The organism is Bradyrhizobium sp. AC87j1 (assembly GCF_002936975.1).
Classification (GTDB): domain Bacteria; phylum Pseudomonadota; class Alphaproteobacteria; order Rhizobiales; family Xanthobacteraceae; genus Bradyrhizobium; species Bradyrhizobium shewense.
This window is the reverse complement of sequence record NZ_PTFE01000012.1, coordinates 57,672-109,483: the sequence shown is the minus strand read 5'-3', so window position 1 is coordinate 109,483 and position 51,812 is coordinate 57,672. Positions and strand designations below refer to the sequence as shown.

Sequence of the window (51,812 nt, the reverse complement as noted above, 5' to 3'; positions counted from 1 at the left end):
TGGGGGCGAGTTGAGCAAGAACGGGCGTGTCAGCGCTCCAATTCGCCGCGTATGAATGACGTTCGCCTTGAAGATTGGCGGCAAATATTCGGTCGACCATGTGGGCGTGATTCAGAACACGCAGTGCCGCCCGATATTCCGTTGTGTGCGGTTCAGCATCGACGGTGTTCAAGGCGAGAAGCAGCTCCGCATTCGAGGCGGCTTTATATTGAAGCAACAAGCATATTAGGGTCTTGGCCGTCATGTTCTTCTCCTTGCGTATCAGAGAATCCCGGGAACACCCCCCAGATGCCGATCGCAAATAGCGTCGGCATCAGAGAGCTGCACTGGCATGACGGCTACTTGTGCGCTGGCGGCCGCTCAATCGCGCACATAGGCTTTGCACGGGTATGCAGGACGGTTCAAGATCAAAAAGCAAAGTTTCTGTCACGACCATCGCCGGTCACGCGAGGTGTAAAATCAATTTGATGTGCCGCCGGAACAGGGTCTCCTTTTGGCCCGACTCGGATCTCCGGCGATGTCCGCTTTGGCGCCGCTATTGAGGGCATAGCAGACGCCAAACGCACCCTGATCCGCGGCGTTCCGATTTTTTAGTACACGCCCTAGCCAGGAAGTGCGGCCCCCGCGAGCAGCTCTCGCGGGGGCCGATTAGCATCAGTCCGCCGGATTCCAGATCAGGGCGAACACGCTATCGTCGTCCTGGCCGGCGGCGCGGCCGAGATTGGCGTAGAGCTTGCGAGGGCCGAACTCGGGCGCCGCCAGCGACAGGCTCACATAGACCTTGCCGCTGTTCTCGCCGCGGCGGATCCAGCCTGCCCCGATCTCGACGCCTTGCGTGAAGACCCGGAAGTCAGGATGGGTCTCGGCGCTCTTGTCACGGTTCGGGATGATGTCGATCTCGGCCCGGATAGAGACGGTTTTAAGCTGGCCCTTGTAGCTGCCGTTGTCATCCTGGTGACGTATCCGATCGCGGTCATGCTCTTGTCCTTCTGTTGTCCGCGAGGAGCCGATCCCCTCGCGATGGCAAGACCGTTGGGAAGCGAAACGCCTACGAACCCGCCTTCGGGGCGCAGCGCATGCGGAGCACCTGAGCCGAAAGCTTTTTTGGAGCGAAGCGGCCGCGAGGAGCCGGACGCACTTGTCCGGCGGGAAAAAAAGCTATGCGAGCGAGGGTTTTGGCGGGCCGGGTGAAAGTCCACCTCCGACTCATTCGAGCGAGTAAGCGGAAAATCCCAGAAAATCGCAACCGAATGCAAATAGCTCAGCTCCCAAGTATCTAAGTCAAACTTGCGCGATCGGCGCCTTTCTATCTCTGGAGCAAGCGTGCGCTAGGGAGTGCGACCCCTGGCGACCCAATGCATGTCCTTATAGTTGAAACCGCGCGCGAGCGTGGGCTTCACCACCATGAAGTAAGGCGAAATATCGAAATCGCGCGGCGCGTAGAGTGATGAGTGACGCGGTTCGGCGATTTCGCGCCGCACCGTCTGGCTCTCAATGTGCGTGATCGTGGGCAGGATCGGGTAACGCACAGCATCGAATGCTTGCGCAATCAGCGAAGAACAGATGATACGGCTCGCGTCGGCCGAGCCGAGCGCGATCGTTCGGCGACGACAACGTAGCGCCGCTGGCCATGGGAAAAGCTGCCGCATGAGATCGATGACGTTCTTGAAATCGTAGCCGAGGCCGATGCGTTCGGACGCGTAGCGGCAGACCTTCTCGCAGTCCACTTCGCTCAGGCCCACCGGCCGGCAGATGCGGGTCTGACAATGCAGATATTTTGACAGCGGCGCCGACACGACACCTTCGTCGATGTTGGCTTCGATCAGGACATGAGGCTCGCCGTCAATTGCGGCACACCCTATCGGCCCGACGTATAGCGCCGAATGCGACCAAGCTGATTGAGTGAGATACTTGATGCCGCCCGAAATGCGACCTTTGCCCTCGATCAGCAAAACGTCACCTGGTCGAATAGTGTCGCGTAAGGCCGTCGGATCGATCGGCGTCAACGGCTCACTAAGGTTGGCCGGCTTCTGCAGCCGCGCAATCAATCGTCCAACGCTGTCGATCATCCAGCCCATCGCTCGTCTCCTCTTTTGGAGTGGGCACTGTAATGATCTACCAAGTTGGATCTGGGACCGCGCCAGAGCGATTGTCGTACCTATAGAGCGATTGCTCTTACCGAATGCGCCACCGCTAATCGGCTGGGCCTTGGCGGGTCAGCTTAAGGAACGTCGCCGCGCAGGCTGTTGAAGAAGCATATTCAATATGCTCCGTGCCCTCGCCTTTCGGCCGCAGGTCAATCGCGACGCCGCACAACTGCCAGCAATCGCTCTACAATTGGATCAATCGCTCTGGGGCAGCGCGGCGCCAGGCCCCTACCATCACTGTATCGACGTCAACCGTAGACGGAAGGACACGTGATGATCTGGAAGACTCTCGTCAACCAATCCTTGACTCGTGCATCTCGGCCGAAAGTTCTCACCACTACCTTCATGTGCGGGCTTTCAGCGACGATTCGCCTCACCTCGACGGCGGACGGAGGAACGAAGATTCCGGCGCCACCGGCTCCCATGCATAATCCCTTGATTTCAAGCATGACCAGGGATGGCGCTCCGACCTTCGGCAGCGGGTCGAAGCCGACGATGGCCCAGCGGATTGTCTTTCACGGCCCGAGAGGCTGCCGCGTGTGGCCACTTTGGTAAGACGCCGGATTATCGCCATGATCCGGTCCCCAGCCCCCAAACCCGCGTCGATCGTCGGCGCCATGAAAGCGATGGCCGGTGCATCGCCAAAGGATCGCGCGAGCTTTGCCAAGGGGCACTGCGTCCGCGGGATCTATATTCCCTCGGATCGGGCAGACGAGGTCACGAAGTCTCAGAGCTTCACAAGACCATCACGCGTGCTGGCGCGCTTCTCAGTGGACGGCGGCAATCCCCTCGTGCCAGACACCGACAATTTCGTGCTGCGCGGGTTCAGCTTCACACTCGGGGATATTGGCCATCGCTCCGATATTCTCACGCAGAGCGCTCCCGTCCACTATGCAAGGACAACCGCGCAAATGTTGGCCTACTTGAAGGCGCGCATTCCCGGATCCGACGGGCGGCCTGATCCGGAAAAAATCAAGGCGTTCTCCACCGCCAATCCCGAGACGCTGCATCAGGCAAGCTACATGGCCGCCCACGCACTTCCTGCAAGCTTTGCCGACACCACCTACTGGGCCGTCCACGCCTTTCCCGCAACAAATCGGAGTGGCGAGACGCAATTCATCAAATTCAAGGTCGTCCCGGTCGGCAGTCAAGCTGCACTAGCCGAAGACGCGGTCAGGACGAATGGAGGCCTTCTGCGCAAGGACCTGGAAAACCGGATTGCGGCACGCGATATCCGGTTCAGCCTAATGGCGGTGCTTGGTCGTCTCGGGGACCCCATACTGGATGTCACGATCCGATGGCCGGATGAGGACCGTCGGGAGACCGTGCGGCTCGGAACAATCGTGATCACTGCAATTGAAGCGAACGAAGCGCCCGATGGATCGGTCTTCAATCCGGCAGACCTCGCCGAAGGTATTGGGTATCCACCCGACCAGATCTTTGCGGCCCGGCGCGCCGCCTACGCGATCTCACTGACACGGCGCCGCTGATCGAATGATCAGCTTTCGCTCTCGTTGGTGCTCTGCGCTTCGCGGCGCCACACTGCGGGGCTGGCGCCGACTTGCGCCGAAAACACCCGCGTAAAGTGGCTTTGATTGGCAAACCCGGCCGAGATCGCGATTTCGGCCAGTGACAGGTCTCGCGCGGTCATCAACTGCTTGGCCGCCTGCACACGCTGGCGTAGCAGCCATTGGTGCGGCGGCAGGCCGGTCGAGATTCGAAACGCGCGCGAGAAATGGCTGACCGAGAGGCCAAACTCGGCCGCGATCTGTTGCAATGAAAGCGTCCCGCCGAGGTCGGAGTCAAGCCTTTCGCAGGCTCGCTTCACCTGCCAGGGGGCCAGACCGGTCCTGGGCGCTCTAACGCGCCACCTCAATCCGCCATAGATCTGCGCGGCATGCGCGGTAAAAGCGAGCATCGCGTAATCGATGAAGAGTTGGTTGATCTCGGCCGGCTTACGCAACGCTTGCAGCAGTGCCCCGCCGATATGACGGATGACCGGGTCGTCATGACCGGCACCGAGTTGAGCGGGGAGCTCACCCACGCGCGGTGCATTGGACTGCTCAGCGATAGAGTCGAGCGCCGTGCGCGGAAGATAGAAATGGAGCGCGTGGAATGGCTTTTTGATGATGTAGCGCACATCTTTCTTCATGTCGTACAGATATGTTGCACCCGCACGGATATCGGCCTTGATCGCACGCCTGCCGCGCTCCCAGGTCTCACAATTCGGGTCATCGTAAAGCATCAGGGTGACAACATTGGCATCTTGAAGGCCCATCTCGCCGGACACGCCTTCAATGGGTGCATCATCCCGGGTCTCGGTAACGGCTATCTCGGCGTTACGAAGCGAACGCGTGATCAACGAAACCGGTTCTTGCTGCAGATGAAAAAACCGCTTCACAGTCTGACCGTAGAAACCTGACGATTTCATATGCACCGCCCCCTTGAGTGGAGCTGGACGGAATAAGCGATCGCGATCGATTGACGGTCACGACCGCTGTGAGGATCTTGAAGCAGCCGTCCGGGGCCGCCCGCAATCACATGTCACCTTCGGAGCCGCCAACTGCCTCGCGGCGCCATGCCGCCGGACTGATGCCGACCTGCGCCGAAAACACTTTCGTGAAGTGGCTTTGATTGGCAAACCCGGCCGAGATCGCAATCTCCGACAACGGCAGGTCTCGCACGGTGCTCATCAACTGCTTGGCCGCCTCGACGCGTTGGCGCAGCAGCCATTGATGCGGCGGCAGGCCGGTCGAGATTCGGAACGCGCGCGAAAAATGACCAACCGAGAGGCCAAACTCGGCTGCGATCAGTTGCAATGAAAGCGTCCCGCCGAGGTCCGAGTCGAGCCGTTCGCAGGCGCGCTTTACCTGTCTGGGCGCAAGACCGCCGCGCGCCGGTCCGGCAATGCTTTGCAGCCCGCCATAGGCCTGGGCGATATGCGCGGTGAACGCGAGCATCATGTGATCGATGAAAAGCTGGTTGGCCTCACCCGGCCGACTCATTGCTTCCAACAGCACTGCCCCGATATGACGCATGACCTGGTCGTCGTGGCCGGAGCCAAACTGACAGGCGAGATCGCCAACGGGCGGTGTACGGTTTTCTCGAGCGATGCCGTCGAGCGCCGAACGCGGCAGATAAAAGTGGAGGGAGTGAAACGGCTTGTCGATGATGAAACCCGGATCGCTCCTGAGGTCGTATAGATACGTCGTGCCGGCCCTGACATTCGCTTTCCCGACGCACTTGCCGTGATCCCACAGCTCGCAGTCCGGATAATCGTGAAGCTTCAAGCTGACGAAATAAGCCTCATCGGCCACCGAGCCGGAACGACCGGGCACAGGATTATCATCGCGGGTTTCGGTGACCGCGAGTTCGATGCCGCGCAGCGAACGCGTGATCAGCGAAGGCGGTGCATCCCTCAGATGCAACTGCCGCCTGACCCTCTGTCCGAAGGTGCTCGCCTGTGCCATTTGTTCGGACCATTCGCGAAGTTTGATCGGGCCGCCCAACTCGCTGCCATCCCTATCTCGCGGCGCATTATCCGGCACCTGAGTGCGGAGGTCTAGGTTGGCGGCGGCGCGAAACGCGATTGTGAGCATCGGCCGCCGTGACTGTCACAAAGCGATTTTGGAAGCGACTTCAATATCCACCCCCCTGATTGGGGGACCTCCCCTCCCGTCACATAAAATGGCGCGCCGAAGCGCTTTGAGCAGAATCAGACAAGACGCGGCCGTTTTGGGAAAGACCCCGTAGTTCTACGCGCCTAGAACGCCGCGGAGAACTCGACGCCCAGCGGAGCCGGCACAGGGAAACGATGGCTTCACGCCGGCCCGCCAGCCACCCCGGCGACGCGAGTGCACATCTCCTCTGAAGGCGCATCTCCATGAGCGAACCGATCTCGCGTGATTCTGCGCATGAAAATCCGTCGGCCGCGTCCAGCGCGAGCCAACGCCAATTGCGGAATGCCGAGCAGCGTTCCGCCGACGCGGAGATGACGCGCGTCCTCCACACCGAACCGGTCCGCATGGCACTCGACCCCTCCGGGGCCGCGATCGCCCACTGGAAACATGACCCGTTACACGATGTCGTCGAGCCCATGAGCGACCACGTCATCATGGCTTACAATGGCCGGGTGCAGCACGTGGAGCGGCGCTCCGGAAGATCGATTGCGAAGGGAACGTTCCGTCCAGGGGCCGTGATCATCATTCCGGAAGGGTCAAGCTCGCGGTGGGATATTCCGAAACCGGTGGATGTCGTTCAGCTCTATCTGCCGACCACAACGCTCGCGCGCGTGGCCCGCGAAGCGGACACGGCCACTGCGGTCGATCTCCGGGAACGAACCGGGCATCCCGACCCCGTTACATCTCGATTGCTCCTGAGCGCGGCCGACGCGCTGGAGGGCAACTCCGCCCTCGATACGCTGTTCAGGCATCAGCTCATCGACCTGCTCGCGACGCGCCTGCTGGCTACGCACACCGCCTCGCCCACCGCGTTCCAGCCGACCATCGGCGGGCTTTCGCCAAACGTCCTGTTTCGCGCCATCGAACGCTTGCGTTCGGACAGCGATGCCGACGTCTCGCTTGCAGCCCTCGCTTCGGATGCCGGCCTGTCGCGCTCCCACTTCTGTCGCGCCTTCAAGGAAAGTACCGGGCTCTCACCCCATGCCTGGCTGCGGCAATACCGCCTCGAGCAAGCCATGAAGATGCTGCGCGACACCGACACATCGATCGTGTCGGTGGCGGCCGAGCTTGGCTATGCCTCGCAGACGGCATTCGCTGCCGCCTTCATGCGGTTGACCGGAGAAACCCCGACCGATTGGCGACGAGGCGCGCGGTAGCAACGCGAGGATAGCTTCATGAACAAACCAATCGTGAACGATCCCCTGAAGGCTCTGCTTCGCGCACCCGATGCGCACCATGACGGTTCGCCGGCCGCCCAGCGGCGCGCTGCCGAAGTGGAGATGGCGCGCGTGCTCAAGACGGCGCCGCTACAGATGGCTTCAGACCCCGCCAATGGCGCCATAGCGCACTGGAAGCACGGGGCTCTGCATGACGTGGTCGAGCCGATGACCGACCACGTCATCATGGCCTATCCTACGGGCGTTCAGCGTCTGGAGCGGCGTACCGGGAAATTGCTGGCAACTGGAACGGCGCGTCCCGGCGTCGTGACGATCATTCCGGCGGGTTCAAGCTCGAAATGGGATATTCCCGGCCCTATCGATGTCATCCAGCTCTATCTTCCGCGCACGACGCTCGAACGCGTAGCCCGCGAAGCCGACGCATTCGCGCCCGGCGATCTCCTAGAACGGACGGGGCATCCCGACGCCATCACATCCAGCTTGCTGATGTGCGCGGCGGATGTGCTGGAGGGAAATTCGTCCCTGGATGCCCTGCTCAGGCAGCAACTGACGGATCTCCTGGCCACGCGTCTGCTGGCGGCGCATACCGGCGCGCCAGTAACGTTCGAGCCGGCCGTGGGTGGGCTGTCGCCTCACGCGCTCCGCCGTGCCATTGAACGCCTGCGCTCGGGCAGCGATGCGGACGTATCGCTCGCTGCGCTCGCATCTGACGCCGGCCTGTCTCGCTTCCACTTCTGCCGCGCCTTCAAGGAGAGCACCGGGCTTTCGCCGCACGCCTGGCTGCGCCAGCAGCGGCTCGAGCGGGCCATGAACATGCTGCGCGATACCGACGCGTCGATTGAGCTGGTGGCCGCAGAGCTCGGTTACGCTTCGCAGACGGCGTTCACGGCGGCATTCAAGAAGCTGACGGGCAACACCCCGAGCGATTGGCGCCGGCGCATCCGGTAACAGCAATCTCTCTGCAACCGCGTCAATCGCTCTGGCGCGGCCGCAGCTCCGATCCCGTAGATTTGCGGTATCGAACATCGACAGCGGAGGGAGACGAACAATGGCCTGCAAGCACTGTATCGCCCTCCTTGATATCGTACCACGGCGCAGGGTCATCGCGACCGCGCTGGTTTACGGACTGTCACTCAGCGTCCGCTTCACTTCGGCGACGGGCGAGGAAATCGAAATTCCGACACTGGCCACGACGTCGATCGTGACCAGAGATGGCGCCCCCGTTTTGCGCGATGGCTGGCCCTTGAAGGCAAGTGAGCCGATCACCCTTCAGCTCGCCCGGTCGGTGGCCTCCCGCGGCTGTCACGCCTCCTGCGAACGCCCAACGATACTAACGCCGGACTGCAGCGCTCCGTAAGCGCGCGACAATCTTCATTTCACGTCTTCGCATCGTCACCGATCGCGACAAGCCATCCCAGGATGCGGGAGCGGCAACGGTGACGCGCGCGTGGGTTCGAGAAGTCAAACCAGAGGAGTAGTCACATGAGACTTGTCATCATTGGCGCCGGCTTCGCCGGCATGTACGCCGCCCTTTCCGCCGCCCGCTTGCGCGACATCCAGGGCGTTTCGCCCGAAGAGCTCGAGATCGCGCTGGTTTCTCCCGAGCCGACGCTCGTTGTCCGCCCGCGGCTCTACGAATCGAATCCCGAGACCCTGACCGCGCCTCTGCTGGATGTCCTCAAGGCCATCGACGTTGTCTATGTGCAAGGCAGCGCCGAGACGATCGACACCCAGTCGCGCGTAGTGGAAATCGTCGCCGCGAAAGGCGCGAAGAAGAGCTTGTCCTACGACCGGCTGGTGGTGGCGACCGGCAGCCGGCTGGCTCGTCCGAATATTCCGGGTCTTGCCGAACATGGTTTTAGCGTTGACCAACTCGACGATGCGATCGCCCTTGACCGGCACCTGCACAGCCTGGCCGACCGGCCGGCATTAAACGGGCGCGACACCGTCGTCGTGGCCGGCGGCGGGTTCACCGGCATCGAGGCGGCGACCGAGTTGCCGACGCGGCTTCGCGCCATTTTCGGCAAGGACGTAAAGCCGCGCATCATCATCGTCGACCGAAACAGCGCGATCGCTCCCGCCATGGGCGAAGGCCCCCGTCCCCTCATCGAAGACGCCCTGCACAAGCGCGGCGTGGAGACCCGGCTCGGCACCGGCGTCGCGTCGCTCGACAAATCGGGCGTCAGGCTGACCTCAGGCGAACACATCGAGACCGAGACCGTGATTTGGGCGGCCGGCATTCGCGCCGCTCCGTTGACCGCGCAGGTCCCAGCCGAGCGCGACAATTCCGGCCGGCTGCTGGTCGACCGTGATTTGCGCGTGCCGTCGGTACCGGGCGTCTTTGCGACCGGCGATGCCGCCCGCGCCGCCTGCGACGATGACGGCAATTACGCGTTGATGTCGTGCCAGCACGCCACGCGAATGGGCGCCTTTGCCGGCCACAACGCCGCCGCAGAACTGCTCGGCGTTCCGACCAAACGCTACCACCAGGAGAAATACGTCACGTGCCTCGACCTCGGCGAAGCGGACGCGGTGTTCACCCGCGGCTGGGAGCGCGAGGTGACGATGGTCGGCGACACCGCCAAGAAGACCAAGCAGGAGATCAACACCGTCTGGATCTATCCGCCGAAGGCCGAGCGTGCCGCCGCCCTCGCCTCGGCCGATCCGGAGCGTGTGGGCGACGTAAGCGGCTTCTTCTAGACGCCGCGCGAAGCAGGCCGCGCTCCGCGCTGGCGGCGCGGCCTGCCCAAACAAGAACAGCCAGCACCAACCAGGAAACAGGAGAGAAACATGAACCTGCACGACCCCTCATACGCCGGCAACAAGCTGTCCGATGAGCTGGTCCCGTCGCGCTACGCGCTGCGGATCGGCGAAATTGACGTGATGGTGGTCAGCGATGGGGTGCTGACGCTGCCGGGCGCGATGTTGGCCCACAACGCCGAACAGGCTGTCCGCGAGGCCTGGCTGAAAGACAATTTCCTGCCGCCGGACGCTTTCGATTGGGCGCTCAACGTGGTCGTGGTGCGCAGCGGCGGCCGGACCATCCTCATCGACGCCGGGATGGGCGCGGAGTTTCCCCTGCCTCGGGCCGGACAATTGATCCATCGGCTGGAGGCCGCCGGCATCGATCTCGCTTCCGTGACCGACGTGGTGCTCACCCACATGCACATGGACCACGTCGGCGGGCTGCTCGTCGACGGGGTGAAGGAGCAACTGCGTCCGGACCTGCAGATTCACGTCGCGGCCGCCGAGGTCAAATTCTGGGAGTCGCCCGATTTCTCCCGCGTCTCGATGCCTGACGGCTTCCCGGATGCGCTTCGGGCGACGGCCAAACGGTTCGCGAAAGAGTACCGCAGCCAGCTTCGGCTCTTCGAGGATGAGCACGAAGTGGCGCCGGGCGTGGTGATCCATCGTACTGGCGGTCACACCCCCGGGCACAGCATCGTCCGCCTGGAGTCGGGCGGCGACCGGCTGACGTTCGCCGGCGACCTCGTATTCGCAGTCGGGTTCGAACACCCCGACTGGCACAACGGCTTCGAACACTATCCCGAAGAAGCCGCCCGCGCGCGTACCAGCCTTTTGCGAGAGCTGGCTGAGACCGGCGGGTTGCTGGTGGCCACGCATATGCCGTTCCCATCCGTGGGCCATGTGGCCGTCGCCGGTGACGCCTTTCGTTGGGTACCGGCCTTCTGGGACTACTGAAGATTAGGGATTACCTGCATCGTCCGGAGACCCACAGGCTATGAAATGGCCATCCCCGAAACCTTGTCGAAAAGGTGTGTTCGCTTCAGATCGATCGCAACGTCGACGGGACGATCCGGCGCCGCAGCCACACCCACTGGCATCTGCGCCGTGAACGGAAATGCGCCGACGGTGCCAATCACGAGCGTATGCGGCCCGAGCGGCTCCACGTCTTTCACCAACAACCGGACGGAAGAGCCTGCCGGCGCGTCCTGCGGCAGCACGTGGTCGGGCCGGACGCCGAGCACGACTGGCTTGCCGATGCTCCCTGCATAGGCCGCCTCCCGGCATTTCGGCAATTGCAACGCCGTCCCCGACGGCTCGGTGAAGATCAGTGCACCGTCGCGAGCGGCAATTTCGCCATGGATGAAGTTCATGCTGGGTGCGCCCATGAAGCCCGCGACGAAGAGATTTCTGGGCTTCTCGTAGATCGTGATCGGATCGGCCGCCTGCTCGATCCGGCCGCGATTCATCACCACGACGCGATCGGCCATGGTCATGGCTTCGACCTGGTCGTGCGTGACATAGACGATCGTCTTGGCGAGGCGGCGGTGCAACGCCTTGATCTCGGTTCGCATCTCGATGCGGAGCTTGGCATCGAGGTTCGACAATGGCTCGTCGAACAGGAACACGTCCGGGCTGCGCACGATGGCGCGGCCGATCGCCACGCGCTGACGCTGTCCGCCGGAGAGTTGCTTGGGTCGGCGGTCCAGATATGGCTCGAGGTCGAGAACCCGTGCCACGTCCTGGACCGCCCTCGCGATGCCGGCGCGCGACTCGCCCCGCACCTTCATGCCGTAGCCGATATTCTCCCCGACCGTCATATGCGGATAGAGCGCGTAGTTCTGGAACACCATCGCGCAATTGCGCAAGCCGGGACGCAACTGCGTCACATCGCGGTCGCCGATATGGATGGTTCCGCCGGTGACCGTTTCCAGTCCCGCAATCATGCGCAAAGTCGTGGTCTTGCCGCAGCCCGACGGGCCGACAAGCACGACGAACTCCTCGTCGGCTACACTCAGATCGAGCCCTTCGATGATCTTGTAGGGCCCGTATGCCTTGTTGACGTTCTCGATCTCGACGCGCGCCATGGAATCCTTTTTCCGTCCCTTATGTCGACGGCCAACAAAGCCCGGACGATGCTCACGCATCATCCGGGGAAGTCACCGCGAGAAGCTAGTTCTTGGGCGGCAGGCCCATCGCCGCGCGATAGGCGGCAAGTTGCTTCGCACGGCCGAACTCGTCGGTCAGGCGATTCCATTCCTTCGCGACCGTGTCCAGCGCGGCCTGCGGCGTGGTCTGGCCGGCCAGCGCCTTGCCAAGCTCGATCTCCACGACCTCGGTATAGGAGAAATAGCCCGGCAGACGCATGTCGAGCGCGACGTTCTTGCCGTTGATGGAGTCAGCCTGCGCGCCGAGATATTCCTTGGCCTCCTGCGGCGAGAAGATCTTGCTCCACAACTCCAGATTCGCGGTGTGCGACTTGCGGTAAGGGTTGACGCCGGTGCCGCCGGTGATCGCGGCCTGGCCAGAGACTTCGGGGCTTGTCAGCGTCTTGACGAAATCCCATGCCGCCTGCTGGTTCTTGCCCACCTTCGGCACGCCAATCTGCCACCCTCCGAACGCCATGAAGGGCGCCGGCAGGACTGCCGGGAACTTGTCCCACTTCTTGGTTTTCGCATTCCAGATCTCGTCAGAGCCGGGCAACACGGCGGAGCCGACCTTGCCTGAGATCTTCGACTGCTTGGGGTCCGCCGCGATCACACCAGTGTCGCCCCAGCCGATCGATTCCGCCACCTGACCGCCGGCCACGGCCGCGTTGACCTCGCCGAACGAGAAGTTCAGCGCATTGGGCGGGCCAAGCTTGGAGGCGCGGATGTATTCTTCCAATCCCTTCACCCAGCCAGGATTGTTGATCTGGGCATCCATCGTTTCGGGGTCGAAGAACATCGCGCCCGGATAGTTCGGGTTGTTGGTATAGGCGGCCGCGTGGCTGAAGAAGAACCAGAACTGCTGGCCGCCACGACGGAAGGCTTCCGCGGTACCCCAAAGTCCCTTGTCGGGGCGCTGGAAGAACTCCGCGATGTCGAGATACTGCTTCCAGGTCTTTGGCGGCGCCAGGTCGTAGCCGTACTTGGCCTTGAACGCGTCCTTCTCCTTGGGATCGCTGAACAGGTCCATGCGATAGGTGTAGGTGTGGACGTCGCCGTCCATCGATTGCGAATAGATCTTGCCTTCCCACACCATCAGACGTTCGCGATAGGCCGGCTCGACATCGTCCCAATCCTTGCCCGATTGCATCGCCTTCGGCATCTCGCTGAGATAAGGGACGAAGTCCGGCAACCAGGCCGGCGCAAAGCTGACCAGGTCGAACGTCGCGTCCGAGGCGGTGAGCGACGTCACGATCTTCGGGTAGAGCTCCGACCACGGAAACTCGACGACATTGACCTTGCCGCAGGTCTTCTTGGTCCATTCATCCGCGCCGAGCTTGAGCGCCGAGGCGATGTACGGCCCAGTCTGCGACGCCACCGTCAAGGTGACGCCGGAGTAATCCGGACTACAGGCCGCGTTCGCCTGGCCCGCCGCGCAAGCCATCGCGAGCGAGGTGGTCAGCATCAGAAACGTCCGTCGCAACATCGTCCAGTCCTCCCTAGATGAGTTTTTGCTATTTGATTGCCCCGAGCAGCAGGCCCGACCGCATCATGCGGCTGAGCAGGCCCGCCATGATCATCATCGGAATGATGGCGACGAGCGCCGCGGCCGAGATCGCCCACCATTCGTCGCCGCGCTGACTGTTCTGTCCCGCCACGAGGATCGGCAGCGTCTGCCATTTGGAATTGGTCAGGAACAGCGCGAACAGGAACTCGTTCCAGACAAAGGCTAGCGTGATCATGAACGTCGCCAGCAGCCCGTTCATCGACATCGGCACCACGATGCCGAGAAAGATGCGCCAGCTCGGCACGTTGTCGACCATCGCGGCTTCTTCCACCTCGATCGGGATCGCCTCGAAGAAGTCGCGCATCAGCCAGACGACGATCGGCAGCGAGAACGCGACGTAGCACAGCGTCAGGCCGACAAAGCTGTCGATGAGCTGGAAGCCGAGCCGGCCGATCTCGCTGTAGAGCAGGTAGAGCGCAAAGGCCGTGACGATCGGTGGAAACATGCGCTGGCTGACGAACCAGAACAGGATGTCCTCATTGCCGAGGATCGGGCCCGGCAGCGGCAGACGGTTGGCGACGATCGCAGCGGCAAGCGCGAACGGGAACGCGAGCAGCAGCGCCTGCGGCCGGGTGAATCCGAGCGAATTGTTGAACAGCAGATAGCCGCCGAGCGCGAGCAGGAAGAAGATCAGGCCGGCGCCGAACCGTACCCTGAATTCGAACCGCACCAGCGCATAGGCCGCCATCGCCCCGATGGCGGTTGCGATCGCTGCCGCCGACAGTCCGACGATGGTCGAGTTCAGGAACGTCCGGAAGAATTCACCCCGGATCCCCTGGTAGAGATCGATGAAGGGCTGAAGGGTCGGCGTGAAATCGACGAACGGAATATAGGTCGGGCCGCCGACCACGCCCGGCGGGGTCTTGAAAGCGGTCACCACCACCCAATAGAGCGGAAACGCCGTGATCAGGCACCATGCGAGCACGCCGACCGCGACCAGGCGGCGACTCCAGCTCGATAGTCCGGTGAGGCCCTGTCCGCTCATCGGCGCTTCTCCAGATGCGGCCGCAGCAGCGCCAGATAGGTCACGCCGATGATCGTGATGGCGATCAGGAACAGGAAACTGAGCGCGGACGTGTAGCCGAGATTGAACTTCTTGAAGCCCTCCTGATAGGCGAACAAAGTCAGCGTCTCGGTGTCCACGCCCGGTCCGCCGCCCGTCATCACGAACACGGTGTCCATGATCTTGTAGCTCTCGATCAGGCGAATGAAAACGACGGCTGCGGAGATCGGCAGCATCATCGGAAACGTGATACCCCAGAACTGCTGCCAGGCGCTGGCGTTCTCGAGTTCGGCCGCCTCGTAGACATCTTCGGGAAGCGTTTGCAGTCCGGCCAGCATCATCAGGATGATGAAAGGCGTCCACTGCCAGATCTCGACCGCGATGATGCAGGCGAGCGCCCAATGTCCATTGGTGAGGAACGGCAGGTTTGCCAGACCGAACATCGACAAGAACTGGTTGAGCGGCCCCATGGTCGGATTGAAGATCATGCGGGCCACCAGCGCGACGGCAACCGGGGCCAGCAGCATGGGCAGCAGCAAGGCCACGCGAAACAGCCGCTCGCCGGGAATGCGCGCGTTCAGCGCGAGCGCGACGCCAAACCCGATGACGTATTGAAGCCCGACGGCGATGAACGCGATCAGCGTCGTCGTGACGATCGCGTTCCAGAAGCGCGGCTCCTGCAAGAGCGTGGCATAATTGCCGAACCACACCACGCGCGGCGGAATTGGCGGAATCAGCCGATAGCTGAGGAAGCTGGTGGTGAACGAATAGATCAACGGAAAGATCGAGATCGCCAGCACGACGAGCACCGCCGGCCAGATGAAGACGTGCTTGATCGGATCGTTCCGCATCATCAGCAGATCATCCCTTCAACAGGGCTTCGATCTCGGCCCGGCGCGGCATGGCAGGCGCAGTCCCCGCGCGCGTCACGGAGATCCCGGCTGTCGCCGAACCGAAGCGCGCGGCATCCAACGGATCGGTGCCGCCCGCGAGCGCTGCTGCGAAACCGCCGACGAAGGCATCACCCGCACCCGCAGTTTCGACCACCTTGCCGGCGGCGAACGGCGGCACATGCAGCGAGCGATCTCGCCCGTGAAACAACGCTCCGCGTTCGCCGAGCGTGATCAGCGCGGTGCCGGCTCCTTTGGCCAGCAGTGCATCGCCGGCGCGGCGGGCGCCAGCAAGATCACCCACCGCGATTCCGGTCAGTGCTTCGGCCTCGGTCTCGTTCGGAACGACGTAGTCGCACAAGGCAAACAGGCTGTCGTCGAATGCGCCCGCAGGAGCCGGGTTGAACACAGTGATGCTGCCTGCAGCGCGCGCGATCTCGAGCCCGCGCTGCGCAGCAGCGACCGGCTGTTCGAGTTGGGTTACGAAGACGCGGCTGGCGCGGATCGCATCCGCCGCGGCGTCGACGTCATCAGGGCTGAGGCCGTCGGCCGCGCCGCTCACGACGATGATGGCATTGTCGCCGCGCGTCTCGTGGACGTAGATGAAAGCGGCGCCGGTCGGCGCCTCCTTGGTCCTGGCCACGCGCGGCCTGATGCCTTCGGTTTCCCAGGTCTTGATGGCGAGATCACCGAAGGCATCGCGGCCAATCCGGGAGATGAAGGTCACGTCCGCGCCCGCGCGCGCCGCCGCGACGGCCTGGTTCGATCCCTTGCCGCCCGGCCCCATGGCAAATCCCGAGCCGGCAATGGTTTCGCCGATCGCGGGCATGTTGCCGGCGCGGAAGGCCAGATCGACGACGAAGATGCCGAGGATTGCAACGCCAGACTTGCTCATGGTCGTCACTCTCCGTCCGGCGCGATGACGCCCTTGGTGAACAGGAAACAGCCGTAGAAGCGCCGCTCGCCGGTGGTGATCACGCAATAGGCCGCCTTGGCCTTCTCATAGAATGCATGGCGCTCGACCCCGACCAGCGGCCAGGATTTCCCTTCGGCGCGGTCGATCACGGCCTGCACCTCGCGCTGCACCGGCGGCACCTCCTGGGGCTGACCGACGATCTCCATCCGCATCGCGGCGTCGTCGACGAAGGTATCGAGCGGCATCACCGAGAGAATGGCTTCGATCGCCTTGGCCGTACTGACATTATCGATGCGGAGCAGCTCGCCGAACACGGTCTGGCGCGCGATGGAGTCAGCGGGGAAATTGGTATCGCACACCACGAGGCGGTCCCCGTGTCCCATTGCGCGCAAGGCATAGAGCACGTCGGCATTGAGCAGTGGATTGATGCCCTTGAGCATGTTGCGTCCTTCCCTCGTCTTCAAAATGCCCGAACTCTGACGGTCCGGATGCCAATCCATATCACCGCAAGGTGGCGTCTCTAGTCTCCGTAGGGAATCCAGATGTTCTTCACGTGAACCGCGTGACGGAGCAGGATCGGCCCTTCGCTCGCCGCCCGGTCGTACCAATCGAGCGCCAGCCCGTGGTCCACCAGCGTGCGCTTGAGGTTACCGACCGACAGCCGCTCCGCCACTGTTGAAGCCTCCTGCGAGCCGAACACCCAGAGCGCGTCGACGTCGTCATGCTCGGCAAGGACCTTTGCAAGGCTATCGCGCTCACCGGTGACGATATTGACGACGCCTGCCGGCACGTCCGAGGTCTCCAGCACCTGGTAGAAATCGGTCGCGGCCAGCGGATGCCGCTCGCTCGGGACTGCGACGACACGGTTGCCCATCGCGATCAACGGGGCCACCAGGCTGATGAAGCCGAGCAGCGGCGCTTCGTCCGGACAAGCCACCCCGACTACGCCGATCGGCTCGTGCATGGCAAGCGCCACGCCGCGCAATGGCGGCGCATGGATCGTCCCCTCATATTTGTCGGCCCAGGCCCCATAGCTGAACAGCCGCTCGATACTCGCCTCGACCTCGCCGCGCGCCTTTACGGGCGAAACGCCGGTCATGTCACCGATGCGCCGGGCGAACTCGTCGCTGCGCGCCGACAGATTTTCGGCAAGGTAGTAGAGGATTTGGGCGCGATTATGCGCTGTTGCCCGCGCCCAGGCCTCGGCCGACCGTGCGGCGGCCACGGCGTTGCGGATGTCCTTGCGATTGCCCTCACCGACTTCGCCGAGATGCTTCCCCTTCGGCGACAGCACTGCGCACGAATAATTTCCGTCGGGGCGGACCTGCTTGCCGCCGACGAACAGCTTTGCCGTCCGATCGATCGACGGCGTGCCGAATCCGGCGCCCTCGGTCGAGGCTTCAGACGGTGGCGGCAGCTTGGCTCGCGCTTTGCGGCCCGCCCAGGCCTTCGGCTTGAGATATTCGGAGAGACCTTCGCGGCCGCCCTCGCGGCCGAATCCGGACTCGCGGTAGCCGCCGAAGCCGACGCTGGCATCAAACAAATTGGTCGCGTTGACCCAGACCACGCCGGCCTGAAGTTTTGGCGCGATATCGAGCGCGAGGCCGATGGTCTCGCTCCACACGCTGGCGGCGAGCCCATAGCGCGTATTGTTGGCGAGCAGCACGGCCTCATCAGGCGTGCGGAAGGTCATCGCGACCAGCACGGGCCCAAAGATCTCCTCGATCGCCACGGTCGAGGACGGATGCACGTTCCAGAGCAAGGTCGGGGGATAGAAGCATCCCTCTGCGGGAATCGCGCCAGACGCCTGATACTTCTCGGCGCCCTCCTTCACCCCGGTTTCGACCAACGCCTTGATCCGCTCGAGCTGGACAGGAGCGACCACCGCGCCCATGTCGATCGACTTGTCGAGCGGCGGCCCCACCCGCAGCGTCTCCATGCGGCGGATCAGACGCTTGCGGAACGTCTCTGCGATCCCTTCCTGCAACAACAGCCGCGATCCGGCGCAGCAGACCTGCCCCTGATTGAACCAGATCGCATCGACCACGCCTTCCACGGCGCCATCGATATCGGCGTCGTCAAACACGATGAACGGCGATTTGCCACCGAGCTCGAGCGTCAGCGACTTGCCGCTGCCTGCGGTCGACTGGCGGATCAACCGACCGACCTCGGTCGATCCGGTAAAGGCGATCTTCTCGACATCAGGGTTTTCGACCAGCAACGCGCCGGTGGCGCCGTCACCCGTCACCACGTTCAACACGCCGGGCGGGAGGCCGGCTTCCGCCGCCAGCTCAGCGAACAGCAGCGCGGTGAGCGAGGTGAATTCCGCCGGCTTCAGCACCACTGTGTTGCCGGCCGCCAGCGCGGGCGCGATCTTCCAGGCCAGCATCAGCAGCGGGAAATTCCAGGGGATGATCTGGCCGATCACACCCACCGGGACATGGTCGGCGAATTCGCGCTCCTGCAATTGCGCCCAGCCGGCGTGATACAGGAAATGGCGCGCGGCGAGCGGCACGTCGAGATCGCGGGTTTCCCTGATCGGCTTGCCGTTGTCGATCGCTTCCAGTACCGCGAACAGCCGCGCGTGACGCTGCAGCATGCGCGCCAGCGCATAGAGATGACGGGCCCGACCGTGACCACCGAGCTTTGCCCACGGTGATTGCGCCGATCGCGCTGCGCCGACGGCGGCCTCGACATCGGCCGCGACGCCTTGCGCGATTTGAGCCAGCGTCTTGCCCGTGGCCGGCTCGATCGTCGTCAGATGCTTGCCCGAAGCCGGGGCGACAAATTTGCCAGCGATGAAATGCCCGAATGTCGCGTCGTGACGCTTCAGCCAGGCCCGCGCCTCGCCGTCCGCCTCAGGAGCAGGACCATACTCCATCGTCTCGTAGTAATGTGCGATGCTCATGCTCAGCCCACGGGGTGACGGTTCAAGGCCGAGTAGCGGCCGGTGACGTGATGCTCGAGCTGGCGCTCGATGTCGGCGAGCAGGCTCGAGGCGCCGACGCGGAACAGATCCGGTTCGAGCCAATCGCGTCCCAACTCCTCCTTCATCAGGAATTGGTAGTTGAGCACGTCCTTCGCCGTCGAGATTCCGCCGGCCGGCTTGAATCCGATCTTGAAGCCGGTGCGCTCCTCATAGACCCTGATCATGCGCAGCATCGCCAGCGTCACCGGCAGCGTGGCATTGACGCCTTCCTTGCCGGTCGAAGTCTTGATGAAGTCGGCGCCGGCCATCATGCAGACCATCGAGGCCTTGGCGACGTTGCGTAGCGTCTTGAGGTCACCGGTTGCCAGGATCGTCTTCAGATGCGCATCGCCGCAGGCGGCGCGGAAATCACGAACCTCGGCGTAAAGCGCCCGCCAATCTCCGGTCAGCACGTGCTCGCGCGTGATGACGATGTCGATCTCCTGCGCACCGTCCCTGACGGACGCCTCGATCTCCTTGAGTTTCAGATCGTGCGGTATCAGGCCTGCAGGAAATCCGGTCGAGACCGCAGCGACCGGGATGTCAGATCCATCGAGCGCTTCGACCGCGGTTGCGACGAAGCGGTGATAGACGCAGATCGCGCCCGTGTGCAGCCCGCGCCCGGCAAAGCCCAGGGCCTCAAGCAGGTCACCTCGCAGCGGCGCCCTCGCCTTGGCGCAGAGGCGTTTCACACGCTCGGTCGTATCGTCGCCGTTGAGCGTCGTCAGGTCGATGCAGGTGATCGCCTTGAGCAGCCACGCCGCCTGTGCATCCTTCTTGACGGTGCGTCGGCCAGGCAGGCTCGCAACGCGGCGCTCTGCGGCCGACAGATTGATCCTGATCTCATCGACCCAGTCCATCTCGAGCGCGCGGCCGCTGTTGCGCGCGATGGCATGCGTATGGTTGTGATCCCGCGCGTGTGGCTGCGCCGGCACCGCGGATGGATTTGATATCAAGACGCCCTGCGCCATCGGTACGCCGTGCGGTGCTAGCGAATCGGCTGAAGCGCCAGATAGACTGAATGTGCCGATTGCAACATGTGATCCTCCCATCCCTTGTCCGCCGGAGCTTCCGCTGACCTGCCATCGCCTGACAGCAACTGCCCTTTGGACCAGATGTTATTATTGTAACAAATTCACGTTGCTAAACTCACATCATTGTAAGATCATTGTCAACCGGATAAGCAAGCTCGGTGACGAAAATGGCTGAAACACCGAACGCACGCTCCAGCGAGACCCGCGTCCAGCGGCTGCAACGGCTGCGCCGCGCCGTCGAAACCAGCGGCGCACTGCATCTGAAGGACGCCGCGGACTTGCTGAAGGTGTCGGAGATGACGGTCAGGCGCGACCTTGCCGGCCCGGAGGCGGCGCTCGCCCTGCTCGGCGGCTACGTCGTCAATGCGGCCGCGCCGACCGGGATCAAATACACCTTCGAGCAGGAAATCGACCAGCACACGCAGGACAAGCGCCTCGCCTGCCGAGCCGCAGCCGCCTCGATCAGGGAAGGCGACACCATCTTCATCGACTGCGGCACCACCATGCAGTCGCTGGCGGATTGTCTGCCCGAGGACATGCCCCTCTCGGTGATCTGCTATTCGCTGAACGTCGCCTCGATCGTCACCCACCGGCCGGCGACGCAGGTGATGCTGATGGGCGGGCTTTACCATCCGTCGTCGCAGTCGTTCTCGTCGGACGACGGCCTGTCCTATCTGCGGCGGCTCGGGGTCAACAAGGCTTTCATCTCGGCCGGCGGCCTGCACTGGACCCGCGGCGCGAGCTGCTCGAATTTTCACGAGGTCGCCATCAAGCAGGCCGTCATTGCCACTGCGATGGAAAGCATCCTCGTGGTCGACGCCAGCAAGCTCGGCAGCCTCAAGCCGGCCTTCTTCTCCGACGTCGGCTCGTTCTCCCGGATCATCGTCGGCGGCTCCGTGCCGACGGACACGCGCAAGCACTTCCGCAGCCTTCCCGTCGAATACGTTACCAGCGCGACCTGATCCGGACGGGGCTGGTTCACCCGGATCAGGTCGACGATGCACGGTCCCGAAGAACCGCGCATCGGTATTACGGGCTCAGTTGCAGGCGGGCTTCGCCTTGTTGCAGGCATCCGTCAGCTCGGCCGGCGGGTCCTTCTTGAAGACGGTCTTGTAGGATTCCAGCACGTTCGACTGCGTCACCGGCAGCGACTGCACACCGACCCAGCCCGGCGTTTCCTTACCCAGCAGCGCATTCATCATCGCCATCGCCTCGGCGACGCCCTGGTCATAGGGACGCTGCGAGCCGGTGGCCTTCAGCGGACCGCCCTTGGCAATCTCGATCGCCGATTGCAGGCCGAGATCAACCGTCGTCATGGGAATATCGATGCCCTGGGCCCGCATCGAGCTCAGCGTGTCGAGCGCCGGCTGATCCCACACCGCGTACAGTCCCTTGACATCAGGGTTGCCGGTCAGGAAGTCGCCCGCGATCTGCGAGACCTTCGGCGGATCGGTGAAATCGACCTGCTTCATCTTGATGTCGGGCCGGTTCGCCTTCATCCACTCCCGCACACCCTTGGTGCGCTCGTTGGTGCTGAAATAGTCGACTCCGAAATTGACGAGACCGATGGTGCCGCCCTGCGGCATACAGGACGCCAGGATCTGTGCCGCGATCTGGCCGTTGCCCTGGCTATCCGCCGAAACCATCGTCGCATATTCCTCCGGATGCTTCAGCCCGGTCGGAATGCTGTCCATCAGCACGAGCTTGATGCCGGCTTTGGCGATCTTCTTGTAGGTCGGCGCGGTCGCAGTGAAATCGACCGGGATCGAGATGATGCCGTCCGGATGCTGCTGGATGGTGTTCTCGATATCGGCGATCTGCTTGTCCACCTGATATTCGGCGGATGCCACGCCCGTCACCGTCACGCCGTACTTCTTCAGCGTGTCGGTGATGCCCTGAATCTGAAGCTGCGACCAGTCGAGGTTGACCGTCTGCATGGAGATGCCCACCTTGAAGTGCTTCTCCTTGATCTTCGCGGCGTCGGCCTCCGACAGCGCGAGCACCTCGGGCGAAGCCGCCTTCTCGCCGTGGGGTCCCTGGCCGACGATCGATTTCGGCCCGAGCTTTGCGAGATCGACACCCTTGACGCAGGTCGCGGGCACTTCGGCGCGGGCCGAGGGGACGATCGAGACGGCCGCAGCAACAGCCATCAACACAGTCAAAGGCAAGGTTTGTCGCAAGATTGGTTTCATTGTTTCCTCCGTTTTTGGTCGCCGATTCACCGGAGGGCCAGCGACCTTGCCCCTACCCACGCAACGCGATGAACTTGTGGCTCACGCGCCGCGCCTGACTTCGACTAGCGTTTTGTGAAGGCAACCGCGGCAACGATGATCGCGCCCTTGATCACGAGCTGCATCGGCGAGCTCACACCGAGCAGAACGAGGCCGTTGTTGAGCGTGCCGATGATCAGGCTGCCGAACAGCGTTCCCAGGATGTAGCCGCGCCCGCCAAACAGGCTGCAGCCGCCGAGGATCACCGCGGCGATGACGTCGAGCTCCATGCCCTGCACGACGTCTGGCCGCGCGGCATGTGAGCGCGCGGACAGCACCAGCGCAGCCAGGCCCGCCAGCGTGCCGGTGAGGACAAAGGCCGCGGTCGTGATCCGTTTGGTGTTGATGCCGGAATAGAGCGCCGCGGTCGGGTTGCCGCCGACCGCGTAGATGCGACGGCCGAACACGTTGTAATGCAGCAGCAGGATGCCGACGATCATCGCCGCCAACGTCCAGGCGATCGGAACCGGTATGCCGAGAAACGTACCTTCCCCGAAGATTGCGAAATAGGTCTCGTTGGTAATGATGACAGGCTTGGTGTTGGTCACCATCATCGCCAGCCCTCTCGCCATGCTCAGCGAGCCCAGCGTCACCAGGAAGGACGGGATCGACAGCTGCGTGGTCAGGATGCCGTTGATCAGCCCGACCAGCGCGCCGGTGCCGAGCCCGGCCACGGCGCCCACGATCCAGCTGTTGTTGATCTGGCTCATCGCAAGAGCGGCCGCCATGCCCGACAGCGCCAACGTCGATGCGACCGACAGGTCGATCTGACGCGAGATGATGATGAAGGTCATGCCGACCGCGATGATCGACACCAGCGTTGTCTGGCGCCCGATGTTCAGGAAATTGTCGACTGACAGGAACCACGGCGAGGACAGGCTGAACACGACCAGCAGGATCACGAAGGCGATGTACAGCATGTAGGGCCGCTCGCCCCGCAGCAGATTCTGAAGAATCTTGCGGCGCCGGTCGGACCGGGTTGACGAGGCGACGACGCTGGGAGCAGTCAGTTCGGTCATGCGGGAAGCCCTTGCAAGTGGCCGGGCCCGGAAGCCTGGTACATCTGGAGGAGATGGTGCAGCTCTTCGGCGTCATCGATCTCGCCGCGCGACAGCGTGCGAGCGACACGTCCGTCGACGATGACGGAGATGCGGTCGCAGAGCTCGATCAACTCGACCAGATCGGACGAGACGACCAGAACCCCGCTGCCGTCGCAGGCGGCATTCCGGATCACGGCATAGATCTCCTCGCGTGCGCCGACGTCGACGCCGACCGTCGGCTCGTCCAGGAGCAGCACGCGTGGCCGCGGATCATTCCATTTCCCGAACACGACCTTTTGCTGGTTGCCGCCCGAGAGCGTCCTGACCAGGCTGGAAGCACCTTGCGCTTTCACCGCAAGCCTGGCGACCGCACTTTCCGCACGCCTGGCCGCGGCGCGTTGCTGCATCCAGCCCCAGCGCGAGAAATGGGGAATCCGCGGTAAGGTAATGTTTCGTTCGATCGAATGGTCCAGGACCAGGCCCTGCACGTGCCGGTCTTCCGGCACCAGCGCGACGCCCTGCTCGATCGCATCGGATGGGCCCGTCGGCAGCCATCGGCGGCCTTCGATCTCGATTGCGCCGCTCTCGATCGGCCTGAGGCCGAACACCGTCTCCAAAATCTCCGTGCGTCCGCTGCCGATCAACCCGGCGAGGCCGTGGATCTCGCCCTTCGACACGGAAAGATCGACAGCGCGCAGCTGGTCGTTGGACACGTCCGACAGCGACAGAACCGGCGATGGATCCAAATCACGCTTCGGAGCGGGCTCGTTGCGCGAGACAATTGATGCCGATCGATCAGTTCCGATGATGGCGTTCACCAACCGCTTCATGTCCGTATCGGCGGTAACAAACGTGCCGGCATTGGCGCCGTCGCGCAGCACAGTGACGCGCTGCGATATCTCGAAGACCTCGTTGAGCCGATGGGTCACATAGATCACGCCGACTCCGCGGCGCGTCGCCTTCCCGATCGCATCGAACAGGATCCGGACTTCATCCGATGTGAGCGAGGAGGTCGGCTCGTCGAGGATCAGAAGCCGGACCTCTCCCATCAGCGCCTTCGCGATCTCCGTCATCTGGCGGTAGGCGAACGGCAGCGAGCCGACGGTCGCTCGCGTATCCAGGGGAATGCCTAGCTCTTTCAGAAACGCCTCGGCCCTGGCCATCAGCGCGCGTTGCCGGACAAAGCCGAAAGCTGCGCGCGGCTCGCGGCCGAGCAACAAATTGTCCGCGACGCTCAGGGATTCGACCAGGCTGAGGTCCTGATAGACGACGGCGATCCCCGCCTCGCGCGACTTCGCCGGACTGTCGAATTCCACCGGCTTGCCGGCGATTTCGATCGTGCCATTGTCGAGGGCATGAACGCCGCTGAGGATCTTGATCAGCGTGGATTTTCCGGCGCCATTCTCGCCCAGCAGCGCGTGCACCTCGCCAGCACGGACCTCGAGGTTGACGTCGCGTAGCGCTCGCACGCCGCCAAAGCGCTTTTTGATGCCACTGAGCATCACAAGCGGGGTCGATGGCCGAGGTTCTGCTCTAACCGAACCGGACAATTCCAAACTTTTCCTCCCGTCGGCCCCGCGAAGGTGCTGGTACGATGGTGACATATTGTTATTTTTGCAACTTATATTGTTATAATTCTATCATACGGACGGCATGTCAAGGCGGATCCGTCCGGAAGCGGGTTCGGATGACCGCTACCCCGGTCGCGCCTCGTACCCTCGCGAATGCCGACACGATCAGCCGCTTTCCCGCGGGGACCTGCTCGACATCAGGGACAGCCAAGGTTTGCGACACGCTCTGAAACCTAGTCGTCCTCAGATTAGGGCGTCATTTTGCGTTCGCGGACCGGAGACGATTCCGAAGTCTGATGGGAGACGGCATATCTCGCCGTGCACGAGGGTAATCACGTTCTGTCGCTGGGGCGCTTCAAAAGCATCCCTTGGAACATCGATTGCCGCTGATGCCGACTTGCCCGGTGATCCCGTCGTTGACGGCAGGAACGCCCTGTGAGCCACGTACGCGCACCGCGCGCCGGACCGTTTGGCAAGACGCACATGGTGAGATGGCCAAGGCGGAGCCCCGGCCGAGGCGTATGCAAAGCTGCCGGTATTCGCTTTCGAGGCTGCGATCAGTTCGGCCACGTCTGATATGGGCATGACGGCCGGCACACGATGAAATTCGGAGCCGTTCCCACAGGCATCACCGGATCGAGATCCATCTCGGAGACAAATTGCGCGCAAGCATAGGTGCTTTACAGCCAGCTGCAGCGAGATCGATAGGCAGCAATCAAGAGCGCTACGAAGAGCTTCGCCCAGTCGAACGAGAGCCGTTGTCGTTTGCGTCGCGACCTTCGAACCACGCTTAACTCGGGCGAAATTCACCTGCCTGCCCAACTAAGGCGCGCTGTCTCGCATAGGCTGTCGCAAGATTATTTTTGACTTGCCGGTGCACACGTCGTGCATACGCAGCCTTCTAACGAATTGAAAAACTTGATCTCTCGCTCCAATCCATCATGAGCCCATTTGAGCTAGCTAAAGCCACAGCAATTCAAGCCGATCAAACGCGGTCCTTCGTTCACCTAGCTTGCGCTACGAGCATCTGCCTCAATGAATCTGGAACTATGCTGCAGCGCGACAGCGTCTTGTTTTCATGAAGACGGCAGCCTATTCCGACAGATATACATGTCGATCGGCGCTGGGTTCGTTCCACATTCTAGAATCGCACAAGAACCCATCGAGGTATTAGGACTTGCCGAACATCAATCTCAAGCTGCTCCACACCTTCCTCCTCGCCGCTGAGCACGAAAGCTTCCGGAAGGCTGCAGAAGAGTCCAACCGGTCTCCTTCTGCGGTGAGCATGCAGGTCCGCGACCTGGAGGAGCAGATCGGCGTTCTTCTGTTTCGCAGAACGCCGCAAAAGGTGCTGCTCACGGCCGAGGGTCGAATCCTGTTTGAACAGGCAAAGCGCGCGCTTCAGGAAGTCCAGTCTGGGCTCGATCAGCTGACGGAATCCGCTCAGTCTCGCAGCCGTCACATTCGAATGGCCTGCGTTCCGACACTGGCGTCCGGATGGCTTCCTAACATCCTTGCAACGTTCAAGGTCCGTCATCCGCGAAGCCAGGTGCAGCTCATGGAGATCTCCACCGCGCCCATGCTTGAGCTGCTGAAGCGGCAGGATGTCGAGTTCGGCATTGGTCCGGAGGTCCCCGACATGGGAGACTATGAGTTCGAGCCAATCCTTGAGGATCCCCTTGTTGCCTGCGTACCAGCAGTGTTCGACGAGGGCCAATCGAGCACCAGCTTCGCCGATCTCGTCGAAAAGCCGGTCATCCTGTTATCGAAAACGACCGCGGTTCGAGGATTGATCGACGAGACGCTGGAGACGCTTGGCGTCCGCCTCGATGTGCAATTCGAAGTCCAGGCCGCCACGACGGCACTCGCCCTCGCAGCGTCCGGCCTCGGCATCGCAATCGTACCGCGGGTCGCGCTGGTTCAGGCCGGCGTTCAGCAATTTCGTGTGGTCCCGATCTCCGATTACGTCAAGCTTCGCCGGATCGGCTTGATCACCACGCGCGGCCCGGCTCGGCGTCCGAACACCGAGCAACTGATATCATTGATCCGTTCGAGTCTGGCTCAGCTTCGCTGACCGCACTCAGAGCAACTTCAGAAGTGCATCGACAACCTGATTGGTCGTCGCATTGCCGCCGATGTCGCGCGTCCTCAGCGTAGCGTCTTCCAGGCCGGCGCGTACGGCAGCTTCGATCCTGTCGGCCCCAAGCCGTAGCCGGCTGTCCCGATAGCGCTGATCCAGACGCCTCAGCATCAGAATCGACGCCAGGATGGTTCCATAGGGATTGGCAAGTCCCCTCCCGGCGATGTCCGGCGCCGAGCCGTGCGAGGCCTGAAAGAAACCGATCCCGTCACCAACCTCCTCCGATGGCGCCATGCCCATGCCGCCGACAGTCGCCGCACCGAGATCCGAAATGATGTCGCCGAACATGTTCTCGGTGACGATCACGTCGAAGTGCGACGGCTTGTTGACGAGATGAACCGTCATCGCATCGACGAGGACGTGCTCGGATTCGATGTCGGGATAGTCCTTGGCGACTTCGTCGAAGACGGCGCGGAAGAACGCATAGGTGCGCAACACGTTGGCCTTGTCGCAGCATGTTACGCGGCGCCGTCCATCCTTCGGCGAACCGTTTCGCGTCCTGGCAAGCTCGAAAGCGAACCGGACGATTCGCTGGATACCCTTTCGGGTCTGGACCAGCGTATCGACCGCAACTTCCTCTCGCAGCAGCGCACCCGCACCGCGCGCAGCGTACAGCCCCTCGCTGTTCTCCCTGACGATGACATAGTCGATCGACCCTGGACGCCCGAGCGGAGACGGTACCCCCTTGTAGAGCTTGATGGGCCGCACGTTGGCAAACAGATCCAGCTTGAAGCGGAGCGTCAACGTGAAATCCAGCCCGGCTTCGGTGCCGTCCCGGTGAACCACACCGGGAATGCCGGCCGCCCCGTGGAGAATGGCGTCCGCCGCGCGACAGCCCTCGAACGAGGCCACCGGAAAGGAGTCTCCCGTTTCGAGAAAGTGAGCGGCGCCCGCCGGGTATTCCACGAATTGGAGCGTACCGGCCTGGACACCGGTTTGCAGCACCGCAACCGCCGCACGACCAACCTCAGGTCCAATTCCGTCGCCATGCACGACGGCAATCTTGTAAGTGTCCTTCATGATACTCGCTCGATAAATTTGATCGCGTGGTGATAGCGTCGCTTCCCTCGCGACAGGATATGCACGGCGTCGCATATTCTGCCGCTGCTCGTCGGATGATTCGTCCGGCACAGCAATTGCCACGACCGGCCGCGAGCTGGACGAATGTCCGGCTCAGTCCAGCTTGATCCAGACCCCCTTCGTGTTCAGGTATTCATCGAGCTGCTCGGTACCGCCCTCACGGCCATAGCCGCTCATCTTGTAGCCGCCGAACGGCAACGCGGGATCGATGGCGTGATAGGTGTTCACCCAAACCGATCCCGCACGCAGGCTCCGCGAGAGGACGTGCGCCTTGCTGACGTCGCGCGTGAAGACACCCGCCGCAAGCCCGTACGGCGTCGCATTGGCTCGGTCCACGGCCTCATCGAGCGTATCGAACGGCAGGGCGGAGATGACGGGACCAAATATCTCGTCGCGGGCAATCTGCATGTTGTCGGAGACACCGGCGAAGACAGTCGGCTCGACGAAGTTACCCTTCGCGAAACTCCCCTCTCTCAGTCTCCGGCCTCCGGTCACGACCTTCGCGCCTTCGTCGCGTCCGCTGTTCAGGAAGCCTTCGACCTTGTCGAGCTGCCGCTCGGAAACGAGAGGTCCGATCTCCGTCGTGGGATCAGCTCCATCACCGATTTTCAGGGCCGAGGCAAATTTCCCCAGCCGCTCGACCAACTCGTCATGGATCTTTCGCTCGACGAACAGCCGAGAGCCCGCGATGCAGATCTGGCCCGAATTAGCAAAGGCGGCCATCGCGGCGATCGGCACGGCCTTGTCGAGGTCGGCATCGGCGCAGACGATGACAGGCGACTTTCCGCCAAGCTCGAGCGACACCCGCTTGAGGTTGCCGGCCGACGCGCGAATGATCGCCTGGCCGGTTGCGGTCGATCCCGTGAAGACAATCTTGTCGACACCGGGATGTTCGGCCAAAGGCGCGCCGGCCTCAGGCCCGGTCCCGGTCACAACGTTGACGACGCCGGGCGGCACACCCGCCTCGTTCATCAGATCCGCGATCAGGAGCGGCGTCAGCGGCGCCTCTTCGGAAGGCTTGAGCACGATCGTGCATCCGGTCGCGAGCGCGGGTCCGATCTTCCACACCGACGCAGCCGTGGGCGCGTTCCAGGGGATGATCGCACCGACGACGCCGACGGGCTCCTTACGCGTGAACGAGACGATGTCGCCGGGGAGCGAATTGTCGATCGTCTGTCCATGAATCGCAGTCGCCATGCCGGCGTAGTACCTGAGCATGCCGAGCACGCGAAGCTTGTTCGCTCGCGTCCTGACGATCGGCATGCCCATGTCGGCGGTGTCGGAACGGCTGATCTCCTCCCAATGCTTCTCGAACAGATCGGCAATGCGTAGGAGCAGAGCCTGTCGCTCGAACGGCTTGAAGCGGCTCCACGGCCCCACGAAGGCGCGACGGGCAGCGACGACGGCGATGTCGATGTCGCCGGCATCTCCACGCGGGACACGACCGATCACCTCACCGGTCGCAGGGTTGCGCGTCTCGAAGACTTGCCCCGAGCGGGCCTCGACCCACGCGCCATCGACGAACATCTTGCGAGTTCGACCGTCTACGGGAAATCGGATATCAGTCTCTGTCATTGGGTCAGTCTTCCCTGTCTCAACACTCATTGTCTGTCTAGGCCGCTGGTTTCGTCTTCCGAAGGAGCCGAGCCAGGTCGGAAATGTAGGCTTGGCCATGGCCGCTCTCGACCACGGCCGCGATGGCAGTGCCGACACCGTCTGCGATCGCTTTGGATGCTCCGGAGTTGCTCGCCATCGTCTGGTAGTAGGAGATATCCTTTAGCGCATTATCGATAAAGAACGGGACCGCGCCTGCATCTCCCGTTGCGATGGCCGGGGCCATTCGCTGAAGCGCCACGCCGGCCCCTCCGCCCTTGGCGAGAACATCGACGAAGATCGCCGGATCGACGCCCGCATCGGCAGCCTGTGCGGCAGCTTCGCCGAGCAGCGCCATGAATCCGATCGACACGTAATTATGGAGCAGCTTGAGCCGATGGCCAAAACCCACCGGGCCGACATGCTCCACACCCTCTGTGAAAGAGGCAAGAACTGCGCGGACGCTGCGAAGATCGGCTTCCTCGCCGCCAACCAGAAGGTTCAGCGTTCCTTCTTCCGCGTGCCTGGCGGTGCGCGTCATGGGCGCATCGAGAAAGCGTCCACCCGCCGCCCGGACGGCGGCAGCCATTCGCAACGTCGATTCCGGCAGCGCCGTCGAACAATCGATAATGATGGTCCCTTTGCGGAGGCGAGACAAAACGCCCGTCGTGCCGGTGAGGATCGCTTCGACCTGGGGGGAACCCGTCACACAAAGGATGATGACATCCGAAGCGTCAGCGACGTCGCCGGGAGACTTGCAGGCCGAAGCCCCGAGGCCGATGAGATCGTCCACCGGCTGATTGCCCGGATGGTCGAGAAAAGCCAAGGGAAAGCCACCCCGCGCCAAGACGTTCTTCGCGATCCCATGGCCCATCAGGCCGACGCCGATAATTCCGACTCTCATCACATCAATCTCGTTCATCGCTCGGACAGGCCCCTAGTGAGCGGCGGCATACATGATCTGCTGCTCAGTCGCCTCGGTCGCCTTGATCTCTTCGACGATCTTCCCGCGCTTGGCGACCAGGATGCGATCCGACAGCGCCAGCACCTCCGGTAGGTAGGAGGAGATCACGACGACAGCCAGACCTTCATCGGCCATCCCGTTGATGAACTGGTGGATCTCAACGATGGCGCCGACATCGACGCCCCGGGTCGGCTCGTCAAAGATGACGAGCTTCGGCTTCTGGATCAGCGACCTCGCAATGACGACCTTCTGCTGGTTACCGCCGGACAGCTCGATCACCCTCGCCCTTTCGTTGATCGACCGAAGCTTGAGGCGGCTGGCCCATTGCTGCGCCAGCTCCCTCGCCTGTGCCATCGAGGTGATCGACAAGGGATTCGAGAACCGCGAGAGTTCACCCAACTGGAGGTTCTCCGCCACCGTCATCGTCTCGAAGAATCCATCGAACTTGCGCACCGCCTTGCGCGGCACCCGGTAGCGGACTGCAACGGGCTTTCTCTTTTGGTGGCGCAAGATGAGCGGCCTCGCCCTGTCTCGTGCAAGGCGCTTTTTCTGACCCCCTGTTTGGTTTTTCTGACCTACCCGCGTCCCACCGACGTCGGAGAAATCGCGAGGTACCGCCTGCGTCGACAAACACTCGCCGGTGAGAAAAACTGACACCCCGTTCAGAAATATTGCGCTTCGCCGGCATTGTCTCAGCAGGCCGTCCACCTAAGATCGGAACCCGATCGACGCCTCTGCCAACGAAAACGAAGCCAAGTCGACTTGGCCAATCAGGGAGATCCAATCGTGAAAATTCGCAAACTGCTGTTGCTTGCGGGTGCCTTCCTCGGCGTGAGCACTGTTGCGCTCGCTCAAAGCCCGCCAGACGACGAGTGCCTGAATCCCGGAAACGACGAGCTGTTGAAGCAGGGATGCGCCTATCTCGACGAGTTCATGAAGGCGTTCAACTCGCGAGACGCGGTAGCTTGGGCCAAGACTGTCCATTATCCGCACATACGGATCGCCGGCGGTCAGGTGCAGGTCTGGAATACTCCGGAAGAGTACGCGCAATCGAACGATGCAAGGCAGCTGGCGGAGGCGTCGACATGGGCCCGCTCGGCCTGGACCTATCGCAAGCTCGTGCAGAGATCCGACGACAAGCTCCACTTCGTCACGCGGTTCACGCGTTATGATGCCAACGACAAGCCGATATTGTCGGCCGACTCCTTCTACGTGATCGTCAAGAAGGACGGGCGCTGGGGAGCTCTGGTGCGGTCGAGCTATGTCGGCGTCATCGGGAAGAAGACCGCTTTCTGACCGGTCGCCCCTCTTTCAACCCCAACACAGGGCAAGCCATGAGCCAATCCGCCACCTTTGCCGGTTCCTCAAAAAGCACGAGAAGCGCGATCGAGCATTCGACTATCCGCGCCATTTCCTGGCGCCTGATCCCGTTCCTGGCGTTGGCTTACTTCTTCTCCTATCTCGACCGCGTCAATCTCGGCTTTGCCGCGCTGACCATGAACGCGGACCTCAAATTCTCGCCGCTGGTATTCGCCTGGGGCGCGGGCATCTTCTTCATCGGTTATTTCATCTTCGAGGTGCCGAGCAACCTGGCGCTGGAAAAGTTCGGCGCCAGCCGCTGGATCGCCCGCATCATGGTGACCTGGGGCATCATCTCGGCGCTGATGGCGACGGTCAGCGGCGAGACCAGCTTCTACGTTCTGCGCTTTCTGCTCGGGGTCGCCGAGGCCGGTTTCTTCCCCGGCATCATCCTCTATCTCACCTATTGGTACCCGGCCGAGTACCGCGGCCGCTTCATCGCGGCTTTTGCGATCGCAGTCCCCGTGTCCACTGTGATCGGCGCGCCGATCTCAGGCTTGCTGCTCGGGCTCGACGGCTTCATGGGATTGAAGGGCTGGCACTGGCTCTTCATCATCGAGGGTATCCCGTCGGTGCTGCTTGGCATCGTCACCTGGTTCTATCTCACCGACAAGCCGGAGAAGGCGGATTGGCTGTCGGCCGAGCAGAAGGCGTGGCTGAAGGCGAAGCTCGACTCGGAAATCGCCGCCAAGCAGGCGGTGAAGCATTTCTCGCTCGGCGAAGCGCTGTCCTCGCCCAAGGTGATCGCGCTCAGCCTGATCTATTTCGGCTTCGTCGGCGCGCTCTATGGCATGCAGTTCTGGCTGCCGCAGATCGTCAAGGCGTTCGGCCTGACCAACGCGCAGACCGGCTTCGTTACCGCGATTCCGTATCTGTTCGGCACAATCGCGATGATCCTGTGGGCGCGGCATTCGGATGCCACGCGTGAGCGCGTGATGCATGTCGGCGCGCCGCTGATCCTGACCGCAATTGCACTCGCCGTTTCCTCCTATCTCACCGATCCCACCATGACGATGGTGGCGCTGACGGTGGCTGCTATCGGCGTATTCTGCTGCTTTGGTGTGTTCTGGACCCTGCCGACCGCCTGGCTTTCGGGAACGGCGGCGGCCGGCGCGATCGCGCTGATCAACTCGATCGGCAATCTCGCCGGCTTCGGAGGGCCGTATTTGATCGGCTGGGTCAAGGAAGCGACAGGGCAAACCTCGACAGGGCTGCTCGTGCTCGCGATTCTGCCCTTGATCGCCGGCATCCTGGTCTTCGTCGGCGGGCACGAGAGCAAGCACGAGTTCGCCGAGCCGGGGCGGTAAGCCTTTCCAGCATCGCCCCGGCAAATGCGAGGCCCATATCCCAACTTGGGGTATGGGGGACTCAGCGTCAGAAGCGATAAGGCGCGGAGTGCCCTGATCCTTTACTAGACCTGGACCGAGGTCAGCTTCTTCAGGCAGCGCAGCGCAAACGACGACCGACTGTGGCGGATGCCAGGGATGCGATAGAGCTTTTCGCGCAGGAAGCGTTCATAGCCGGCGGTGCTTTCGACCGCGACCTTCACGATGTAATCGTAATCGCCGGTGGTGAGATAGGCCTCGATCACCTCCGGCAAATTCGTAAGCAATTGGCCAAAGCGCTCGAGCATCTCCTCGTCGTGGCGGTCGAGCGTCAGCTCTATGATGACCGTTTCGGGCAGGCCAAGCTTGTCCTGATTGAGCAGCGCGACGTAGCCATCGATATAGCCCTGCGTCTCCAAACGCTTCAGCCTGTTCCAGCATGGCGTGGTGGAGAGCCCGATTCTGTCTGCGAGTTGCGCCGTCGTCAGGCGCGCATCCTGCTGCAAGGCACGCAGGATCTTGCGATCGATCTCGTCGAGCCGAAGTGCATCCTTGCGCGGAGCTTTGACAGGCCCTCTGGCACGTCCGGCCGATGCCATACCAAGAATCCTATTCTCGCTTTGCTATGCGTACTTGGAACATTTGTATCGCATTAATAAACTACACCCAGATCAAAAGAACGACAATCCTGGCTTTTGCCAGTACGATGTACTTAACAAAATGAGACGTATGCGGTGTTTGTTCTCGAACTGCAGACCAGCAATATGCACGCCGCACTCGGCCGCCTGCTCGACCAGACCCGTGTCGCAGGGCTGCCGCTTGCTGCTCTCAGTGCGCGGGCGGATGCGGACGCCTGCCGCATCTCGGCTTCCATAGACATCAATGACCGCGACGTCATCGACCGGCTCGTTCGCCGCGTTGGTGCGTTATTCTGCGTCGATGCAATCGAGGTGAGAGGTGAAAGCTAATGTCCGACCCCAACCTCATCCGTGACATGATCCCGCAAGACGGGGCGGCTCAATCCGCCGAGTATCCGCCACTGAGACTACACGTGCCGGAACCGGCGGTGCGCCCGGGCGGCACGCCAGATTTCTCCAACATCCGCATTCCGCGCGCAGGCCAGGTCAATCGTCCCGACGTCGACGTGGATGCCGAGACGATTCGTGATCTCGCCTTCTCGGTTATCCGCGTGCTCAATCGCGACGGCGAGGCCGTCGGTCCCTGGGCAGGTGCGCTCTCCGACAACGAATTGCTCGAGGGCCTGCGTCACATGATGACGCTGCGTGCGTTCGATGCGCGCATGCAGATGGCGCAGCGTCAGGGCAAGACCTCGTTCTATATGCAGCACATGGGCGAAGAGGCCGTGAGCTGCGCCTTCCGCAAGGCGCTCAATCCGGGGGACATGAATTTTCCGACCTATCGCCAAGCCGGGCTTTTGATCGCCGGCGGCTACTCCCTGGTCGAGATGGCCTGCCAGATCTATTCCAACACACACGACCCCCTGAAGGGGCGCCAGCTGCCCGTGATGTATTCCTCAAGGGAGCACGGCTTCTTCACGATCTCGGGAAATCTTGCCACCCAATACATTCAGGCGGTCGGCTGGGCGATGGCCTCGGCGATCAAGAACGACACGAAGATCGCGGTCGCCTGGATCGGCGACGGCGCAACGGCCGAATCCGACTTCCACGCGGCCCTCGTGTTCGCTTCGACCTATCGCGCGCCGGTCGTGCTCAACATCGTCAACAATCAATGGGCCATCTCGACCTTCCAGGGCATCGCGCGAGGTGGCTCCGGCACCTTCGCGGCGCGCGGCCTCGGCTTCGGCATTCCGGCTCTACGCGTCGACGGCAACGACTACCTCGCCGTCCACGCCGTCGCGAAATGGGCGTGCGAGCGTGCACGCCGCAATCTTGGCCCGACCCTAATCGAGCACGTGACCTATCGCGTCGGCGCGCACTCCACCTCGGACGATCCCGCGGGCTATCGGCCGAAGACGGAGTCCGAAGCGTGGCCACTCGGTGATCCCGTGATCAGGCTGAAGAACCATTTGATCGTCCGCGGCGCCTGGTCCGAGGAACGGCACAAGCAGGCCGAGGCGGAGATTCTGGACTCCGTGCTATCGGCCCAAAAGGAGGCCGAGAGCTACGGCACCCTCCATTCCGAGCAACGTCCTTCGGCGCGCGACATGTTTGAGGGCGTATTCGCGGATATGCCGCCACATCTGCGCCGCCAGCGCCAGGAAGCCGGAGTCTGAACCATGCCACGGCGGACCATGATCGAAGCGATTCGCGACGCCATGGATGTGATGATGTCGCGCGACGATAACGTCGTCGTGTTCGGCGAGGACGTCGGCTATTTCGGGGGCGTGTTTCGCGCCAGCCAGGGCCTGCAAGCGAAATACGGAACGAGCCGTTGCTTCGATACCCCGATCAGCGAGCTCGGTATCGTCGGCATCGCAGTGGGCATGGCGGCTTACGGCCTGAAACCCTGTGTCGAAATCCAGTTCGCCGACTACATGTATCCAGCTTACGACCAGATCGTCTCCGAGGCTGCGCGGTTGCGCTATCGCTCCAACGGTCAATTCACCTGCCCGCTTGTGGTGCGCATGCCGACCGGCGGCGGCATTTTTGGCGGCCAGACGCACAGCCAGAGCCCGGAAGCTCTGTTCACGCATGTCTGCGGCATCAAGACCGTAGTGCCGTCGAATCCACGCGACGCCAAAGGCTTATTGATCTCTGCGATCGAGGACCCCGATCCCGTGATCTTTCTCGAACCGAAGCGGCTCTATAACGGTCCATTCGACGGTCATCACGACCGACCGGTAACGCCCTGGTCGAAGCATGATCTCGGCGAAGTCGACGACGGACATTTTGCAATTCCGCTCGGCAGCGCCGCGATCCGCAGGCCGGGTGAGGCCGTCACCATCCTCGCCTACGGCACGATGGTGCACGTCGCCGAGACCGCCGCGACCGAATCCGGCATTGATGCCGAGATCATCGATCTTCGTTCGCTGCTGCCGCTCGATCTCGACACCATCGAAGCCTCGGTCAAGAAGACCGGACGCTGCGTCATCGTGCACGAGGCGACGCTGACCTCTGGCTTCGGTGCCGAGCTCTGCGCATTGGTCCAGACACGATGCTTCTATCATCTGGAAGCCCCGATCGTGCGTGTCGCCGGATGGGACACGCCCTATCCGCATGCGCAGGAATGGGACTACTTTCCGGGTCCTGCACGAATCGGTCGCGCGTTGATCGAAACGCTGGAGGCTTGAGATGGCCGAGCGCGTGATCAGGCTGCCCGACGTCGGCGAAGGCATTGCGGAAGCCGAGCTCGTGGAATGGCATGTGAAGGTCGGCGATGTCGTGCGCGAAGACGCCGTGCTTGGCGCCGTCATGACCGACAAGGCGACGGTGGAAATCCCCTCGCCGGCGGACGGACGCGTCATCTGGCTCGCCGGCAGTGTGGGCGACGTTCTCGCCATCGGCTCGGACTTCGTTCGGCTGGAGGTGGACGGCAAAAGCGCGCCAGCGGCGGAGGCAGTGAAACCCGCATCGCCCGGGGCAAACGCTTCGGCCAAAAAGTCTCATGATGCCGCAAGTGCCGCAAGCGGGGCGGCGAGCGAGCCGCCCAACGCATTGAGGTTGCAGCCTTCGGCGGCGCCGCGCCATCACGCAGACGATCGGCCTCTCGCTGCCCCCGCGGTTCGGCTCCGCGCGCGGGAGGCAGGCGTCGACTTGCGTCAGATCCGCGGCACGGGTCCCGCCGGGCGGATCACCCATGATGATCTCGACGCCCATCTCGCGCGCGGCCGTACCGGAACGACGGCGACGCCGTATCCAACGCAAACCGCGGTCACCGACATCAAGATCGTCGGCTTGCGACGCAAGATCGCCGAGAAGATGTCCGTTGCGAGCTCGCGCATTCCGCACATCACTTATGTCGAAGAGGTCGATGTCACTGCGCTCGAGGATCTGCGCGCGAAGCTCAATAGCCAGAAACAGCCGGGCAAGCCCAAACTGACAATGTTGCCGTTCCTGATGCGCGCCATGGTGCGCGCGATCGCCGAGCAGCCGCATCTGAATGCCCATTTCGACGACGAGGCCGGGATCGTTCACCAGCACGCAGGCGTTCATATCGGGATCGCCACGCAAACGCCGGCCGGCCTCGTGGTCCCCGTCGTCCGGCATGCGGAAGCGCGCGACCTCTGGAGTTACGCCGCCGAGGTGGCACGGCTCGCGGAAGCGGCTCGGAGCGGCAGCGCCACCCGCGACGAGCTCACCGGCTCGACCATCACGATCACATCGCTCGGCGCGCTGGGCGGGCTCGCGACGACACCTATCATCAATCATCCGGAGGTCGCAATTGTCGGTGTCAATCGCATCGCGATCCGTCCGCATTGGGATGGCGCCGCCTTCGTGCCGCGTCAGATGATGAACCTGTCGTCCAGCTTCGACCACCGGGTCATCGATGGGTTCGATGCAGCCCAGTTCGTGCAGCGGATCAAGACACAGTTGGAGACACCCGCCATGATCTTCATTGACGGGTAGGATGATGACCGAAATCACCTGCAAGCTCCTCGTCATCGGCGCCGGCCCCGGCGGGTACACCTGCGCGATCCGTGCCGGCCAGCTCGGCATCGATACGATCATCGTCGAGGCCGAGAAGCCGGGTGGAACCTGCCTCAATGTCGGCTGCATTCCTTCCAAGGCCTTGATCCATGCGGCCGGTGAGTATGAAACCATTGCGCGCGCCTCGACGGGCGAGAGCGCACTGGGCATCACCACGGCGAAGCCGTCTCTCGACTTCGCCAAGACCATCGCCTGGAAGGACAATATCGTCCGACGTCTGAACGGCGGTGTGGCTAGTCTCTTGAGAAGGGCCGGTGTCAGGCCAGTGACTGGCTACGCCCGTTTCCGCGACGGCAAGACCGTCGAGGTCGAAACGCAATCCGGCCGGCAGGTGATCCATGCCGAAAAGGTGGTGATTGCGACAGGCTCCGAGCCGGCTGCGCTGCCGTTTCTTCCCTTCGGCGGCCGGGTGATCTCTTCGACCGAGGCATTGGCGCTCACCGAAATCCCGAAGAAGCTTGTCGTGGTCGGCGGCGGGTACATCGGTCTTGAGCTCGGCACTGCATTCGCGAAAATCGGCACGGCCGTCACGGTCGTGGAGGCCGCTCCACGCGTTCTCCCGCAATATGATCGCGACTTGAGCGAGCCCGTCGCAAGGCGCCTGACCGCGCTCGGGGTCACGGTTTTGACGGACGCAAAGGTGAAAGCACTCGCCACCGACGGAACGGCGCTGGCGGTCGAGACCGCCGATGGTGAGCAGGCTTCGCTCGCAGCCGACAAGATCCTTGTTACGGTCGGCCGCAGACCCGTGACGAGCGGCTTTGGCCTCGAGCAGCTCGATCTCGACATGGATGGACCCTTTATCCGAGTCGACGACCGATGCCGCACCTCGATGCGCGGCATCTGTGCGATCGGAGACGTCACGGGCGAGCCGATGCTGGCACATCGCGCCATGGCGCAAGGCGAGATGGTGGCCGAGATCGTTGCCGGCCGCCGTCGTGCCTGGGACCGGATTTCGATCCCGGCGATCTGCTTCACCGATCCCGAGATCGTCACTGTCGGCCTGTCACCGAGCCAGGCGAGTAACAGGGGTTTCGACGTCAAGACGGACCTGTTTCCGTTCAAGGCCAATGGCCGTGCAATGACGCTGGATCGGGAAGACGGCTTCATCCGGACCATTGCGCGAGCCGACAATCACCTCCTGTTGGGTATCCAGGGCGTTGGCGCCGGCATCGCGGAGCTTTCGGCAGCCTTCACTCTTGCGCTGGAGATGGGCGCGCGGCTGGAGGATATCGCCATGACCATCCATGCGCATCCAACCCAAAGCGAAGCCTTTCACGAAGCTGCGCTGAAGTCGCTGGGGCATGCGATTCATATCTAAGCACAGGCACCACCTGCGCCGTAGAACTGCCACCTGGCGCCACAACGTGCGCCCATCAAATTCGAGTCGCCGCCAGAACTCGGTTCTTGGCGCCACAACGCAGTCGCAGCAGTCGTCATTCTTGCAGCATCAATCGTTGCCCCTGTTACCGGCCAGTGCTGACTCGGTCCTGTCCCATTTCGAAGGGCCTGCTCAACTTTCTTGACCTCCCGGTGCACACGTAGTGCACACGCTGCCATCTAAGTGATTGAAAGACCTAAACTCCCAATCCATCATGGGGGCTATGGAAACTTCCGATCTAACCCGTCCATTTACTGAGATATTCGCCTCTGCCCAGCCCTTGATGTGATTGGACCGATTGAGAAATCTGGTGTGACAAGGCTTCCGCAACCTTGAATCGGAAGCGGAAATCGCGTCTTCGGAGTCCCGGCGCACGCGTCACGCAAACCCTCAGCGAGAGGGCGCACGCCACTTACAGGACATGCATCAAAGGCCCGCGAGCACTCAGCTGGGAGATATCGGCTTCGATCATGTTCAATCGGCAATGTGAATCCAGGTTGCGCAGACGCTGCGCCCATTCGATCGCGACCGCGCAGACCGAAGTTTCCGTCCCTGGTCAGACGACACACCCGGTTGCTCACATCCGCGCATGATCCGCTTGTCTTGTGTGAATTACATTTGTCACAATGACAGATCATATGTATAGTTGATTGAAATGACACATAGCCGCTTAAGCGGCATCGTCAGCCAGGGAGAGCGCCGGAAGCTTCAGATATCACGACTACAATGACCGCCCCACTCCGAGCGGCGCGGGGCAGCGCATTCGATTCGAGCGACAGACCGTTGCGCGCCCAACGCACGGCATGACACGCGACCCAAAGCAGAGGCGTCATGGTCCGAGTTATTCAGATTTCCGATACGCATCTCAGCCCCAGCAAGCAGCACTTCGAGGCAAACTGGGCGCCCCTTGCGCGCTGGATCGCGCAGCATAAGCCAGATCTCGTCATACATACCGGCGACGTGACGGTCGATGCAGCCGATCAGGAAACCGACGCAGCATATTGCGCGACCCAACTGGCCTCGCTCGGCGTCCCGGTCGTGGCGGTTCCGGGAAATCATGACGTCGGCGAGGTCGGCAATCCGCATCAGCCGGTAAATGTCGAGCGGCTCGATCGCTTTCGCCGCCACTTCGGCGACGACCGCTGGCTACGCGATGTGGACGGTTGGCGCCTGATCGGCCTCAATTCGATGATCCTCGGCGGCGGCCCCGAAGAGGCGCGGCAGACCGAATGGCTCGAGGCCGCGATGGCCGACGCTGCGGGGCGTCGCCTCGCCTGGTTCACGCACCGGCCGCTGTTCATCGAGTCACCGACCGAGGCCGACACCGGTTACTGGTCGGTCAAGCCGGAGCCGCGCCGCGCCCTTCTCGATCTGCTGCAACGCTACCGGGTGGAGATCGTGGCCAGTGGACATCTGCATCGCTGGCACGAAATCCGGCTGAACGGCACGCACTACATTTGGGGGCCGGCGGCCGGCTTTCTGGTCGGTGAGAAACTGGCGCCGCCGATGGGCGGCGCTGCGCGGCTTGGAGCGGTGGTCTACGACATCGACGGCGAGAACATCGACGTGAGCATTCGTCCGGTGCCCGGCCTTACCGATTACTGGATCGACGACGTCGTGCACGAAGTCTATCCGCCGCGCGAAGCTGAGGCGTGAGCTGCGATGGCCGGCCTCACATTGCGCGGCATCCGAAAGACTTTCGGCGACACGGCCGTCCTCAACGACATCGACCTCGATATTGCGGACGGCGAGTTTCTGACGCTGGTCGGCCCCTCCGGCTGCGGCAAGTCGACACTCCTACGCATCATCGCCGGGCTCGAATCGCAGGACTCCGGGTCGGTCTCGATCGGCGGGACTTCGGTCGACCATTTGCGGCCTCACGAGCGCAGAATCGCCATGGTGTTCCAGAATTACGCGCTCTATCCCCACATGTCGGTGTTCGACAACATCGCGCTGCCCCTCACCATGACGCGCCTCAACCTGTTCGAGCGCCTGCCCTTGATGCGTCATCTGTCACTCCGCCGCAGGCGCATCATGAACGAGATCGCGCGTGAGGTGCGGGCCGTCGCGGAGCAGCTTCGCATCGAATCCTTCTTTCACCGCCGCCCCGGACAGCTTTCGGGCGGGCAACGGCAGCGCGTCGCGCTTGGCCGCGCAATGGTGCGTCATCCGCAGGCTTTCCTGATGGACGAGCCATTGTCGAACCTTGACGCCAAGCTGCGTGTGCACATGCGTGGCGAGCTGACCGAGCTGCACGCGCGTCTCGGCGCCACGATGATCTACGTGACACACGACCAGATCGAGGCGATGACGATGTCCGATCGCCTTGCCGTGATGGATCACGGCGACATACTCCAGCTCGGCACCCCCGCCGACGTCTATGAACGGCCCGCCACGACCGCGGTCGCGCAGTTCATTGGCAGCCCGGCGATCAATCTATTTCAGGCCCGTGTCGGCCCCGGTGGCCAGGTCGAGCTGCTCGGCCGGACACTGCCGATCGATGTCCGCAACGCGCCGACGCCGGAACTGACGGTCGGCGTGCGTCCGGAAGCGATGCGGATCGGAGGCGGACCGTGCGCCGTCACGTGCAGGTTCCGGCGCCGCGAAAATCTCGGCTCGGAAAGCATCCTTCACTTCGATCTCGTGGCCTCCCCGGAAGTGGCGGTGCTCTGCCGGGTCGACAACGGCATCCCCATCCCCGAGGGCGAAGTCCCGCTGGCCTTCGAGCCACGGGATTGCCACGTCTTCGACAACAACGGCCGCCGCATCGAGGTGGAAAGCCGCAATGCAGCCGGCCGCGACCTGCGCCGTGCGAGCGAGGTCCGATGAACACGGTCGCGGCTCAAGTCACTCCGCTCGACGCGGTGCCGCCAGCCGGCCGCCAGCGATGGGTCGAGCGGTTCGCGGGCTTGGGCTTTGCCGCACCGGCGTTCATCTTGCTGGTCCTGACGAATCTGGCGCCGCTGGCTGCTCTCGCCTTCCTGAGTTTCACCAACTACGAGCTGGGTGCACTCGACTTCTCGTTCGTCGGCTTCAAGAACTTCGGCGCGGCGCTCCAGGATCCCGTGATCCGGCGCTCGGTTACCAATACCCTGCTCTACGTGGCGATTGTCGTGCCCGGCGGCGTCCTGCTCTCTCTGCTGGTCGCAATCCTGATCCACCAGCGCAAGCGCACGCGCAGCCTCTATGAGGTTATCTATTTTCTCCCCGTCACCTCGACGCTCATCGCAATGGCCACGATGTGGCAGTTCCTGCTGCACCCGACCCTGGGGCTCATCAATCAGGCTCTCAAGGGGCTGGGTTTTGCCGAGACAGCTTTCCTGAGCGAGCCGCGCCTCGTCATCCCGACGCTCGCCGCGATCGGCATCTGGCAGCTCGTCGGCTTCAACATGGTGCTGTTCCTTGCCGGCCTTTCGGCGATCCCCCGCGATCTCTACGAGGCCGTCGATATTGATGGCGCGAGCCATCCCATTGATCGCTTCCTGAAAGTGACGTGGCCGATGCTTGGTCCGACGACAATGTTCGTGACCGTGACGACCTTCATCACCGCGTTCAAGATCTTCGACACGGTTACGGTGATGACGCGTGGTGGCCCCGGAGGCGCATCCGAGGTGCTCCTGTATGCCATCTATCTGGAGGGATTTCAGTACTTTCACATGAGTTATGCGGCGACGCTCACACTCGTCTTCCTAGCGTTCACGCTCGTGTTCTCGGTGCTGCAAACCTTCATCCTTGACCGACGGGTGCACTATTGATGCGCACCTCGGCCACGATCACTCGCCCGCCTACGCCGGTGGCGATCCGGATGCGGCGCCTCGTGTCGCTTGCGCTCGTCCACGCGGTGCTGATCGGCGGCGCAGTCTTCATGCTGCTGCCGTTCGTTTTCATGCTGACAAGCGCGATCAAGCCGCCGGGCGAGATCTTCGAGGCGACGTTCCGGCTCTGGCCGCGCCAGTTCTACGGATGGCAGAACTTCGAATCTGCCCTGAGCACCGCGCCGCTCCTGCGTTTTCTGCTCAACGGTCTCATCGTCTGCGGCGGAATCCTCGTCGTCCAGCTGCTGGTCGCGATTCCCTGCGCCTATGCGCTCGCCAAGTTGAAGTTTCCGGGACGGCCGATCCTGTTTTCGCTGGTCCTGCTCGGACTCTGCATTCCGGTCCAGGCGCCCTCGCTCCCGCTCTACATCGCGTTCGCCGAGCTCGGCATCCTCAACACCTACCTCTCGATGATGATGCCCTTCTTCCTGTCGGTGTTCGCGATTTTCCTGTTCCGCCAGTTCTTCAAGTCCTATCCGGACGAGATCATCCAGGCCGCGCGGCTCGATGGCGTCGGTGAGTTCGAAATCGTGTGGCGCATCGTCGTGCCGAGCGCCTGGCCGGCGATCGCGGCGTTTTCGATCTTCTCCGTCGTGGCGCACTGGAACGACCTGTACTGGCCGCTCATCGTCGTCTCCGACACCAAGCTCGCAACGCCGCCGCTCGGCATGATGTATTTCGCCGATTCCGAGTTGGGATCGAATTACGGTGCACTCGCCGCCGGCGCCACCATCATCACGGCGCCGCTGGTCATCGCATTCCTGATCGCGCGGCGGCATTTCATTGCCGGCATCACGATGACCGGAATCAAATGACTTCAACAACCGCCAGGGAGACACCGTCATGCTGCATCGCCGAGACCTCCTGAAGAGCGCCGCGGCCGTCGGGACGACCGCGCTTTCAAGCCCGTTCCTGACGCGATCGGCCCACGCGCAGGACGTTACGCTAGATGTACTTTATGCCTTTCCTGCCTTCGCGAAATTCCATGAGCCGATCGCCCAGGAGTTCATGAAGCGGCAGTCGGGCATCAAGATCCAGTTCCGGGCGCCGGCGGCGAGTTATGACGAAGGTCATCAGACTATGCTGCGGCAGGCCGTCACGAACCAGCTGCCCGACGTCTACTATTCGGGTTATCACCTCCTCGCCGAGCTCGTGCGCACGCTGGTGAAACGCAACCAGATCACCGAGGTAGCCTCGCTGCTGCAGAAGGAGGACGCCGCCTGGCGCAAGGCCAACTATTCCGACGGAATCCTGGCCCTCGGGGCGGTCGACGGCAAGATCTACGGCCTCGCATTCAATGCGTCGCTGCCGGTCATCTATTTCAACACGCAGCTCGTGAAGGAGGCGGGCGGCGATCCGGACAAGATGCCCGACAATTGGACGGACATGATCGCGCTCGCCGTCAACATCAAGAGCAAGGGATCCGATGTCGCCGGCATAGCCTATAACATCCATGACTGGCCCGACGACTGGCTGTTCCGCTCCCTGATCTTGCAAGGTGGCGGCCAGATGCTCGATGCATCGGAAACCGCTGCCGGCTTCGGCAACGATGCCGGGCTGAAGGCTCTGGCCCATTGCCGGCGGTTCGTGGCGGATGCCAAGATGCCGCTGATCGATTGGGACTCCTCGCGCCAGCAGTTCATCGCCGGGAAAATCGGCATTTTCGCCGACACGCCGGCCCGGTTGCGTCAGGTCACGGATCTGATCGGCGACAAGTTCACCTTGCGCACCTGCACCTTCCCGATCGACGACAAGCAGAAGGGTGGACTGCCCACCGGCGGCAACGCGGCAATCATCACGGCGAAAGATCCGGCAAAGCAGCGGGCCGCCTGGGAGTTCCTGAAATTCGTGAGCGGACCGGAAGCGCAGAAGATCGTGGTTGAGACCACGGGCTACATGCCGACCAATTTGCGCGCCTCGGGGCCCGAATTCCTGACTCCATTTTACGACAAGAACCCGAACTTCCGCACCGTGTCGCAGCAGATCGAGCGCGCGAAGCCATGGCAGGGCTATCCAGGCGGACAGTCCGTGAAGATCTGGCGCACGCAGCGCGAGATCATCCATGCCGTCATGCGCGGCGAGACGACCGCCGAGGCCGGGCTCGATCGCATGGTCAAGGAAAGCAACGCCTTGATGAAGAGTTCGTAAGCAACGGACAGCCGGCCACAGCAGGTGGCCAAGCGCTGGTAAAGGCCCCTCTCCCCGGAACAGGACTGCCGTGTTCATCATCATTGCCCAGCTGAGCGATTTCCATGTGCGTCCGCATGGCAAGAAAGCTTACGGCGACATCGATACCAACGCGATGTTTCACGACGCGATCGACGCCGTGCTGAACCTCGATCCGCAACCCGACTGCGTCGTGGTCAGCGGCGATCTGACGGATTGCGGGCTCGAGGAGGAATACGAGATTGTCGCCGCCGGCCTGGCAAGGCTGCCGATGCCGGTATTCGTCATTCCCGGCAACCACGACCGGCGCGAGCAATTCATACGGTCGCTGCGACCACGCCACCGCTATCTTCCGTCCGACGGCTTCATCAACTTTGTCGTGGACGATTTCCCGGTCCGGCTGATTTTCCTCGACAGCGTCGAGGTCGGACAGACCCACGGGACTTTCTGCGCGGCACGGCAGCAGTGGCTACGCGAAGTGCTCGCGGCTGGAGGCGGCAAGCCGACGGTCATTATCATTCATCATCCGCCGTTCCTCGTCGGAGCCGACGGAATGGACGAGCTGGGTATCAGCGAGGCTACAGCGCTCAACGCAATCATCAAGGACCATCCGGACATCGAACGCGTGCTGTGCGGTCACTATCACCGCTCGATCACGGTGCGCTACGCGGGGACCGTGGGCTATGTGGCGCCGAGCACGGCGCACCAGGTCGCGCTCGACCTGGGGCCCGGTCATGGTAACCGCTTCATCAAGGAGCCGCCGGGATTTGCCTTGCACTGTTGGCGGCCGGACATGGGCATCAGCAGCCATCTCGTTCCGATCGGAGACTATGGTCGCCCGTTCGACATCGCGCCCGATCGGGACGATCCGGGAATCGAGGACCGCAAGAGCCTTCCGACGCTGCTAGGGCGCGCAGAGGCCGTCGTTGCTGAGGCTGCGGCCAGGCTGGTCGCGATGCAATCCACGCCGCTACGCACAGAGCGCAAGGACGGGCTAGATATCGTCACCGAGGCGGATCTTACCTCCGAGGCGATCGTCGTCGCGGGCTTGAAGGCGCTGACGCCGGATGCCGGCATCCTGGCCGAGGAGAGCGGCGCGAGCCAAGGGGACCATGCTGCGCGCTGGATCATCGATCCGCTCGACGGGACGATCAACTACGCGCGGGGGCTGCCGTGGTTTTCCGTGACGGTCGCCTACGAGGTCGGCGGCGAGACGAAACTTGGCCTGATCAACGCTCCCAGGATCGGACTGACGGCGCGCTATCTTTCGGGAGAAGGCGCGACGATCGACGGCGCGCCGGCACGCGTCTCCACGACGCGTTCGCTGTCGGATGCGGTCGTCTCGGTGATTCTGACCTCGCATTTCTCGCCCGACGAAGTCCAGCGGACGACGCGTGTGATCGAACTGCTTGGCAAAGTGGCGCGCGGCGTGCGTATCGTGGTCTCGGGCGCGGTTGAGACGGCGATGGTCGCGTCGGGTCGCCTGGACGGATTTGTCTCACTGAAAGCCGACATCGTCTCGCACGCGGCCGCGATGCCGATGGTGTGGGCGGGCGGCGGGCAGGTCACGACACTGACGGGGCGTCCGTGCCGCAACGACGATCTCGACAAGATCGCTTCCAACGGATTGATCCACGAGGAATTGCTGGCTCTGGTGCGACACGCGCTGCAATGACGGAGCTTTATCTCGGAAACAGCTTGTCGCGAATGTAGCGCGAGGTCGGGGTCAGTCTGGCGCCGCGCGGCTTGCGCCAAACCGCTCGATCGATCTCCTTCTTGTCGCCGACCTTCAGCCGCCCCGACACCTTCTTGGCCAGGAAGATCGCATCGCTCATCCGCCGGCCGGTTCGGCCCTTCCTCGCTTTCACTTCCTTCCATAGTTTCAATGGCCCGAGCTTCAGCTTGGGAAGCTCCTCCCTGATCTCGCGACGAAGGCAGCTCCTGTCGCTCTCGCCTGCCCGCTTTCGGCCGCCGGGAAACATCCAGAGCCCGTCACGCCTGCGTCGCACCATGAGAACGCGCCCTTTTCTTGCGACGACCAGCTTCGACGATTTCGCCATTGGCACCAGTCCTGCCGAGCACTTGCGAGATAGCGCTCAATCTACGGGCAGATGATCGCCTTGATGATGCCGTCGCGCCGCGCGACCTGCTGCTCGAACGCGGCAGGCGTCTGGTCGAGCGAGAAACGATGCGTGGCCAGCGGCGCCAGCTTGACCTGCCCGCCTTGCGCAAGCGCGATGGCGCGCGGATAAACTTCCGGCATGCGCCGTGAAAACTTGATCGACAGGCCCTTTCGACGCGACTCCGCGCCGCTGAGGATGTACTGATTATTCTCCGGGATGCCGACGAGGACGACCCGGCCACCGATGCGGGCGCAGCGCGCCGCGTGCTCGAAGCCGTGCGATGAGTCGGTTGCCTCGATCACCAGATCGACGCCGCGGCCTTCGGTGGCGTCCCCGACCTCGGCGTAGCTGCGGCACGCCACGTCCGCCCCGAGGTCGCAGGCCAGTGCAGTACGCTGCTCGACAGGGTCGATCGCGATGATCTTTCCGCTACCTGCAAGCCGCGCCAGTTGCACGAGCAGTAATCCCACCGGCCCGCAGCCGAGCACCGCCACGCTTTCCAGAAGCCGCGGGCGCGCCAGATCCATCGCATGGATCGCGACGCCAAGCGTCTCCAGGATCGCCGCGCCGGCCGGGTCGATGCTGTCAGGCACCAGATGCACGGCGGATCGGGGCACGCAGACGAATTCGGCCATGGCGCCGTTGTGTGGCGCGTAGCCCAGGAATTTCACATTGGGGCAGAGATTGGTGTGGCCGCGGTGACACCATTCGCAGCGGCCGCAGGGAATGGAAGGATCGACCGCCACCAACGCGTCGGCCGAGAACCCCGCTTTTCGCGCCGAGTCAGGCGTGAGGACACCCGAGAACTCATGGCCCAGGACGAACGGCCTGACCTGGGTCGGGCCAGTTGTTCCGCCCTCGAGATAGGAATGCAAATCGCTGCCGCAAACGCCGACAGCCTTGACGCGGATGATGAGCTCGTCCTCCGCGAGCGGCTTCGGCTCGGGGATATCGAGGACGCGGATGTCACGAATGTCCTGGAGCACCGCAGCGCGCATGTCGACGCCATCCTTCTGAGCAATTGTCTCTCCTATATTACATATGTAACCTTGAGGTGACAAATGCTTTTGCACGTTTTCGGCACGCGCGTGGGCTATCGCGCCTTCGGTGCCAAAGGCCCCTCTCCGTTGCGAGAATGCGGCTATTTTTGCTTGTCGATCAGTTTCAGCGCGGCGACGGCGGTGTTCTCGTCCGTCACCAGCACCTTGCCGATCCGGCCGCGCAGCACCGCGGCGATGATAGGAGCCTTGTTGAGCCCTCCGGCGATCAGCATCGACGTCGGCACGCGCGCCAGTTTCTCGAGCGGCAGCGCAATGGCGCGGCTGTTGATGCCGTGATCTATGGGCCGGCCGGTCTTGTCGAGAAACTGCGCCAGGACGTCGCCGACGGCGCCTGCCGCCCGCAGGTGCTCGGCACGAACGTCCGGCGGCAGCCCATGCCGCATCAGCAGCGAGCGCGGTGTCAGATCTCCCATGCTCAACAGCGCTAGATCGATCTTCTCAACGCTGTTCAGCACCTCTTGATAGACCTCTTGCGCCAGGAAGGTGTCGCGCGAGCGCCGGCTGCTGACAAAGATCGGGGCGGCCAGATAGCTGCACTGGGCGTGCAGCCGGTGCGCGAGCTCACCCGCAATCTCGAAGGTGTTGAGCTCGAGTCCACGCGACAGTCCCCCCATCATGGAGACGATGGAGAGTTCGGGATAGTCCGCCGGCGTGACGTAACGGATGGTCTCACGCAAGGTCGCGCCCCAGCCGATACCGATGATGCGCGGCCGCTTCTGTTCGAGGAATTTCGATAAATACGCGCCCGCCGCCATCCCGATCAGGCTGCCGACCTGCTCGGCATTCTCCGGGCTCGGGATGACAACCGCGTCCTCGAGACCGCATTCCCGGCGCAAGCGGTGCTCCAGCTCCGTGCAACTCGCAAAGGCGGAGTTGAGGCGGATGTTGACGATACCGGTCTGCCGGGCATCCGACAGCATGCGATTGACGCGGGCGCGGGTCAGCCCTAGCCGCTCGCCGATCTCGGCCTGGGTCAGGTTCTCCATGTAATAGAGCCAGGCGACCCGCAGGATGGTTTGGTCAGTCACGGCGCAGCCCCCACAGCGGCCTCAAGGCACAGTCAGACGTCCGAGCATTTGAGGCGATCTTTCGTTGGTCGTCAAATCTGTGCCGTGCGGATCTCGTCATGCGACCCTCGCGCCCGGCGCGCCATCCTCGACCACAAAGCTCGTCAGCCGGCGCACCGCGCTCGCGGCATCCTTGACGTCGTCGAGCGCCTCGAATCCCACAGTGCAATGCCGGGCGTCGAGCTCCACGGTCGCATAGCCGCGCTTGTCGCCACGCGCATAGACCAGATGCGGATTCTCCGCCAGCGCCTTGCGCACGCTGGCTTCGCTCGGACCGTCTGAGGTGATCGACGTGCCGACGAACTCGGTCGCAATGGTCGGTCCATCCGGCCGGGCGAAATCATGCTTCAGATCGGCGGTAAAGAAGGCGTGACGGTCGCCGCCGATCACGATCGGATTGCGTCGGCGTTGCGCCACGAGAGAATCAAGGAGACGGCGGCGGGCATTGGGGTAGCCGTCCCAGCCGTCCATCCAGAAATGCGCGCCGTCGTCCCCGTTTCGCTTGTCCTGCGCCATCAATGTCTGCTGCGCGACGATTGTCCAACGGCCGCGACAGTCGCGCAGTCGTGCATCGAGCCATTGTTCCTGTTGTTCGCCGAGCATCGTCCGCGCTTCATCCGTCCGGCTCACACAGTCAGCCACCCAGGTCGGACGCCCGCTTCCGACGCAGGCCGATGCCGAGCGATATTGCCGGTCGTCGAGCAGCAGCACGTCGAGCATCTCGCCGAAGCGATAGTGTTCATAGATCGTGGCGTCGGCGCTGCGCGGGCGCGCCGAGGGTGGCAGCGGCATGTGCTCGTAATAGGCCTGATAGGCTGCCGCGCGGATCTTCAGGAACCGACCGGGATCGTGCACGGTGTAGGAGCGATCATTGGCATAGTCGTCCATCACCTCGTGGTCGTCCCAGACTGAAAGCCAGGGAAAGGCAGCGTGCGCCGCTCGCAGGTCGGGATCGCTCTTGTAGAGTGCGTAGCGGTTGCGGAATTCTTCGAGCGTGGTCGGAATTCCGACGCCATGCTGGCGGACGTGGCGCGATCCCCAGGATTTCTCGTAGATGTAGTCGCCGAGATGCACGACCAGGTCGAGGTCGCGTGCGGCCATGTCGCGGTAGGCGGTAAAATAGCCCTGCTCGTATTGCTGGCAGGATGCGAAAGCAAAGCGGAAATGCCGCGCCGCCCTGGCGGGCGCGGTTCGGGTGCGTCCGACCGGGCTGAGCGCCGGGCCGGCGCGGAAGCGGTACCAGTAGACGCGATCCGGCCGCAGCCCCGCCGCCTCGGCATGCACAGAATGCGCAAGGTCCGCGGTCGTCCGCACGAGGCCGTGGGAGGCGACGCGCGAGAAGGCCTCGTCCTCCGCAACCTGCCATTCGACGTCCACTGCCGCGTCCCGCATGCCCCCGCCCTCGAGCGGCTGCGGCGCAAGGCGGGTCCACAGGATGACGCGATCCTCGCGCGGGCATCCGGACGCAACGCCGAGCGTGAAAGGATCTGCGCTGAGCGAAACCGGCGCTCCCCGCACGAACCCGGCGGGCGCAGCCAAGGCGGCGCTCGCCAGCGATCCCGTGAGAAAGCGGCGGCGGGGAATCATGGGCGCTCCGGCATCGTTTCGAGCTGGCGGCGAATGCTCACGGCGAGATCCGGCCGATCGGTCGTGATCTGCCGCACCGGTCGGGCAAGCCAGTAAGCGATATCGTCCGGCTCGTTGGTCACCCATGCACCGAGACGCTCGGATCCGAGCATCTTGAGGGCGAGCGGCAACGCGAGCCCCAGGAGCGATTTCTCGACCGCGACGATGCAGCCGGGAATGGCAGCCAATTGGGTCAACGCGGGCTCAATTCCGCCCATCATCTCCGCCGAACGACGGTCGAGCGAAATGAGCACCCGCGCCTCGGGCGATAGCCCGAGCACGGTCTCGATCACGCCGGGCACGAAGCAGGTGATGATTGCACGCCGTT

The 51,812-nt window shown here is 62.9% G+C and carries 43 protein-coding genes and 3 pseudogenes (1 of these 46 only partly in view); 20 read left to right on the top strand and 26 right to left on the bottom strand.

Going from position 1 to position 51,812, the window contains the following annotated elements; translation table 11 throughout:
* The 3 genes and pseudogenes from CV770_RS41520 to CV770_RS09735 all read right to left on the bottom strand — a co-directional run.
* A partial coding sequence (locus CV770_RS41520) for a DinB family protein (RefSeq protein ID WP_502693592.1) occupies positions 1-244 on the bottom strand: 244 nt, incomplete at its 3' end.
* 410 nt (positions 245-654) lie between these two features.
* Positions 655-977, bottom strand: a pseudogene (locus CV770_RS09740) (DUF736 domain-containing protein).
* 375 nt (positions 978-1,352) lie between these two features.
* Positions 1,353-2,078: pseudogene (locus CV770_RS09735) on the bottom strand (YiiX/YebB-like N1pC/P60 family cysteine hydrolase); the annotation flags it as partial.
* Between the two features lie 641 nt (positions 2,079-2,719).
* Between CV770_RS09735 and CV770_RS09730 the strand changes: the two are divergent.
* Positions 2,720-3,637, top strand: a complete 918-nt coding sequence (locus CV770_RS09730) for a catalase (protein WP_104462151.1) — start codon at positions 2,720-2,722, stop codon at positions 3,635-3,637.
* Between the two features lie 8 nt (positions 3,638-3,645).
* Here the strand turns inward: CV770_RS09730 and CV770_RS09725 are convergent, their stop codons facing one another.
* Both CV770_RS09725 and CV770_RS09720 read right to left on the bottom strand, forming a co-directional pair.
* Entirely contained in the window at positions 3,646-4,578 is a 933-nt protein-coding gene (locus CV770_RS09725; RefSeq protein ID WP_104462150.1) for a helix-turn-helix domain-containing protein, read from the bottom strand.
* 106 nt (positions 4,579-4,684) lie between these two features.
* Positions 4,685-5,617 carry an AraC family transcriptional regulator gene (locus tag CV770_RS09720; RefSeq protein WP_091952207.1) on the bottom strand — a complete coding sequence of 311 codons (933 nt, stop codon included), beginning with the start codon at positions 5,615-5,617 and terminating at the stop codon, positions 4,685-4,687.
* A 413-nt stretch (positions 5,618-6,030) separates the two neighbouring features.
* Between CV770_RS09720 and CV770_RS09715 the strand changes: the two genes are divergently transcribed.
* From CV770_RS09715 to CV770_RS09695, 4 genes are all read left to right on the top strand, one after another.
* Positions 6,031-6,984 carry a helix-turn-helix transcriptional regulator gene (locus CV770_RS09715; protein WP_104462149.1) on the top strand — a complete coding sequence of 318 codons (954 nt, stop codon included), beginning with the start codon at positions 6,031-6,033 and terminating at the stop codon, positions 6,982-6,984.
* An 18-nt stretch (positions 6,985-7,002) separates the two neighbouring features.
* A complete protein-coding gene (locus CV770_RS09710) occupies positions 7,003-7,953 on the top strand; it encodes an AraC family transcriptional regulator (protein ID WP_104462148.1) in 951 nt (316 codons plus the stop codon).
* Positions 7,954-8,487: 534 nt separating this feature from the next.
* Complete coding sequence (locus tag CV770_RS09700; protein ID WP_104462146.1) at positions 8,488-9,705, top strand: NAD(P)/FAD-dependent oxidoreductase; 1,218 nt, start codon at positions 8,488-8,490, stop codon at positions 9,703-9,705.
* A gap of 90 nt (positions 9,706-9,795) precedes the next feature.
* Positions 9,796-10,707, top strand: coding sequence for an MBL fold metallo-hydrolase (locus CV770_RS09695; protein WP_104462145.1), 912 nt, complete (start codon positions 9,796-9,798; stop codon positions 10,705-10,707).
* Between the two features lie 38 nt (positions 10,708-10,745).
* Here the strand turns inward: CV770_RS09695 and CV770_RS09690 are convergent, their stop codons facing one another.
* From CV770_RS09690 to deoC, 8 genes are all read right to left on the bottom strand, one after another.
* Positions 10,746-11,837: an ABC transporter ATP-binding protein gene (locus CV770_RS09690; RefSeq protein ID WP_104462144.1), complete on the bottom strand. Its 1,092-nt coding sequence runs from the start codon at positions 11,835-11,837 to the stop codon at positions 10,746-10,748.
* Positions 11,838-11,922: 85 nt separating this feature from the next.
* Positions 11,923-13,383: an extracellular solute-binding protein gene (locus tag CV770_RS09685; protein ID WP_091952215.1), complete on the bottom strand. Its 1,461-nt coding sequence runs from the start codon at positions 13,381-13,383 to the stop codon at positions 11,923-11,925.
* A 28-nt stretch (positions 13,384-13,411) separates the two neighbouring features.
* Positions 13,412-14,449 carry a carbohydrate ABC transporter permease gene (locus CV770_RS09680; protein WP_091952218.1) on the bottom strand — a complete coding sequence of 346 codons (1,038 nt, stop codon included), beginning with the start codon at positions 14,447-14,449 and terminating at the stop codon, positions 13,412-13,414.
* Positions 14,446-15,321, bottom strand: a complete 876-nt coding sequence (locus CV770_RS09675) for a carbohydrate ABC transporter permease (protein WP_091953775.1) — start codon at positions 15,319-15,321, stop codon at positions 14,446-14,448. The genes CV770_RS09680 and CV770_RS09675 overlap by 4 nt, the downstream gene beginning before the upstream one ends.
* Positions 15,322-15,328: 7 nt before the next feature.
* Complete coding sequence (rbsK, locus tag CV770_RS09670) at positions 15,329-16,252, bottom strand: ribokinase (protein WP_091953778.1); 924 nt, start codon at positions 16,250-16,252, stop codon at positions 15,329-15,331.
* A 5-nt stretch (positions 16,253-16,257) separates the two neighbouring features.
* Entirely contained in the window at positions 16,258-16,713 is a 456-nt protein-coding gene (locus tag CV770_RS09665; protein WP_104462165.1) for an RbsD/FucU family protein, read from the bottom strand.
* 80 nt (positions 16,714-16,793) lie between these two features.
* Entirely contained in the window at positions 16,794-19,181 is a 2,388-nt protein-coding gene (locus tag CV770_RS09660; RefSeq protein ID WP_104462143.1) for an aldehyde dehydrogenase family protein, read from the bottom strand.
* Positions 19,182-19,183: 2 nt separating this feature from the next.
* Positions 19,184-20,101: a deoxyribose-phosphate aldolase gene (gene deoC, locus CV770_RS09655; protein WP_245453713.1), complete on the bottom strand. Its 918-nt coding sequence runs from the start codon at positions 20,099-20,101 to the stop codon at positions 19,184-19,186.
* 341 nt (positions 20,102-20,442) lie between these two features.
* Between deoC and CV770_RS09650 the strand changes: the two genes are divergently transcribed.
* A complete protein-coding gene (locus CV770_RS09650) occupies positions 20,443-21,237 on the top strand; it encodes a DeoR/GlpR family DNA-binding transcription regulator (RefSeq protein WP_104462141.1) in 795 nt (264 codons plus the stop codon).
* A 75-nt stretch (positions 21,238-21,312) separates the two neighbouring features.
* On the opposite strand, the gene CV770_RS09645 is transcribed toward CV770_RS09650, so the two are convergent.
* From CV770_RS09645 to CV770_RS09635, 3 genes are all read right to left on the bottom strand, one after another.
* A complete protein-coding gene (locus tag CV770_RS09645) occupies positions 21,313-22,425 on the bottom strand; it encodes a substrate-binding domain-containing protein (protein ID WP_245453712.1) in 1,113 nt (370 codons plus the stop codon).
* 146 nt (positions 22,426-22,571) lie between these two features.
* Positions 22,572-23,564: an ABC transporter permease gene (locus tag CV770_RS09640; protein WP_104462139.1), complete on the bottom strand. Its 993-nt coding sequence runs from the start codon at positions 23,562-23,564 to the stop codon at positions 22,572-22,574.
* Positions 23,561-25,087 carry a sugar ABC transporter ATP-binding protein gene (locus CV770_RS09635; protein WP_104462138.1) on the bottom strand — a complete coding sequence of 509 codons (1,527 nt, stop codon included), beginning with the start codon at positions 25,085-25,087 and terminating at the stop codon, positions 23,561-23,563. Before CV770_RS09635 ends, CV770_RS09640 begins: the two co-directional genes overlap by 4 nt.
* A 1,246-nt stretch (positions 25,088-26,333) precedes the next feature.
* On the opposite strand from CV770_RS09635, the gene CV770_RS09630 reads away from it, so the two are divergent.
* Positions 26,334-27,230 carry a LysR family transcriptional regulator gene (locus CV770_RS09630; protein ID WP_092252081.1) on the top strand — a complete coding sequence of 299 codons (897 nt, stop codon included), beginning with the start codon at positions 26,334-26,336 and terminating at the stop codon, positions 27,228-27,230.
* A 6-nt stretch (positions 27,231-27,236) separates the two neighbouring features.
* On the opposite strand, the gene CV770_RS09625 is transcribed toward CV770_RS09630, so the two are convergent.
* The 4 genes and pseudogenes from CV770_RS09625 to CV770_RS09610 form a co-directional block, all read right to left on the bottom strand.
* Positions 27,237-28,316, bottom strand: coding sequence for an isocitrate/isopropylmalate dehydrogenase family protein (locus CV770_RS09625; protein ID WP_104462137.1), 1,080 nt, complete (start codon positions 28,314-28,316; stop codon positions 27,237-27,239).
* A 153-nt stretch (positions 28,317-28,469) separates the two neighbouring features.
* Positions 28,470-29,951 carry an aldehyde dehydrogenase family protein gene (locus CV770_RS09620; RefSeq protein ID WP_104462136.1) on the bottom strand — a complete coding sequence of 494 codons (1,482 nt, stop codon included), beginning with the start codon at positions 29,949-29,951 and terminating at the stop codon, positions 28,470-28,472.
* Positions 29,952-29,988: 37 nt separating this feature from the next.
* Positions 29,989-30,891 (bottom strand): NAD(P)-dependent oxidoreductase, encoded by a 903-nt coding sequence (locus CV770_RS09615; RefSeq protein ID WP_104462135.1) that lies wholly within the window; start codon positions 30,889-30,891, stop codon positions 29,989-29,991.
* 15 nt (positions 30,892-30,906) lie between these two features.
* A pseudogene (locus CV770_RS09610) lies at positions 30,907-31,416 on the bottom strand (ATP-binding cassette domain-containing protein); the annotation flags it as partial.
* A gap of 303 nt (positions 31,417-31,719) precedes the next feature.
* Here CV770_RS09610 and CV770_RS09605 point away from each other — a divergent pair.
* Together CV770_RS09605 and CV770_RS09600 are read left to right on the top strand one after the other, a co-directional pair.
* Positions 31,720-32,229: a hypothetical protein gene (locus CV770_RS09605; RefSeq protein WP_104462164.1), complete on the top strand. Its 510-nt coding sequence runs from the start codon at positions 31,720-31,722 to the stop codon at positions 32,227-32,229.
* Positions 32,230-32,267: 38 nt separating this feature from the next.
* The gene (locus tag CV770_RS09600; RefSeq protein WP_104462134.1) at positions 32,268-33,599 is read left to right on the top strand and encodes an MFS transporter; all 1,332 of its coding nucleotides are present in this window, start codon (positions 32,268-32,270) and stop codon (positions 33,597-33,599) included.
* Positions 33,600-33,703: 104 nt separating this feature from the next.
* Here CV770_RS09600 and CV770_RS09595 read toward each other — a convergent pair whose 3' ends face one another.
* Complete coding sequence (locus CV770_RS09595; protein ID WP_091952243.1) at positions 33,704-34,216, bottom strand: Lrp/AsnC family transcriptional regulator; 513 nt, start codon at positions 34,214-34,216, stop codon at positions 33,704-33,706.
* Between the two features lie 135 nt (positions 34,217-34,351).
* On the opposite strand from CV770_RS09595, the gene CV770_RS09590 reads away from it, so the two are divergent.
* The 11 genes from CV770_RS09590 (at position 34,352) to CV770_RS09540 (ending at position 47,282) form a co-directional block, all read left to right on the top strand.
* The gene (locus CV770_RS09590) at positions 34,352-34,585 is read left to right on the top strand and encodes a hypothetical protein (protein WP_091952246.1); all 234 of its coding nucleotides are present in this window, start codon (positions 34,352-34,354) and stop codon (positions 34,583-34,585) included.
* A 26-nt stretch (positions 34,586-34,611) separates the two neighbouring features.
* The gene (locus CV770_RS09585) at positions 34,612-35,871 is read left to right on the top strand and encodes a 3-methyl-2-oxobutanoate dehydrogenase (2-methylpropanoyl-transferring) subunit alpha (RefSeq protein WP_104462163.1); all 1,260 of its coding nucleotides are present in this window, start codon (positions 34,612-34,614) and stop codon (positions 35,869-35,871) included.
* A 3-nt stretch (positions 35,872-35,874) separates the two neighbouring features.
* On the top strand, positions 35,875-36,888 hold the full coding sequence (locus CV770_RS09580) for an alpha-ketoacid dehydrogenase subunit beta (RefSeq protein WP_091952249.1): 1,014 nt from the start codon (positions 35,875-35,877) through the stop codon (positions 36,886-36,888).
* A 1-nt stretch (position 36,889) separates the two neighbouring features.
* On the top strand, positions 36,890-38,164 hold the full coding sequence (locus tag CV770_RS09575; protein ID WP_104462133.1) for a dihydrolipoamide acetyltransferase family protein: 1,275 nt from the start codon (positions 36,890-36,892) through the stop codon (positions 38,162-38,164).
* Positions 38,165-38,168: 4 nt separating this feature from the next.
* Positions 38,169-39,566 carry a dihydrolipoyl dehydrogenase gene (gene lpdA / locus CV770_RS09570; protein WP_104462162.1) on the top strand — a complete coding sequence of 466 codons (1,398 nt, stop codon included), beginning with the start codon at positions 38,169-38,171 and terminating at the stop codon, positions 39,564-39,566.
* A gap of 891 nt (positions 39,567-40,457) precedes the next feature.
* Positions 40,458-41,282 carry a metallophosphoesterase family protein gene (locus CV770_RS09565; protein WP_091952255.1) on the top strand — a complete coding sequence of 275 codons (825 nt, stop codon included), beginning with the start codon at positions 40,458-40,460 and terminating at the stop codon, positions 41,280-41,282.
* Between the two features lie 6 nt (positions 41,283-41,288).
* On the top strand, positions 41,289-42,455 hold the full coding sequence (locus tag CV770_RS09560; RefSeq protein ID WP_104462132.1) for an ABC transporter ATP-binding protein: 1,167 nt from the start codon (positions 41,289-41,291) through the stop codon (positions 42,453-42,455).
* Positions 42,452-43,381: a carbohydrate ABC transporter permease gene (locus CV770_RS09555; RefSeq protein ID WP_104462131.1), complete on the top strand. Its 930-nt coding sequence runs from the start codon at positions 42,452-42,454 to the stop codon at positions 43,379-43,381. The genes CV770_RS09560 and CV770_RS09555 overlap by 4 nt, the downstream gene beginning before the upstream one ends.
* 50 nt (positions 43,382-43,431) lie before the next feature.
* Positions 43,432-44,256, top strand: a complete 825-nt coding sequence (locus tag CV770_RS09550) for a carbohydrate ABC transporter permease (RefSeq protein ID WP_091953789.1) — start codon at positions 43,432-43,434, stop codon at positions 44,254-44,256.
* Between the two features lie 28 nt (positions 44,257-44,284).
* Positions 44,285-45,589: an ABC transporter substrate-binding protein gene (locus tag CV770_RS09545; protein ID WP_104462130.1), complete on the top strand. Its 1,305-nt coding sequence runs from the start codon at positions 44,285-44,287 to the stop codon at positions 45,587-45,589.
* Between the two features lie 70 nt (positions 45,590-45,659).
* Positions 45,660-47,282 carry an inositol monophosphatase family protein gene (locus CV770_RS09540; RefSeq protein WP_104462129.1) on the top strand — a complete coding sequence of 541 codons (1,623 nt, stop codon included), beginning with the start codon at positions 45,660-45,662 and terminating at the stop codon, positions 47,280-47,282.
* 7 nt (positions 47,283-47,289) lie between these two features.
* On the opposite strand, the gene CV770_RS09535 is transcribed toward CV770_RS09540, so the two are convergent.
* From CV770_RS09535 to CV770_RS09515, 5 genes are all read right to left on the bottom strand, one after another.
* Positions 47,290-47,667 carry an NUDIX hydrolase gene (locus tag CV770_RS09535; RefSeq protein ID WP_104462128.1) on the bottom strand — a complete coding sequence of 126 codons (378 nt, stop codon included), beginning with the start codon at positions 47,665-47,667 and terminating at the stop codon, positions 47,290-47,292.
* Between the two features lie 41 nt (positions 47,668-47,708).
* On the bottom strand, positions 47,709-48,728 hold the full coding sequence (locus tag CV770_RS09530; protein WP_104462127.1) for a zinc-dependent alcohol dehydrogenase: 1,020 nt from the start codon (positions 48,726-48,728) through the stop codon (positions 47,709-47,711).
* Between the two features lie 143 nt (positions 48,729-48,871).
* On the bottom strand, positions 48,872-49,819 hold the full coding sequence (locus tag CV770_RS09525; RefSeq protein ID WP_201759780.1) for a sugar-binding transcriptional regulator: 948 nt from the start codon (positions 49,817-49,819) through the stop codon (positions 48,872-48,874).
* 96 nt (positions 49,820-49,915) lie between these two features.
* A complete protein-coding gene (locus tag CV770_RS09520; protein ID WP_104462126.1) occupies positions 49,916-51,445 on the bottom strand; it encodes an alkaline phosphatase D family protein in 1,530 nt (509 codons plus the stop codon).
* Positions 51,442-51,812 carry the end of a glycerophosphodiester phosphodiesterase family protein gene (locus tag CV770_RS09515; RefSeq protein ID WP_104462125.1) on the bottom strand. 391 nt of this gene lie beyond the right edge of the window, so 371 of the gene's 762 nt are visible here — the last part of the coding sequence; the start codon falls outside the window, past its right edge; its stop codon occupies positions 51,442-51,444. The genes CV770_RS09520 and CV770_RS09515 overlap by 4 nt, the downstream gene beginning before the upstream one ends.

Excerpts from the sequence above, each read along its gene's own strand:
- CV770_RS09550 (WP_091953789.1), top strand. The coding sequence starts at position 43,432 with ATGCGGCGCCTCGTGTCGCTTGCGCTCGTCCACGCGGTGCTGATCGGC.
- CV770_RS09715 (WP_104462149.1), top strand. The coding sequence starts at position 6,031 with ATGAGCGAACCGATCTCGCGTGATTCTGCGCATGAAAATCCGTCGGCC.
- CV770_RS09730 (WP_104462151.1), top strand. The coding sequence starts at position 2,720 with ATGATCCGGTCCCCAGCCCCCAAACCCGCGTCGATCGTCGGCGCCATG.
- CV770_RS09585 (WP_104462163.1), top strand. The coding sequence starts at position 34,612 with ATGATCCCGCAAGACGGGGCGGCTCAATCCGCCGAGTATCCGCCACTG.
- CV770_RS09575 (WP_104462133.1), top strand. The coding sequence starts at position 36,890 with ATGGCCGAGCGCGTGATCAGGCTGCCCGACGTCGGCGAAGGCATTGCG.
- CV770_RS09620 (WP_104462136.1), bottom strand. The coding sequence starts at position 29,951 with ATGACAGAGACTGATATCCGATTTCCCGTAGACGGTCGAACTCGCAAG.
- CV770_RS09595 (WP_091952243.1), bottom strand. The coding sequence starts at position 34,216 with ATGGCATCGGCCGGACGTGCCAGAGGGCCTGTCAAAGCTCCGCGCAAG.
- CV770_RS09690 (WP_104462144.1), bottom strand. The coding sequence starts at position 11,837 with ATGGCGCGCGTCGAGATCGAGAACGTCAACAAGGCATACGGGCCCTAC.
- CV770_RS09645 (WP_245453712.1), bottom strand. The coding sequence starts at position 22,425 with ATGGCTGTTGCTGCGGCCGTCTCGATCGTCCCCTCGGCCCGCGCCGAA.
- CV770_RS09600 (WP_104462134.1), top strand. The coding sequence starts at position 32,268 with ATGAGCCAATCCGCCACCTTTGCCGGTTCCTCAAAAAGCACGAGAAGC.
- CV770_RS09710 (WP_104462148.1), top strand. The coding sequence starts at position 7,003 with ATGAACAAACCAATCGTGAACGATCCCCTGAAGGCTCTGCTTCGCGCA.
- CV770_RS09725 (WP_104462150.1), bottom strand. The coding sequence starts at position 4,578 with ATGAAATCGTCAGGTTTCTACGGTCAGACTGTGAAGCGGTTTTTTCAT.
- CV770_RS09520 (WP_104462126.1), bottom strand. The coding sequence starts at position 51,445 with ATGATTCCCCGCCGCCGCTTTCTCACGGGATCGCTGGCGAGCGCCGCC.
- CV770_RS09530 (WP_104462127.1), bottom strand. The coding sequence starts at position 48,728 with ATGCGCGCTGCGGTGCTCCAGGACATTCGTGACATCCGCGTCCTCGAT.
- CV770_RS09625 (WP_104462137.1), bottom strand. The coding sequence starts at position 28,316 with ATGAAGGACACTTACAAGATTGCCGTCGTGCATGGCGACGGAATTGGA.
- CV770_RS09650 (WP_104462141.1), top strand. The coding sequence starts at position 20,443 with ATGGCTGAAACACCGAACGCACGCTCCAGCGAGACCCGCGTCCAGCGG.
- CV770_RS09665 (WP_104462165.1), bottom strand. The coding sequence starts at position 16,713 with ATGCTCAAGGGCATCAATCCACTGCTCAATGCCGACGTGCTCTATGCC.
- CV770_RS09675 (WP_091953775.1), bottom strand. The coding sequence starts at position 15,321 with ATGATGCGGAACGATCCGATCAAGCACGTCTTCATCTGGCCGGCGGTG.
- CV770_RS09565 (WP_091952255.1), top strand. The coding sequence starts at position 40,458 with ATGGTCCGAGTTATTCAGATTTCCGATACGCATCTCAGCCCCAGCAAG.
- CV770_RS09695 (WP_104462145.1), top strand. The coding sequence starts at position 9,796 with ATGAACCTGCACGACCCCTCATACGCCGGCAACAAGCTGTCCGATGAG.
- CV770_RS09560 (WP_104462132.1), top strand. The coding sequence starts at position 41,289 with ATGGCCGGCCTCACATTGCGCGGCATCCGAAAGACTTTCGGCGACACG.
- CV770_RS09545 (WP_104462130.1), top strand. The coding sequence starts at position 44,285 with ATGCTGCATCGCCGAGACCTCCTGAAGAGCGCCGCGGCCGTCGGGACG.
- CV770_RS09615 (WP_104462135.1), bottom strand. The coding sequence starts at position 30,891 with ATGAACGAGATTGATGTGATGAGAGTCGGAATTATCGGCGTCGGCCTG.
- CV770_RS09700 (WP_104462146.1), top strand. The coding sequence starts at position 8,488 with ATGAGACTTGTCATCATTGGCGCCGGCTTCGCCGGCATGTACGCCGCC.
- CV770_RS09635 (WP_104462138.1), bottom strand. The coding sequence starts at position 25,087 with ATGCTCAGTGGCATCAAAAAGCGCTTTGGCGGCGTGCGAGCGCTACGC.
- CV770_RS09555 (WP_104462131.1), top strand. The coding sequence starts at position 42,452 with ATGAACACGGTCGCGGCTCAAGTCACTCCGCTCGACGCGGTGCCGCCA.
- CV770_RS09720 (WP_091952207.1), bottom strand. The coding sequence starts at position 5,617 with ATGGCACAGGCGAGCACCTTCGGACAGAGGGTCAGGCGGCAGTTGCAT.
- CV770_RS09640 (WP_104462139.1), bottom strand. The coding sequence starts at position 23,564 with ATGACCGAACTGACTGCTCCCAGCGTCGTCGCCTCGTCAACCCGGTCC.
- CV770_RS09680 (WP_091952218.1), bottom strand. The coding sequence starts at position 14,449 with ATGAGCGGACAGGGCCTCACCGGACTATCGAGCTGGAGTCGCCGCCTG.
- lpdA (WP_104462162.1), top strand. The coding sequence starts at position 38,169 with ATGACCGAAATCACCTGCAAGCTCCTCGTCATCGGCGCCGGCCCCGGC.
- CV770_RS09660 (WP_104462143.1), bottom strand. The coding sequence starts at position 19,181 with ATGAGCATCGCACATTACTACGAGACGATGGAGTATGGTCCTGCTCCT.
- CV770_RS09685 (WP_091952215.1), bottom strand. The coding sequence starts at position 13,383 with ATGTTGCGACGGACGTTTCTGATGCTGACCACCTCGCTCGCGATGGCT.
- deoC (WP_245453713.1), bottom strand. The coding sequence starts at position 20,101 with ATGGACTGGGTCGATGAGATCAGGATCAATCTGTCGGCCGCAGAGCGC.
- rbsK (WP_091953778.1), bottom strand. The coding sequence starts at position 16,252 with ATGAGCAAGTCTGGCGTTGCAATCCTCGGCATCTTCGTCGTCGATCTG.
- CV770_RS09580 (WP_091952249.1), top strand. The coding sequence starts at position 35,875 with ATGCCACGGCGGACCATGATCGAAGCGATTCGCGACGCCATGGATGTG.
- CV770_RS09535 (WP_104462128.1), bottom strand. The coding sequence starts at position 47,667 with ATGGCGAAATCGTCGAAGCTGGTCGTCGCAAGAAAAGGGCGCGTTCTC.